Raw genomic sequence first — 52,673 nt, forward strand, 5'->3', positions numbered from 1 at the left:
CGCCTGCTCCGCGATGCGGCGGGTGGTCGCGCGGGCCAGGCCCTCGGTGGCGATCACGTGTACGGCGGCGTCGACGATGAGGCGTCGCCGCTCATCGGCGGACAAGTAGGTCATGAGAGCTACACGATGTCACATGACATCACACGATGAAGGAACGCAGGAGGGCGAAGAACCGCTCCCCTTCGGTGTCAGGTATGAAATGTCCGGACTTGTCGAATACCTCCAGTCGCGACCCCACGGGCAGCGCCGCCATGATCTCGTCGGCCATGGTCAGCGGCGTGATCGGGTCACGGGAGCCCGCGACGACCAGCGTCGGACACCGGATCGCCGCGAGACCGGGCCGCAGGTCGAACCGCTCCTGCGAGAGGAACCTCATGGTCAGCTCGGGGTTGGGGACCATCCGCAGCATGGCGTGAACGTCCTCGGTCGAGGGAAAGGCCGGGTCCGGACTGTACGCGGGCGCACACAACCGCCCGAAAGCCGCGAACGTCTCCGGCGTACCCTCCGTGAGGAACGCCTTGGCGGCCAGCGCCGCCGCCTCGCCCGCCTCCGTACGGAATCCCTCGACGACCAGATCGACGTCCATGCGCGCCATCGTGCTCTGCAGGATCAGCCTGGCGGGGTGATCGGGATGCCGGCCGGCGTAGTGCATCGCGACGATGCCCCCGAACGACCAGCCGAGGACGATCGGCTTGGTGATGCCGAGGGCGTCGCACAGGGCGGGGATGTCGTCGGCCCACTGGTCGAGATTCCAGGTCGCCGGGTCGGAGTCCTGGCTGCGGCCGTTGCCGCGCTGGTCGACGTACACGATCTGGGCGAGGTCGGCGAGGCGTCCGTACGCGGGCTTGAAGATCGAGTGGTCGTGCCCCGGGCCGCCGTGGAGCAGCAGGAGGGTGGGCTTCTCCCGCATCGTGTCCCCGTCGGGGACCAGGCCGGGGCCTTCGACGTCCGCGAATAACGACGTGCCGTTCACCTGGATGCGCATGGGGTCTCCGTTTCGAGAAGTTGGTCAAGCGACCAAGTCATCTGACCAACATAACCCCATATGGTTCGGTGTGCGGTGATGGTCGGTCGGCAGGACCGCATGCCGCTGTTCCACCTGCGCGAATTGCTGAGCAGTATCGCCCACGACTGCTGGGCCGGCGGTTCCAGGGTCAGTGGCCGGGCCGCTTGATGGTCGAGGCGAGCAGGAGCAGCAGCGCGCTCTGGGCGAGCATGCCGGGCGCGAGCGGCGGCGCGGAACCGACCGACTTGGTGAGTGCGTACCACCACTGGGTGAGCGGCGAGAGGCCCTCCCATGCGGGGTCGAACGCGCCCGCGCCGTAATTGACGGACACGTGCATGTAGACGCCGTACGCCGAGGCGAGCAGGACGACCAGCGCCAGCACGCGGACCACGGTGAGCGTACGCGGGGACCCGCCCGCGGCGAGGAGCACCAGCGCGATCCCGAGGAGCAGGAGGGCGGACCAGGGGATGAATTGCACCGGGGTCTGCCAGTGGCGCTCGAAGGCGAGCTCCAGCCCGGCCCCCACGATGCCGATCGCGACGAGGGCCAGCAGGCCGACGCGTGGCGTCAGGAGTTTGCTCCCGGCGAGTCGTTGGCGGGTGGGCTGCTCGGAGGTCTCGGAGGTCGAGGTCATGGGCGGGCCACCGTCCGGAGGTGAGATTTGCAGGGTCGACTCAAACCTGTCCGGCTCTTCTCAGAGAATTCTCAGTGGATTCTGAAGATCCGGTGAGAATGCGGCACTCCAGCCCGGGTCCAGGCCCAGGCTCCAGCCCGGGTCCAGGCCCGAGCTCCAGTCGGGGTCCAGGCCCGAGCTCCAGTCGGGGTCCAGGCCCGAGCTCCGGTTCAGGCCCAGGCCGGGATGGGAGTGATCGGTACGGCCCGGGGCCGTACCGATCACCAGGGCTCACATGTTGATCATGTGCCCGGCGAGGCCGTGGATGGCCTCCTTGACCGCTTCGCCGAGCGTCGGGTGGGCGTGCACGTTGCGCGCCACCTCGTGCACGGTCAGGTCCCACTGCTGCGCCAGGGTCAGCTCCGGCAGCAGCTCCGTCACCTCGGGCCCGATCAGGTGGGCGCCGAGCAGCTCGCCGTGCGTGTCGTCGCTGATGATCTTGACGAACCCGGCCGTGTCGCCGAGCCCGTGCGCCTTGCCGTTCGCCGTGAACGGGAACTTCGCCACCTTCACGTCGTAGCCCAGGTCACGCGCCTGCGCCTCGGTGTAGCCGAAGCTCGCCACCTGCGGCTGACAGTAGGTCGCCCGCGGGATCATCACGTAGTCGAGCTCCATGGTCTCCGCGTCAGCGATCGTCTCGGCGGCGATGACGCCCATGGACTCCGCGGCGTGCGCCAGCATCAGCTTGGCGGTGACGTCGCCGATGGCGTAGATGTGCGGCACGTTCGTCCGGCAGCGCCCGTCCACCGCGATCGCGCCCCGGTCGGTCAGCGCCACGCCGGTCTTCTCCAGGCCGTAGCCGTCGACGCGCGGCTGGAACCCGATGGCCTGCAGGACTTTGTCCGCCTCGATGACCTGCGTCTGGCCGCCCTTGGTGACGGTGACCTTGACGGAGGCGCCGCTGTCCTCGATGGCGTCCACGCGGGTCGAGGTCAGCACCTCGATGCCGAGCCGCTTGTAGCGCTTGGCCAGCTCGGCCGACACCTCCTCGTCCTCCAGCGGGACCACCCGGTCGAGGAACTCCACGATCGTCACCTTGACGCCGTAGTTGTGCAGCACGTACGCGAACTCAACGCCGATCGCGCCCGCGCCCGCGATGACGATGCTGCGCGGCAGCTCCTCGGTGAGGATCTGCTCCTCGTACGTCACCACCCGCTCCGACAGCTGCGTGCCGGGGATGAGCCTGGTGGTGGCCCCGGCCGCGATGATGCAGTGGGAGAACGTGATCGTCTCGCCGTTCACCTGGAGCGTGTTGGCGTCCAGGAACGTGCCGCGGCCGTCGTACTCGGTGATGGCGTTCTTCTTCATCAGGTAGTGAACGCCCTTGACCCGCCCGTCGGCCACCTTGCGGCTGCGCTGGAAGGCCGCGCCGTAGTCGAAGCTGACCTCGCCGCTGATGCCGAAGGTCTTGGCCTCGTTGTGGAAGATGTGGGCGAGCTCGGCATTGCGCAGCAGCGCCTTGGACGGGATGCAGCCCACGTTCAGGCAGACGCCACCCCAGTACTTCTCCTCGACGACTGCGGTGCGCAGTCCGAGCTGGGCGGCGCGGACCGCGGCCGTATATCCTCCCGGACCCGCGCCGAGAACGACGACGTCATAGTGAGTGCTCATGAGTCGGACCATACCGTCCGGCCGCGCACACCCGACGCTAGACCTCCACCTCGTACGGCAGCGCGAGCTCATCCGCCGGGACCCCGCGGATGCCCCAGTTCACCTTGGGCATCTCGATGATCGTGATCTCCACGTCCTCGGCATAGTATCCGAACTTGTCGTAGATCTCCCGGATCAGCGCCCGCTTGGCGTCGTCGCTGCGCCCCGTGAAGCAGACGATCTCGATGATCAGATAGGCGTCACCGCGCTGCGGGCAGACGAAATCGTCGGCGTCCAGCAACAGGAACCGATGGAACCGCTTCTCCTCCGGCAGACCCCACGCGCTGACCAGGCACGACTGGATGAGGTCGGAGACCTCCCGCCGGCGTCCCGCCCACACGTCGCGGCGCCCGTACACCTTCACCTGAGCCATGTCGGCCAATATAGAGGGCGTGATCCGCATACTGCTGGCCGACGACGAAGCCATGATGCGTGCCGGGCTCCGGGCCATCCTCGGCTCGGACCCCGCCCTGGAGGTGGTGGCCGAGGCTGGCGACGGCAGGCAGGCCGTCGACCTGGCCATCAGCCACCGCCCCGACGTGGCGCTGCTCGACATCCGCATGCCCAGGCTCGACGGCCTGGCCGCGGCGGCCGAGATCCGCCGGGTCGCGCCGGAGACGGCGGTGGTGATGCTGACCACGTTCGGGGAGGACGACTACATCGCCAAGGCGCTCGACTTCGGGGCGGGCGGGTTCCTGCTCAAGTCCGGCGACCCACGCGAGCTGATCGCCGGGATCCACGCGGTCGCGGAGGGGGCGGCGTACCTGTCGCCGAAGGTCGCGCAGCGCGTCATCGCCCAGCTCGCGGGCGGCCGGATGACCAGGGGGGCGGCGGCCCGCGACCGCATCGAGAGCCTCACGGAGCGCGAGCGCGAGGTGCTCGCCCTGCTCGGCGCCGGTCTGTCCAACGCGGAGATCGCCCGCAGGCTGCACATCGTGGAGGGCACGGTCAAGGCGTACGTGAGCGCCATCCTCACCCGGCTCGACGTACGCAACCGCGTACAGGCCGCGATCATCGCCCACGAGGCGGGATTGGTAGCCTGACCCGTGATGTATCGCCTCGTGTTCGCGCAGGTCTTGCGGCGTTTCGACGCCGAGGCCGTGCACCATCTGACCGTCCGGGCCCTCGCGCTCCTCGCGCGCGCCCCCATGCTCAAGCGGCTGCTCCACCGGGCACTCGCACCGCACGACCCGGCGCTGCGGGTGACCGCGTTCGGCGTGCACTTCCCCGGCCCGCTCGGGCTGGCCGCCGGCTTCGACAAGGACGCCGCCTGCGCCGAGGGCATCGCCGCGCTCGGCTTCGGCCACGTCGAGGTCGGCACGATCACCGCCCGCGCCCAGCCGGGCAATCCACGCCCCCGCCTGTTCAGGCTGGTGCGGGAGTACGCCGTGATCAACAGGATGGGCTTCAACAACGCCGGCGCGGCGGCCGCCGCCCGCCGCCTGAGCCGCACCCGAGGCGTTCCCGTCGTGATCGGGGTGAACATCGGCAAGACCAAGGTGGTGCCCGAGGCCGAGGCCGTCGCCGACTACGTCGCCAGCGCCAGGCGGCTCGCCCCGCCGGCCGACTACCTGGTGGTCAACGTCAGCTCGCCCAACACGCCAGGGCTGCGCAACCTCCAGGCCGTCTCCCTGCTGCGACCGCTCCTCGCGGCGGTCAAGGAGGTCGCCGACGCCACGCCGCGCCGTACTCCGCTGCTGGTCAAGATCGCACCCGACCTCGCGGACGAGGACGTCGACGCGGTCGCCGACCTGGCCGTGGAGCTCGGCCTGGACGGCATCATCGCGACCAACACCACGATCAGGCACGGCGGCGAGACGGGTGGCCTGTCAGGACGCCCGCTCAAGGCGCGCTCCCTGGAGGTCCTGCGCCGCCTGCGCGCCAAGGTGGGCGACCGCCTCACGCTGGTGTCGGTGGGCGGGGTCGAGGACGTGGACGACGTCTGGGAACGCCTCCTGGCCGGGGCCACCCTGGTCCAGGGCTACACCGGCTGGATCTACGGCGGCCCGCTGTGGGCTTCCCGCATCCACCGGCAACTCTCCCGCCGGGTCCGCCGCCACGGCATGAAATCCATCACCGAGGCGATCGGCCGCACCGCCTGACACTCGCCCGCGTCGCGGAAGCCCGCCGGATATATCTCCTATTGTGGGGCGATGATCGAAGATGTGACCCTCGCCGGGGGCGTGGTCCTGCGCCAGATGACCGAGCAGGACGCCGAGGCCCTGCTGGCCGCCTGCATCCGCAACCGCGAGCACCTGCGGCGCTGGGAGCCGCGCAGGCCCGAGGACTTCTACACCCTGGCGGGCCAGGCCATCCGGCTCAAGGGCCTGCTGCAGCAGCAGGCCAGGGACCAGGCGATGCCGTGGGCGCTCACCGACGGTGAGCGAATCGTGGGCCGCGTGACGCTCAACGACATCGTCCGCGGCCCGTTCCTCAACGCCCAAATGGGCTACTGGATCGACGCCGACTACACCGGGCGCGGCCTGGCCACCCAGGCCGCGCTGGAGGTGTGCAGGATGGCCGACCAGGACCTCGGCCTGCACAGGATCGCGGCGGGCACGCTGCTCGACAACGTGGCCTCCCAGAGCGTCCTGCGCAAGGCCGGCTTCGAACGGTTCGGCACCGCCCCGCGCTACCTGGAGATCGACGGCAGGTGGCAGGACCACCACCTGTTCCAGCGCATTCTGAACGACCGCCCGGCCTTCTGATCGGGCTCACACGCTGGGCCTGGTGGACTCCGCGTCGTGCGTCATCTCGTCGATGCGCTCCATCACCGCCCTGACCTGCGTCCTGCCCGCCCGGTGCGGCCGCCGCCGCTGCCACGGGTGCGGGCCGGCGAGAGGGCGGTACTCCACGCCGATGGCGTCCAGCCGGCCGAGGTGCTCGGCCAGCCGGCCGTCGAAGTCCGCTTGCGCGCCGCCCGACCAGGCCACCTCCGCGAGCGCGCAGGCCCTCGGCCACAGGCGGTAGTCCACAGTACGGGCGTCGGGCACGCGCTCGGTCCAGAGCTGCGCCTGCGCCCCCAGGACCCGTGCGCGCTCCTCCGGCGTCCAGTCCCCGGGCGCCGGCTCGAACGCGGCGACGTCCTCGACCGTGATCGCGTCGCCGATGGCCATCGGCTCGTCGGGCGAGCCGGCCTCGGCGTAGTCGAGGTACAGCGGGAACACCGGCGTCGCCACCACGTCGTGCCCCGCCGCCGCGGCGCGCCTGCCCACGCCCATGCCGCGCCAGGGCATGACGATCGTGTCCTGCCGCAGCCCGCCGCTGACGAACGCCTCGTCCCACACCACCGCGCGGGCGCCCCGCTCGGCCAGCGCGTCCGCCAGTTGCCGCAGGAACCACGCCTGCAGGTCGTTGGCGGTGGCCAGCCCGAGCGAGTCGCGGTACGCCGTGATCTCCGCCGAGGCGGCCCAGTGGTCGAGCACCACCTCGTCACCGCCGATGTGCACGTAGGGAGTCTCGCCCAGGGCGCCGATCAGCTCGTCGAAGATCGTGGTCAGGAACTCGACGGTCGGCGGCAGCGGCGCCAGGATCGCGGGCGAGATGCCCCACCGGTCCAGCACGTCGTGCCGCTCCCCGGTGGCCCCGAGCGCCGGGTACGCCGCCAGGACCGCCGAAGCGTGTCCCGGCACGTCGATCTCGGGCACGATCGTCACGCACCGCGCCCGTGCGTACGCGCCCATCTCCGCCAGGTCGTCGAGCGTGTAGTAGCCCCCGTGCGGGACCTCGTCGTACGCCGCAGGCTCCCCGTGATGGTTGACCGCCGTACGCGGCCGGTGCGAGGCCACCTCCTGCAACAGCGGGTACGCCCTGCTCTCCACTCGCCACCCCTGGTCGTCCACCAGGTGCAGATGAAGCCGGTTCAGCTTGTGCACCGCCAGCAGGTCGATGAGCCGGAGGATCTCCCGCTTGGGCAGGAAATGCCGGGCCACGTCCAGGTGGACCCCCCGCCACGCGAACCGCGGCGCGTCCTCGATCCGCACCCCGGGCACCGGCCACGACGCCCGGGTGGAGAACCGGTAGGACGCGTCGGGCAGCAGCTGGTGCAGCGACTGCGCAGCGTAGAAGGCCCCGGCCCGCCCGCCGGCTGCGATCTCCACCCCGCGCGACCCGGTGGTCAGCCGGTACGCCTCCTCGCCGAGCCCGGGATCCAGCCGGACGTCGATCTCACCCGAGTCGCCGGGGCGCAGGTCGAGCAAGGGGAGCGCGTGGCGTACGGCGTCGGCGAGATCGCCGGACACGATCGAGCCGGCCGTCAGCTCGCAGGAGGCGGAAAGCTCGTTGAGCAGCTGTGGGCGAGGAATCATGCTTTGAGATAGTGCTGCAATCCGTTCGCCAGCGCCACCGCGATCCGCTGCCGGAATTTCGGATCCAGGAACTTGGCCGCCTCGCCGGGGTTCTTCATGTTGCCGCACTCCACGAGGACCTTCGGCACGGTCGAGAGGTTGAGACCGCCCAGGTCGTCGCGGTAGTCGAGGGCCTTGGCGCCGATGTAGGTGGAGTACGGCAGGCGCGTCCCCTCGGTCAAGGCGGCGCGTACGGCCAGGCCCAGCCTGTCGGAGGCGCGCACGACCTTGTCCACCGGCCCGTTGATCTTCTTCGGCATGATGACGTGGAACCCGCGGTTGCCGGGTGCCGAGCCGTCGGCGTGCACGGAGATCGCCGCGTCCGCCCCGGCCTGGTTGCCGATCGCGGCCCGCTCGGTGATGCACGGGCCCACGCCGTCGTTGCTCTTCCTGGTGAGCTTGACCGTCGCGCCGCGGCTCTTGAGTATCTTGCGGAGCCGGTTGGAGACGTCCCAGGTGAAGGCGGCCTCGCTGTAGCCGCCGGCCGTGTCGGTGCCGGTCGTGTCGCACGCCTTCCAGTGGGTCAGAACGTTGACCTTCCTGTTGATGGCGGCAGGAGCGCGGTAGTTGCCCCCGTTGTGGCCCGGGTCGATGACGACGACCTTGCCGTCGAGCGGCTTGGCCTCCGGCGAGTCCTCGCTCACCGGAGGATCACTCACCGAAGGCTCGCTCGCCGGAGCCTGCGTCACCACGGGCTCCCGGCCTGCCGCGGCGTCACCGGGGACGGCGGCACCGCACGCCGAGGCGATCAGGCCGCAGACGGCGAGCACTAAGGCTGGAAGAGCACGCATGCACTCCAACCTACGGCAGGCCCCCGTTCCCGGACCCCGTCTTGTGAGAAGCGTCATGTGAGAAGCAGGGCGCGTGACGCCCGCGAGACGTACTCCCCAGACGGGACTCACCAGACGTGCTCGCCGACCTCCTGCCGCTCGAGCAGGGCGGCCAGCTCCCGCGCGTCCTCGGCGTCGAGCCCGAGGACGACGCGGGGGCGGCCCCACGGGTGGTCGAGGGAGTGGGCGACGTAGCTGGCGACCGACTCCGCGCCGGCGTCGGTGCCACGCCCTCTCCCCGCCCGCCACTGTCCCCAGGCGCGCTCGAGCTCGGCCGCCGCGCGCTGGGCGCAGGACACCAGTTCTGGATCACGCATGACTGTTCCCCCCGGATCAGATCGTGACCGAACCGAATCCGGTCACCAATAGCATGACCCTGCCGAGTTAACCGCCGTGCGGCCCCGCCTCCTTGCGTCTTGACCCAGGTTTGGGCTGCTCTTAGGCCGGTCCCGTGCTCCGTCGCACGATCAGCTGGGGGTGGATCTCGCGCAGGCGCGCCCGCTTGGCGGGGTCGCCGATCCGGTCGCTCAGCAGCGCCGCCGCCGATCTGCCCATGGCCCGGCGGGGCTGGTCGACCGAGGTCAGCGAGACGTGCCTGGACGCCGACAGGTGGGTGTTGTCGTACCCGATGATCGATAGGTCCCCGGGCACGCTCAGGCCCAGTTCGCCCGCGGCCGCGAGCACGCCGAGCGCCACCACGTCATTGGCCGCGAAGATCGCGGTGGGCCTGGGGTCGCGGCTGAGCAGCGCCAGCGCCGCCTCCCTGCCGCCGTCCTCGGTCGCCTCCGCGGCCTCCACCATGATGTACGGCGCCAGCGAGTGCCTGCGCATGGCCACGAGATAGCCCTCGCAACGCGATGAGCGTGGCCCCTCGATGTGCGCGATGCGTTTGTGCCCGAGCTCGACCAGATGGTCGATGGCCAGGCGGGCGCCGAGCTGGTCGTCGTCGACCACGATGTCGACGCCGTCGAGCTCGATGTCACGTTCCCCTACGACGACGGTCGGGGTGTAGGCGGTGGCCTCGATCAGCGTCTCGCTGGTCGGCGCGATGCCTAAGAGAACGAGCCCGTCGACCCGCAGCTCGAGGAAGGCCTCGACGGCCTCGTCCTCGAACGCCGGGTCCCACTGGCTGTTCCCGATCAGCATGCGCAGGCCGTCGCCGTGCAGGCTCTCCTGCAGGCCGTCGAGGAACTCGGCGTAGAACGGATTGTGCAGGTCGGCGACGAGCGCGCCCACCAGATGCGTACGCCCTTCGACCAGGCTGCGCGCGACCGCGTTCGGCCGGTAGCCGAGCTCGCGGGCGGCCTGTAGCACGGCCTGGCGCCGGTGCTCGCTCACGTGCGGGGATCCGCGCAGCACGAGAGAGACCAGCGATTTCGAGACGCCGGCTAGCTCGGCGACGTTGCGGATGGTCGGTCTGGGCCGAGGCAGTGCGTCTACCTCTCTTAGGTCGGTGATGATCGAAGTGTTGACGGGCGGTCCTGACATGTGTCTCCCCCGCGATGCGGAAATGGGCACCTGTCTGACCAAACGATCGAGTTCGCCGCAGGGTACGGCTTCAGTCACGGATTGACGTCGGGATGCCGATATTGACCGGTCAGTGAGACGCCCAGCCACTGGTGCAGCGCCGGATAAGGCTTCGGCTACTGTGCAGATGTGACACCCGGGAAGTCAGCCCAGACGGCACGGCCGCGGCGCCGGCTGAGCGTGGACCGCCGCCGGGAAGAGCTCATGGCGGCCGCACTGGAGTTGTTCAGCATCCGCGACGCGGAAGACGTCTCGATCGACGACGTGGCCTCGGCGGCAGGAGCTTCGCGGGCCCTCGTCTACCACTACTTCGGCAGCAAGCAGGAGCTCTACGTGGCCGCGCTGCGGAGCGCGGCGGACCAGCTGGAGTCCCGGCTGCGGTCGCAGGGGGACGGCGGGCCGCTCGACGAGCTGGCCTCCGGGCTCGGGCGCTATCTCGACTTCGTCGAGGAGCACGCGGCCGGCTTCGCCGCGATGCTGCGCGGCTGCCCGGCCAACGGGACGGGCGAGGTCGGGGAGATCGTCGACGGCGTGCGCCGTCGGTTGTTCCGCCTCGTCCAGAGGCAGATGGGCGTCGAGAAGCCGAGCCCCGTGCTGCGTACGACCCTGCGGTCGTGGATCGCCTCCGTGGAGACGGCCGGCCTCGACTGGCTGGAGCACCGGGACGTGGAGCGGCTGACACTCGAGAGCATGATGGTCGACCACATGGTCGCGCTGCTCGGTGTCGCCGCCGCCTATGACGACGACGTCGCCGGGCTGCTGGACCGGCTGACGCAGGGGAGAGAAGGATGGCGCCGGGCGGGCGGCGCCAGCTTCTCCTGCGACGTCACAGTGGTGGACCCGGCCTCAGTGCGCCCGGTCCACCCCCTCAACCCCCCTGGGTTCGTGACGACCCCTTGTGGAGCTACTCGTGGAGCTACTCCGAGCGCTGCTGCGGAATCCCCGCGAGCAGCGCGCGAACCTCGGTCTCCCGGTAACGCCGATGACCGCCGAGGGTACGAATCGACGTCAACTTGCCCGCCTTGGCCCACCGCGTAACGGTCTTGGGGTCGACCCTGAACATGGTCGCGACCTCAGCGGGCGTGAGCAGTGGCTCGGCCTCGGGTGTACGAGCTGACATTTGTGCGGCCTCTCCTCCGTGTGGACCGGCTTCGCGATCCTGTGACTGCCTTTGCGCGTGTCACGGATGTCCCCTTATGGCACAGAGCGTGCGGCTTTTCTGAGCCATATGCGGCATCACCCGATGTGACCATACCGCCACGCAGAGCGATTGGCGAGCCCTTCTTTGACCCAACTGCCCGCCCCCGTGGCCATGTCACGCTCGGTGATTCTAGCGACACGTTTCGTGGTATCGCAGTGAAAACGGCAAACTACTCAGTTCGCAGAAGAGAGCAGCCGCGAGACGTGACCTACTCATGCAGGTCAGACGGCCGTATTGGGGTTCAGTTGGCAGATTCCAGCAGTTGCATTGACTTCCACCGTAGGATCACCCTCTGATACATGGCATAGGCAAGTTCTTCTTGACCCGTGTCCAGGCCCGTCAGGGCGGCCGAGAGCTCCGCGACCGACTGGTCGGCCTGCAGCGCGTCGTCGTCCATGAGGTGCACCAGCCCGCCGTAGTCGAGCTCCACCAGCGAGTGCGGGTGGAACTCCTCCAGCCACCTCGCGATGTCCTCCACGTCGAAGTTGGCCGCCACGTCGCCCAGGTGCCTGCGCAGCACGTTGAGCGCGCGGGCCGCCCGTCTCCTCGCCTGGGCCATGGAGGTGACGTAGATCAGATTACGGCCCGTAGTGGTCGTCACGTCCTGCCCCGGGGTGGCGGAGCCGAGCACCAGCCAGCGCTCGTTCCCATCAAACGGCACGAACCACGATGGCGGCACATGCCACGCCGTGGTCCGGATGTGGGTGCGCAACGCGGACGAACCGGCCTTCCGCTTGAACCGGTCGAAGTCGTCTGCGGTCTGCTCCGCGACGGTCTTGGGCACGAGGCGGTCCATGACCTTCACAGGAGTGGTGCCACGCAGCCTTGAGAACGCCAGCCACGACCGCAACCGCGATTGCCAGGGACAGACGTACAGGCGGTCCTCAACGCGCCGTAGATAGGCGTTGGGGCTCTCCTGGGCGGGAACGGGTTGAGGGGGCATGCCGAGCAGGCGCATCACCGACTCGCCGTGCTCCGCATTGAGCGCGTTCGCGCGTCGCGGGCGGTCACGTGAGTCGGCGTAGTCGGCCCACACCTTGCGCTCGGACTCGGCGAACGCGGTCAGTGGCTCATAGACGCGGAGGTAGGCGGCATAGGGCAGCACGGAGGCATCGTGTCACGAAGCGCACCGGCATGCATCGTCGCGGCTTACTACGCTGTGGGTGATCTCCGCCGCGACGGTGCGGCGGACCGGACAGGGAGTCACTACCGTGACCGACGTCTTCGGCACGTCCCACAAGGACGTCCACGAGCAGGTCGTGTTCTGCGCCGACGAGCAGAGCGGCCTGCGTGCCATCATCGCCATCCACAACACGGCGCTGGGCCCAGCCCTGGGTGGCACCCGTTTCTATCCGTACGAGAGCGAGCAGGCGGCCCTGGCCGACGTGCTCAACCTCGCCAAGGGCATGGCCTACAAGAACGCGCTGGCCGGCCTCGACCTCGGCGGCGGCAAGGCCGTCGTCATCGGCGACCCTGCCAGGGACAAGAGCGAGTCGCTGCTGCGCGCGTACGGGAGGTTCGTGCAGTCGCTCGGAGGGCGTTACATCACGGCCTGCGACGTGGGCACCTACAGCGAGGACATGGACATCGTGGCCCGCGAGTGCCGCTTCGTGACCGGCCGCACGCGCGCCCACGGCGGGGCGGGCGACTCGTCCATCCTGACGGCGTTCGGCGTGTTCCAGGGCATGCGCGCCTCGGCTGAGCGCGTCTACGGCACCCCTTCGCTGCACGGCAGGCGGGTCGGCGTCGAAGGGGTCGGCAAGGTGGGCAACCGCCTGGTGGAGCTCCTGCGCGAGGACGGCGCCGAGGTCGTGATCTGCGACGTCGACCCCAAGGCCGTCGAGCGCGTACGCCTGCGCCACCCGGAGGTGGACGTGGTGGCCGACGCCCGCGCGCTGACGACGTCCGACATCGACGTCTTCGCGCCCTGCGCGCTGGGCGGCGTGCTGGACGACACGACGGCGGCCGACCTGCGGGCGAAGATCGTCTGCGGCGCGGCCAACAACCAGCTCGCCCATCCCGGCGTCGAGAAGCAGCTCGCCGAGCGTGGGATCCTGTACGCGCCCGACTACGTGGTCAATTCGGGAGGCGTGATCCAGGTCGCCGATGAGATCGAGGGCTTCGACATGGATCGCGCCAGATCCAAGGCGGCCCAGATCTACGAAACGACTCTGAAGATCTTCCGGATAGCGGCCGACGAGGGCGTTCCTCCGGCGGTCGCAGCAGATAGGCTGGCCGAGCGCAGAATGTCGGAAGTCGGGCGTATTCGGGCCATTTGGCTAGGCCACTGACGCCCCACGCCCATACGACGTACCGAGCTGGGCACAAAACAGGTACGGTAATAGGCGAACGATAGGCTGACGCCCGGAGTCAGGCGGCGTCAGTGTGTGGTGCGTTAGCGACGAGGGGTCGGGGACGACCCCACACGAGGGGGTCGAGCCAATGGGGCGCGGCCGAGCAAAGGCCAAGCAGGTCAAGGTTGCTCGCCAGCTGAAGTACAACAGCGGTGGCACGGATCTTGACCGTCTTCGCGACGAACTCGGGGTCGGAGACTCCAGCAATGACGACGCCGACGACCTCAACGATGAGCTGGCGGATCGCTATGCCGATTACGCCGATGACTATGGCGCCGGAGACGACGACGATGGCCGCACGTCCGGCCGTCGATAGCCGCACTTCTGGTTGACGTGAGCCGAGGGCCCCGGGCGCGGGGCTCCTCTCTCACGCTCGTCGGGCCCCACGGGGAACCGTGGGGCTTTCGTCACGTCTGACCACCCAGGGCCGGGGGACACGCCCGGGATGTGGTTTCTGGAGATGTCTTGGGCTCGTCGCGAGGACGAGCCGGTGAGGGCCTAGCGGTAGCCGGCCTGGCCGGATCCTGGGACGATCTCGCCCAGCACCCAGGCGTCCATCCCGCGCTCGCGCAGCACCCTGATCGCCTCGTCCGCCGCGTCGGCGGCGACCACGGCCGCCATCCCGACCCCGAGGTTGAACGTGCGGTCCATGTCCCGCTGCGCGATCCGGCCGTGGCCGGCCAGCACGCCGAAGACGGCAGGCGGTGTCCAGGACGACCGGTCCAGCAGGGCGTCCAGATGTCCGGGCAACGACCGTGACAGGTTGCTCTCGATGCCGCCGCCGGTGATGTGCGCGTAGGCGTGGACGTCGACGGATCGGGCCAGCTCCAGGCAGTCCAGCGAGTAGATCCGCGTCGGCTCCAGTAGCTCTTCCCCCAACGGCCGGCCCAGCTCGGGCAGCACGGCGTCGAGGGACAGCGCGGCCTCGCGCAGCACGTGCCGTACGAGCGAGTAGCCGTTGGAGTGAACCCCTGAGGACGCCAGCCCCAGCACCACGTCGCCGGCCTCCACCCGCGCGGGACCCAGCATGGCGGCGGCCTCCACGACGCCCGTGCCTGCGCCCGCGAGGTCGTATTCGCCGGCCTCCATCGCCCCGGGGTGCTCGGCCGTCTCGCCGCCGACCAGCGCGGCCCCGGCCAGGCGGCAGCCCTCGGCGACCCCGCCGACGATGTCGGCGACGCGCTCGGGCACCACCTTGCCGCAGGCGATGTAGTCGGTCATGAACAGCGGCTCGGCCCCGCACACCACCAGGTCGTCGAGGACCATGCCGACCAGGTCGATGCCGATGGTGTCGTGCTTGTCGTACTGCTGGGCGATCATGACCTTGGTGCCCACGCCGTCGGTGGAGGTGGCCAGCAGCGGCCGCCGGTAGCGGAGCAGGGCGGAGGCGTCGAACAGCCCCGCGAACCCGCTCGCGTCGTCGACCACCTCGGCCCGTCGCGACCGCGCCACCTTGTCCTTCATCAGGGTGACGGCCCGCTCACCCGCCTCGATGTCGACCCCTGCGGCCTCGTAGGTGGTCACGCTACCTCCTTCGTCGGCAGCGCGCCCACCTTGGTGCTGTGTCTATTGGTTCGCTCGCTCCGCTCGTTCACGCTACCTCCTTCGTCGGCAGCGCGCCCACCGTGGTGCTGTGTCTATTGGTTCGCTCGCTCCGCTCGTTCACGCTACCTCCTTCGTCGGCAGCGCGCCCACCGTGGTGCTGTGTCTATTGGTTCGCTCGCTCATGCCTTGCTCTCCAACACGAACTTGCCGACGTTGTCCTGGTCGATGGGGATGGGGTAGGAGCCGGTGAAGCAGGCCATGCAGAGGCGGTCGGCGGGGATGGTGGTGGCCTGGGTGAGGCCCTCCAGGGAGATGTAGCCGAGCGAGTCGGCGCCGAGCGAGGCGCGGATCTGCTCGATGGTCAGCGAGCCGGCGATCAGCTCGGCCCGGGTGGCGAAGTCGATGCCGTAGAAGCACGGCCAGGCCACGGGCGGCGAGGAGATGCGTACGTGCACCTCTTTGGCGCCGGCCTCGCGCAGCATCTTGACGATGGCGCGCTGGGTGTTGCCGCGCACGATCGAGTCGTCCACGACCACCAGCCGCTTGCCCTCGACGACCTCGCGCAGCGGGTTGAGCTTCAGCCGGATGCCGAGCTGGCGGATGGTCTGGGACGGCTGGATGAACGTGCGGCCGACGTAGGAGTTCTTCACCAGGCCCTGGCCGTACGGGATCCCGCTCTCCTGGGCGTAGCCGACGGCGGCCGGGGTGCCGGACTCGGGCGTGGGGATGACCAGGTCGGCCTCGACGGGGTGCTCGCGGGCCAGCACGCGGCCGACCTCGACCCTGGTGACCTGTACGCCTCGCCCGGCGATGGTGGTGTCGGGGCGGGCGAGGTAGACGTACTCGAAGAGGCAGCCCTTGGGCTCGGCCAGCGCGAAGCGGCGCGACCTGACGCCGCGCTCGTCGATGGTGAGCAGCTCCCCCGGCTCGATCTCGCGGACGAACGTGGCGCCCACGATGTCGAGCGCCGCCGTCTCCGAGGCCACCACCCAGCCCCGCTCCAGCCGGCCCAGGACCATCGGGCGGACGCCCTGCGGGTCGCGGGCCGCGTAGAGGGTCGTCTCGTCCATGAAGACGAGCGAGTAGGCGCCCTTGACCTGCGGGAGCAGCTCGGCGGCCGAGTCCTCGACGGAACGGGTGCGGTCCTGGGCGAGCAGCGTGGTCAGCACCTCGGTGTCCGTCGTCGCCCGGGTGGAGCCAGGGGCCAGGCGCTGGGCCAGCTCAGGGGTGTTGATGAGGTTGCCGTTGTGGGCGAGCGCCAGCCCGCCGATCTCGGTGGAACTCAGCGTGGGCTGCGCGTTCTCCCACACACTCGATCCGGTCGTGGAATAGCGGCAGTGGCCGATGGCCAGGTGGCCGCGCAGGGTGCCCAGCACCGACTCGTCGAAGACCTGGGCGACCAGGCCCATGTCCTTGTAGACGAGAATGCGGCTCCCCTCGCTGACCGCGATGCCCGCGGACTCCTGGCCGCGGTGCTGCAACGCGTACAGCCCGTAGTAGGTGAGTTTGGAAACTTCCTCGCCTGGAGCCCATACGCCGAAGACGCCACAGGCGTCTTGAGGTGCGCGGTCGTTGGGGTCCAGGTCATGGCCGAGCCGGCCGTCGCCCTTCAGCACATGTCTCAGTCTAGGTTGAGCGCTTCCGTGCTCGCACACTCGGGGTTGCGCGCAGGAGAACACGGGGTTGCCCGGAGGAGAGCGGTCTTGTCCAGCATGGCCGTATCTTGCCCTCAGCCTGCCGCTTTGGCGCAAGATGACCCAAGGATCGACCACCTCTTACCGTGTCCTGTGGTTTAACGGTCGCCTTCCGCGTAAGGGTGAAGTATCCGGCATGCAGACAGTCGGGAGACGCAGACGTGACCACACCTGGGGACCCGAACGAGCCCCGCCCGGGGCAGGAACGCCGCTCTGAAGAGGACCGGCCCGGGGGGTCGCCGCGGCATGCGCCCGAGCGGCCTGGCGAGGGTGTGCCGGATCAGGCTGAAGAGGAGCGCAGGCCCGAGATCCGCCCGTACGAGAGCGGGCCGACGGGCGGCGACCAGACACCGGAGGAGTGGTCCGCGGGCGGCCCGCCCGGCGCCGGCCCCACCGGCGGCACGGCCCCTCCCACCGGCGCAGGAGAGCCCCAGGGTGAGCCCCACGGGCCCCACGGCGGGCCCCGGGGTGAGTTCCAGGGCGGGTCCCAAGGCGAGCCCCATGACGGGTCCCGAGGTGATTTCCAGGGGGAGTATCGAGGTCAGGGAGAGCCTCGGGGCGGGGGAGAGTCCGAGGGCGAGGGGGAGTCCGAGGGCGAGGAGCCGATCGCGCCCGCGCCGCCCGTGGCCCCGCGCCCCGACGTGCCTCCGACGCACGAGCCCAGACCGGCGGCCGAGCCCAGGCACCCGGACCTGCCCACCGCCCCCGAGGTCCCGGAGCCGGCGGAGGGCCCCGAGCCACCGGACCCGGCAAGAACGCCTGAGAGGGCGGAGCCGGAGGGTGAGGATGCGGAGGCGACGCAGGCCTTTCCGATCCCGGGTGCCACACCGTCGTATCCGGGGTGGGCGGGGGCCCCGGCAGAGGAGGAGCCGCCGCCGCGGCAGCCGTCCCGGTACGACCAGGGCGACCAGCCCTTCTTCACGCCGCCGGGCCAGGGCGGCCCGCCCCGCGAACCCGAAGGCCCCCCGTACGGGCGTCCTGAAGGCCCCCCGTACGGGCGTCCTGAAGGCCCTCCGTACGGGCGTCCTGAAGGCCCTCCGTACGGGCGTCCTGAAGGCCCTCCGTACGGGCGTCCTGAAGGCCCTCCGTACGGGCGTCCTGAAGGCCCTCCGTACGGGCGTCCTTCCCAGGAGCAGCCCACCGTGCCGGGCACCACCCCGTCCAGCCCGTACGGCGGTCCGCCCGGCTACGGCCCGCCGCCCCCCGGATACGGATACGGCGGACCAGGCGCCCCCTACGGCGCGGAGCGGCCAGGCAGCGGCCTGGCCACGGCCTCGCTGGTTCTCGGCGTGGCCAGCCCGTTCCTGGTGTTCGTCTGCTTCACGGGCCTGATCACCGCCATCCTGTCGATCGTCTTCGGCTGCGTGGCGCTCGCCAAGCGCGCGGGCAAGGGCCGCGCCATCGCCGGCATCGTGATCAGCGTCCTGTCGCTGATCCTGTTCGCGATCGTGGCCGTCTGGTTCTGGAACGTGGTCCAGGCATGCGGCCACCTTCCTCCCCAGCTCGCCGACCAGTGCTTCGAGCAGCAGTTTCCCTGGATGAGGGCGGGCAGCTAGAGCGGCAGGTGCGCTGACAGGTCGGCGCGGGAGCCGCTGGCGGAAACCGCGCCCTTGGCCATCGCCTCGGCCCAGGTGAGGCGGCCGAGCGCAAGCTCTATCCAGGTGCGGGCATCGGTCTCGATGACGTTGGGCGGCGTGCCGCGGGTGTGCCGGGGGCCGGCCACGGCCTGGACGGCGGCGTACGGCGGAACGCGTACCTCGACGGTCCTGCCGGGCGCGGCGGTGGCGAGTTTGCCGAGCAGGTAGCGCACGGCCTGCCTGGCCGCGTCGCGCTCCGGGCTCAGCCCGCGGTCGTAGGCGGCCAGCACGGCCGAGACCAGCGCGTCCGGCAGCGCGGCGGACGGCCCGTCATAGGAGGGCTCGTCAAGGGCGACGAGTTGGCCGTCGAGAGCCGATTTCAGCTTTTCCTGGTCCAGCTTGCGTGGCGACACCCCACCATTGTCTCCCGGGGAGCGTTCATCGAGACGGAGGTCTTCGTTCACCTCAGGTTTCGCTGATGACCGTAGCGTCCCGGCCGTACAACCGCGCACTTTCATGGAGGACCCGTGGCGAACCCCGACGCCAGCCGGCGGCTGCTGCCGTTGCTTTCCACCCCGCACAAAGGCGGCCGTTCCGCGCTGACCTGTCAGTTCCGCTGCGGCAACGCGTGCTCGCACGACGTGGGCAACACCACCGCCAACGCCTACTTCGGCGACGTGGTGAAGGAGGCGCTGTCGCGCCGCGGCGTGCTGCGGGCCGGTGCGCTCGGGGCCGTCGTGGTTGGCGCCGGCGTGGCGGGAGCGGTGCCCGCGCTGGCCGACGAGCCCAAGGCCGCCGCTCGCGGCGGGCACGGCGGCGGTGGCGACCTCCGTTTCACCCCCGTGCCGCCGAACACCGACGACAAGTTGAGCATCCCGGACGGATACCGCTCCTCCGTGGTCGTGCGCTGGGGGGACCCGGTGCTGTCCGACGCACCGGCGTTCGACTTCGACAACCAGACCGCCGACGCCCAGAACAAGCAGTTCGGCTACAACTGTGACTTCGTGACCCTGTTCCCGATGGGCCGCGACCGCGGGCTGCTGTGGGTGAACCACGAGTACACCGACGAGAGCCTGATGTTCCGCGGCTACACGGGCGGGGCGGACGCGACCGAGGAGCAGATCCAGATCGCGCTGGCCGCGCACGGCGGCTCGGTCGTGGAGGTCGAGCGGGAGCGCGGCACCGGCGAGTGGAAGCTGGTCACTCATGGGCGCCGCCGCTACAACCGGCGCATCACCGCTCAGACCCCCATGAAGTTCACCGGTCCGGCCGCAGGCAGCGATCTGCTCAAGACAGACGCCGACCGCCAGGGGCTCAAGCCGGTCGGCATGCTGAACAACTGCGCGGGCGGCACCACGCCGTGGGGCACGGTGCTGACCGCCGAGGAGAACATCGACCAGTACTTCGTCAACGGCGACAAGGTGCCTGAGGCGCAGCGGCCGTACATCACCCGCTACACGATCACCACCGGCACCCCGGAGGACAGCCGTAGGTTCGACCGCGTCGAGGAGCGCTTCGACCTGGCCAAGCACCCCCAGGAGGCCAACAGGTTCGGGTGGATCGTGGAGATCGACCCGTTCGATCCCGACTCGACGCCGGTCAAGCGCACCGCGCTGGGCCGCTTCAAGCACGAGGCCGCCAACACGACGCTGTCCCGCGACGGCCACCTGGTGGTGTACATGGGGGACGACGCGCAGTTCGAGTACATCTACAAGTTCGTCTCGAAGGAGCGCTACGTCCGGGGATTCGACCGGCACAACCGTGACCTGCTGGACGAGGGCACCCTGTACGTCGCCAAGTTCACCGGCGACAGCCCGAAGGGCCAGATCGACGGGTCGGGCAAGCTTCCCTCCGACCGCATGTTCGACGGCTCGGGCGAGTGGATCCCGCTGGTCTCGGGCGACAAGTCGTACGTGAAGGGCATGACCGCCGAGGAGGTCCTGGTCTACACGCGGGTGGCGGCCGACAAGGTGGGCGCGACCAAGATGGACCGCCCGGAGGACATGGAACGCAATCCGGTCACCGGCGGCGTGTACGTGGCACTGACCAACAACACCAACCGCACCAAGGCCCAGGTCGACGAGGCCAACCCGCGGACCGGTAACAAGCACGGCCACGTGCTGGAGATCGTCGAGCGCAAGAACGACGCGGCCGCGAAGACGTTCGCCTGGTCGATCCCGCTGGTCTGCGGCGACCCGAAGGACCCCGCCACCTACTTCGCCGGCTTCGACAAGACCAAGGTCTCGCCGATCTCGTGCCCGGACAACGTGACGTTCGACCGCGACGGCAACCTGTGGATCTCCACGGACGGCAACCAGCTCGGCAGCCACGACGGCCTGTTCGTGATGCCCGTGCGCGGCAAGGATCGCGGCCACCTGCGCCAGTTCCTCACCGTCCCCACCGGCGCCGAGACCTGCGGGCCGCTGGTGGCCGAGGACCAGCTCAGCGTGTTCGTGGCGGTGCAGCACCCCGGCGAGGTCGACGGCGCCTCCCCGGAGAACCCGGCCAGCCGCTGGCCCGACGGCGACCAGCCGCGCCCTGCGGTCGCGGTGGTGTGGCACGAGAAGGGCAAGAAGATCGGCAGTTGACCTAAAGTTAACTTGAGGATCTAGCCTTCCATGCCATGAGCATGGAAATGACCGCCTGGCATCAGCTGTATTCGATGAACAACCGGCCGGAGCGTCGCCCTCTCACCAGGGCGACGCTCCGCCGTATCGGTGCCTTCGCGCGGCCGCACCGCCGCAGGCTGACGCTGTTCATGCTGCTCGGCGTGGTGATGGCGGGCTTGGCCGTGGCGTCTCCGCTGCTCGCGGGCCGGGTGGTCGACGCGATCTTCAACGCGGAGCCGCTGGACGTGGTGGTCACGGTGGCGCTGACGATCGCGGGGCTGGCCGTCGCGGAGGCTGGGCTCGGGCTGGTCAACAGGTGGTTGTCCGCCGGGCTCGGGGAGAGCCTGATCCTGGACCTGCGTACGGCCGTCTTCGACCACGTACAGCGGATGCCGATCGCGTTCTTCACCAGGACGCGCACGGGCGCGCTCGTCAGCCGGCTGAACAACGACGTGATCGGTGCGCAGCGGGCCTTCACCGACACGTTGTCCGGCGTGGTCGGCAACATCGTGACACTCCTGCTGACGCTCACCGCGATGATCGGCATCTCGTGGCAGATCACGCTGCTCGCGCTGCTGCTGTTGCCGGTGTTCATGCTGCCCGCGCGGCGGATGGGCACCAGGATCGCCAGGCTGCGCCGGGAGGCCGCCGACCACAACGCGGCCATGGGAACGCAGATGACCGAGCGCTTCTCGGCGCCGGGCGCGACGCTGGTGAAGCTGTTCGGCCGGCCCGCGCGGGAGTCGGCAGAGTTCGCGAGCCGGGCCAGGCGGGTGCGTGACATCGGCGTACGCTCCGCCATGACCCAGTCGGCCTTCGTCACCGCGCTGACCCTGGTGTCCGCGCTGGCCCTGGCGCTCGTGTACGGCCTCGGCGGCTTCTACGCCCTGCGCGGCCAACTCGCCCCCGGCGCGCTGGTGTCGATGGCCATGCTCCTCACCCGCCTGTACGCCCCTCTGACCGCGCTGGCCAGCGCCCGCGTGGACGTGATGAGCGCGGTCGTCAGCTTCGAGCGCGTCTTCGAGGTGCTCGACCTCAAGCCGCTCATCCAGGAGAAGCCCGACGCCCGCGAGGTGCCCGACGGGCCGGTGACGGTCGAGTTCGACGACGTGCGCTTCGCCTACCCGTCGGCCGACAAGGTCTCACTCGCCTCGCTGGAGGAGGTCGCCACGCTCGACTCGCGCGGCGGCGTCGAGGTGCTGCACGGCGTCTCGTTCCGTGCCGAGCCCGGCCAGATGGTGGCGCTGGTGGGCTCGTCCGGCGCCGGCAAGTCCACGATCGCGCAGCTCCTGCCCAGGCTGTACGACGTCGACTCAGGCGCGGTACGCCTCGGCGGCGTCGACGTACGCGACCTGACCGCCGACTCCATCCGCGACACGCTCGGCATGGTCACCCAGGACGGCCACCTGTTCCACGACACGATCCGGGCCAACCTGCTGCTGGCCAGGCCGGAGGCGACCGAGGAGGAGATCTGGGACGCGCTCACCAGGGCCAGGCTGGCGGTCCTGATCGAGTCGCTGCCCGACGGGCTCGACACCGTGGTCGGCGAACGCGGCTACCGGCTCTCAGGCGGCGAGCGCCAGCGGCTCACCATCGCCAGGCTGCTGCTGGCCAGGCCCAGGGTGGTGATCCTGGACGAGGCCACGGCGGCGCTCGACTCGACCTCCGAGGCGGCCGTGCAGGCGGCGCTCGGCGAGGCGCTCGAAGGCAGGACCGCCGTGGTGATCGCGCATCGCCTGTCCACGATCCGGGCGGCCGACCTGATCCTGGTGATCGAGGACGGCGTGGTGGCCGAGCGCGGCACGCACGCCGGCCTCCTCGCCGCCGGCGGCCGCTACGAGGAGCTGTACCGCACTCAGTTCGAAGACCGTGTTTATGGCCTCACTTCGTGAGGCGGGCTCGTCCGCCCTATGCCGCCGTCTTCCCCCGCTCTGGTCGCTTCGCTCCCGCCGCTCCTCCAGACGACGGCGCTCCCTCGCAGGTCAAAAGTATGCCTCGCTTCGCGAGGCGGGCTCGGTCGCTTCGCTCCCGCCGCTCCTCCAGATGACGGCGCTTCCTCGCAGGGAGTAGAGGGCGACCGGGATTCCGGCGAGTACCACGAACGCCACGACGACCAGTGTGAACTGGTAGCCGTCGAGGAAGGCGAGGAGCGGCGGCTGGGTGCTGGCGCTCTGCCTGGAGGTCAGCAGCGCGCCCAGCACGGTGATGCCGAGCAGGCCGAACACCTCACGCGAGACGTTCAGCACGCCCGAGGCCACGCCTGACCGGTCCTTCGGCATGCCGCTGAGCACCGCGGCCGTCAGGGGGACCAGCATGCCGCCGCCGAGGCCGTACAGGAGGAGCCAGGGCGCCACGTCCGCGTAGTCGCCGCCGGCGCCGACGCGGGAGATGAGGTAGATCGCCGCGGCCATCAGCGCCATCCCGAGCGCCACCGTGCGGCCGATGCCGAGCGCCGCGCTGATCCGCTGCGACTGGACCGCGACCACGGCCATGACCAGGGCCATCGGCACGAACGCGGCGCCGGCCTCGGTGGGGGAGAAGCCGAGCACATTCTGCAGCCAGAGGGCGCTGAAGAAGTAGATGCCGAACACGCCGAACGACCAGATGCCGCTGGTGATCAGTCCGCCGGTGAACGTCCTGGACCTGAACAGCGACATCACGATCATCGGCTCGGCGGCCCGCGACTCGGCCAGCACGAACGCGACGGCCGCCGCCGCGAACACGCCGAAGGCGGCCAGGATCTCCGGTGAGGTCCATCCGGCGGCCTCGCCTTCGATGAGCCCGTAGGTCAGGGCGAACAGGGCGGAGGTGGCCAGGCCGGGCAGGTCGAGGCTGTGGCGTACGCGCTCGAAGGCGGGCCTGACCGCCCACAGCGCGAGCCCGAACGTCACCAGCCCGACCGGCACGTTGATCAGGTAGATCCACCCCCAGTGCAGGTTCTCGCTGATGAACCCGCCCGCGGCCGGGCCGAGCGCCATGGAGAGCGCCCCCGTGGCGCTCCAGATGCCCACGGCCCGGCCGCGCTCGCCGGGGTCGGGGAAGATCTGGCCGATCAGCGCCAGCGCGGTGGGCGTGAGCAGCGCCGCGCCCACCCCCTGAGTGGCGCGCGCCGCGATCAGCGCCCCACCGGTCGTGGCCAGCCCGGCCGCGAGCGAGGAGAGCGTGAAGATCGTCAGGCCGGTCAGGAACACCCGGCGGGCGCCGTAGACGTCCGCGAGCCTGCCGCCGGCCAGCATCAGCCCGGCGAAGACCAGGATGTACGAGCTCACGATCCACTCCAGCCCGGAGATCGTCAGTCCGAGCTCCCGCTGGATCGTGGGCAATGCGACGTTCCCCACGTTGTTATCCAAATAGGTCATGAAGGTGCCCAAGGTCACCGCACCCAGCGCCCACCATCGCACGACATTTCCTCCTATACGCTGTACTTGTACGGCGTATAGTTCAACTCGTACGTCGTATAGTTGTCAACCGTGATGGGAAAACTGACCGCGCGGGCGATCGCGGAGCGGGCCCTGGAGATCGGCGACGCCGAAGGGCTCGACGCGCTCACGATCCGCCGCCTGGCCACGGACCTGGGCGTGACCCCGATGGCTCTCTACTGGCACTACAAGAACAAGGAGCAACTGCTCATCGGCATGGCCGACCACCTGATCGCCGGCTTCGCGCCCAAGCCGGCCGACGACCGCCCGTGGCAGGAGCAACTCCGCGACCTGACCGAGGGCCTGATCAGGACGCTGCGCAGCCACCCCTGCGCCAAGGACGTCCTCGAGCAGATCGACCCCGTCGCGGTCCCGCACTTCCTGGTCGTCTGGGACCAGGCGCTGCGACTGGCCCGCACGGCCGGGTTCGGGGTCGAGGAGTGCTGCCTGATCACGAAATACCTGCTGCAGAGCGCCATCGCCATCGCCGACGCCCCTGGCCGCCTCCCTGCGGACGCGGACGCAGCCCAGGCGGCCAGGGGCAAACGGCTGGCGCTGCAGTCACTGCCCGTCGAGCAGTATCCACACCTGGTGGAGATGGCCGGCCCGATGGCCGGGGGAATGGACCCTGCCCTCTACGACACGTTCGGCGTCGACCTGGTCCTGGGCGGCATAGAGGCCCTGGCGGCCAGGCGCTAGAGTCCTGATCATGTCCTTCGAGCTGATCTGCGAGATCGAACCCCCCACCAAGCCGGATTTGAAGCACGTACGCCACCAGATCGGCACGATGAGCAAGATCGCCCACTCGTTCCTCATCCCCGACAACCACATCGGCCGCGCGACGGTGTCGAGTGTGGCCGTGGCGCACGAGGTCGAGGCCATGGGCGGGCGCGGCATCGCCTGCCTCAACTCCCGTGACCGCAACCTGCTCGGCTTCCGCCGCGACCTGCTGACAGCGGCGGCGTACGGCGTGGACCAGTTCCTGTTCGTCTACGGCGACAAGCCGACGAGCGGCAACCGGACGAGCGACCTCACGGTGCGCTCGATGATCGAGGAGGCGCGGCAGTTCTCCCCGGACCTCCGCGTGGGCGCCGCGGCCGGCCTGCGTGCGGTGCCGGCCTGGAAACGCGCGGCCGACTTCCTGTTCACCCAGGTCAGCTTCTCACTGGAGGCGCAGTTGCGCTGGCGCGAGGCCAACCCGGTGGACGTGCCGGTCTACGCCGGGGTCATGGTCCTGGCCAGCGAGCGCCACGCCCGCCTCCTGGCCGCCGCCATCCCGGACATCGACCTGCCAGGCGACCTGGTCGCGCGGGTGGCCGGGGACCGCATGGCGGGCGTGGAGGCGGCCTGCGAGCAGGTCCTCGCCCTCCGCGACTCAGGCGCCTTCGCCGGCGTCCACCTCATCCCCGTCACCCGCTACCGCGACGTCGAATCCCGCCTCGCCACCGCCCTCTGAGGCCGGGCCAGGGCCGCGAGGGCGGCGCCGGCCAAGGCGACGGCGAAGAGGAAGGCGTACGTGTGCTGGAAGCCGTTCATGAGTTGGCCCACGGCGATCGGGGAGAGGTCGGAGAGGGTGCCGGCGTAGACCTGGGTGCGCAGTCCGGGTCCCACCGAGCTGGTCAGGACGCTGAGTGACAGGCCGACGCTGATCACGATGCCGACGTTCATGATCATGACGCGGAAGCCGTTGATCACCCCCAGGCTGTCGCTCGGCAGGGCGCGCATGACCTGTGTGGTGTTGCCGGTCAGGAACGTTCCGCTGCCGCAGCCGGTCACGAACAGGCCGATCGCGGTCACCCAGTACGGCGTTCCAGGATCGGTCGTGAACATCAGGGTCCCGAGCCCCGCCGCGCTCAGGGTCGCGCCGCCGATGGACAGCACGTACGGCGAGACCCACCGCCCCAGCAGGCCGGTGATCGGCGAGGCCAGGCCGATCCCGACCGGCACGGGTAACACGCTGACCCCCGCCTCGAACACGTCGAGCCCCCTGGCCGCCTGGAAATAGAGCGCCACCACCAGGATCAGCGCCGAGCGCGCCAGCGCGTTGCAGAACGACGCCAGGTTGGCGTAGGTCAGCAGCCGGTTCGCGAACAGCCGCAGGTCAAGCACCGGGTTCGAGGAGCGGCGCGCGGCCGGCACGATCAACGGCAGCAGCACCACGAAGACTGCCGCCCCGGTCAGCACCACCGGGCTCGACAACCCGCCTGAGCCCGCCTCCGACACCGCGAGCAGCAGCGCCGACAGCGCCGCGAACAGCAGCACGTTGCCCAGCGCGTCCACCGGCTGCCGCGGACAGCGTGCTGCCGGCGATGCCGATGAGGATGAGCCCCAGGCTGGTGACCGAGCACACGCGCCAGGCATAGCGGAGGCGGCTGTCATCGTGGGGGGTGACCGCGACCATGCCGTCCACTATGACGTACGGCGTACGTACGATTTGTCCCAGGGGTCACCTGGCGCGCTTGCGCAACCCCTCCAGGTCGTGGATCACCACGCGGCGGCGGCCGGTCTCGATCAGCCCGCGGTCGCGCAGGGTGCGCAACGCCTTGCTGACCGCCTCGCGGGAGGAGCCGGTCCAGCCCGCCAGCTCGTCCTGGGACAGGGGGAGCGCCACGCGTACGCCGCTGTTGGTCTTCTCGCCGTAGCGTTCGGCCAGCTCGATCAGTCGCGTCGCGACCCGGCCAGTGGTGTCGTACGCGCCGTACTCGATCCGCTTGCGGTCGGCGTCGCGGACCTTCCCGGTGATCAGCTGCATCAGCAGTACGGCCACGCGCCCGTGCGACTCTAAAAACGAGGCGAAGTCGCGCACGATGATGCCCGAGATCGGCTCCAACGCGGTCACCGTGGCCGAGCGGGGCGAGCCGTCGACGGCGGAGAACTCGCCGAGCAGCGCGCCGGGCCCGCGCACCGCCAGCACCACCTCGGTGCCGCTGCTCGTGTGGGACGACGCCTTGACGCGGCCCTGCGTCAGCACGAGCACCCAGTCGGACGTGTCGCCCTCGGTCATCACCACCGTGCCCCGATCCCACCGCCTGGGCCGGCCGGCCATGCGAAGGGCCTCGACCTCCTCGTCGGTGAGCAGGGACAGGAACTCGCCGGGCTCAACATCCATGCGCCCGATTATGTCGGTACGGGCACCCGACGTACTATCCCAGATCGGTCAGAACGTACGCCGGGACGAGCTCCTCCTTGCCCTTGAGGCTCAGCCGGCCCAGAGAGTTCGCCGTCACGCCATCGCCCAGCAGCCTGAGCGTCGTCTCGCCGATCACCACCGTGCCCGGCTCGGCGACGCCCTGGAGCCTGGCGGCCACGTTGACGCAGTCGCCCATCGCGTTGAAGCCGCGCAGCTCCGGGCTGCCGATGTTGCCGACCAGGGCAGGCCCGGTGTTGACGCCCACCCGGAACGTCGGCCACTCGACGGCGTCCACCCGCTTCCACGCCATCTCCTCGGCCACCTCGGCGGCGGCCCGCTGCATCTCCAGCGCGGCCTGGCAGGCGGCCCTGGCGTGCCCGGTCTGCGTGGCGGGCGCGTTGAACAGGGCCAGCAGCGCGTCGCCGACGAACTGCACGATGGTGCCGCCGTTGTTCAGGATGCAGGGGACGGCGGCCGTGTGGTAGCGGTTGAGCATCTCGACGATCTCGCCGGGCGTGACCCGCTCGGAGAACGTCGTGAAGCCCTTGAGGTCGGCGAAGAGCGCGGTCAGCTCCTTCAGCTCGCCGCCGAGTGCCGCCTGGCCGGGGTCGGCGAGCAGCGCGTGCGCCACGTCGGGCGACATGTACTGGTGGAACAGCGTGTGCAGCTCCTGGTAGAGCCGGGCGTTCTCCAGGGAGATGGACAGCTGCCCGGCCAGCGTGGCGGCCAGGGCCTCGTCCTGCGAGGTGCGGCCGACGGGCACCTCGAGCACGCCCGCCAGGTGGCCCTTGACGGTCAGCGGGAACGCCAGCAGGTGGTCGTGCCTGAGTGGCTGGTCGCCGGCGAACTCGTACTCGCGGGAGCCGACCTGCGCCTTGCCGTCCGCGACCAGGCCGATACGGACGTCGCCGTACGCCTGCCGCACCCGTTCGAGCGCGGTGGCCAGGAGCTGGTTCTCCGGCAGGCCGACGCGGGTCTGGGCGCTCACCGCCACCAGGGCGGCCAGCCGCTCCGACAGCTCACGTTCGTTGGCCAGCGCCTCCCCGGCCCGGTCGAGCACCGCGGCCTGGCCCTCGTTGAGCCGGAACTTGCCGGACAGCCGGGTCGCGGCCAGCGGCTCGCCCCGGCGTACGTGCTCGACCAGCTCCTCCAGCGCGCGGTCGTAGTCCTGCCTGATGCGGGCCACGGTCGCCGCCAGCGCCACCGAGTCGAACAGCCCCGCGCTCGACCCCTCACGCCTGAACTGCAGGTACGCGCTGTAGGCCACGAAGACGAAGGCCAGCGTCAGCAGGAGATGCCACTCCCACCACGACAGGTGCCAGTTGAGCTGGGACATCCCGGCGACCATGGTCTCGGCCAGCAGCGCGTAGGCGGTGATCAGGCTGATCAACATCGCCGACGGGCGCCGCCGGTGCAGCAGGAACATCATCACGCTGGCCGCGCCGTACAGCACGAGGCCGGGCAGGGAGGCCCAGGCCAGCCAGTCGACCGGGGTGACCGCCGGCGGCTCGCTGAGCGTCGTCAGCCCCGGGACCAGCGACACGACCCCCCAGACCACCATCACGCCGGCGAGCGCCGCGCGGATGAGGTGCTGTGCACTCAGCACAGCCTTGGCCGCCCGCTCGCCCAGCGGCAGCGCCGAGACGAACGCGAACACGGCCGCGATCGTGAGCCCGAACTGCTGCCCCACGTCGAACCCGATCGAGCCGGTCGGCAGCAGGAACTGCGGCGTCGCCAGCCCGTGCAGGAAGAAGAACCCGGCGCTGCTCAGGAAGACCATGGACACCAGGAACAGCCGCGCGTCCTGCCGCCGCCGCGACGCCTCGCTGATCAGGGTGCCGAGCACCACGTTGATCCCCGCCACTGTGAGGATCATCCAGAAGTGGCTGGCGTTGTGCTGCCAGGTGATGTTGACGTCCGGCTGGCTCAGCAGCAACCAGAGGCCGAGCAGCGGCAGGAGCAGGTGGATGCTCCACACCACGCCACGTACGGGCTGGGTGGCAGGAGGCAGGTAAGAGGCACGCTCGGGGGTTGGCACAGCCCCGATTATCCACCGCGGTCTGTCCATCCCAATGCGTCGTTTTACGGACCAACACAAAAGCGAAGGGCCGGCACGAGGTTTCGTGCCGGCCCTCGTGAGAACCCTCAGCCGAACAGGGCGGGAAGCGCGGCCGAGTGCGTTTCCCGCAACTCCTCGACGGCGACCTCGAACACGTCCTCGACCACCAGCGCGGCCCCACCGGTCATCCCGAGCCCGTAGCACGGGACATCGTGCCGCCCGCACAGCGAGGCGAACTCGTCGTAAGCCTCCGGACGCACCGCGACGAGCGCCCGCGAGGCCGACTCGCTGAACAGGTCGGTGAAGGCGTCACCGCTCAGGGTCACCCTGGCCCCGACGCCGCGCGCCAGGCACGACTCGGCCAGCGCCACGGCGAGGCCGCCGTCCGACAGGTCGTGCGAGCCTTCGAGCAGCCCCCGGCGGGCCGCCTCGACCAGCACCGTCGCGAGCGCCTGGTCGGCCTCCAGGTCGACCTGCGGCGGCAGCCCGCCCAGGTGCCGGTGGGCGACGTGCGCCCACTCGGACCCGCCGAACTCCTCGCGCGTGTCCCCGAGCAGCACCACCCGCAGCCCCTCGGCCACGAACCCGGACGGCACGCGCTTGGCGACGTCCTCGATGACGCCGAGCACGCCCACGACGGGCGTGGGGTGGATGGCCGTCGAACCGGTCTGGTTGTAGAAGGAGACGTTGCCGCCGGTCACCGGCACGCCCAGGGCCTTGCAGGCGTCCGCGAGCCCGCGTACGGCCTCCGCGAACTGCCACATGACCTCCGGGTCCTCCGGGGAGCCGAAGTTGAGGCAGTTGGTCACGGCCAGCGGCTTGGCGCCGGTGACGGCCACGTTGCGGTACGCCTCGGACAGCGCGAGCTGCGCCCCCGCGTACGGGTCGAGCTTGGCGTAACGGCCGTTGCCGTCGGTGGACAGCGCGATGCCACGCGTCGTCGGCTCAGCGTGCTTGATGGTCGCGCCCGCTTCGGCACTCGTTGGCATCGCAGGCCCGCTCTCTCCTGCCGAGCTCCTGCGCTCCGGGGCCATGACCTCGGAAATACGCAGCATCCCCGCGTCGGCGGGCTGGGCCAGGACGGTGTTGGAGCGGACGTAGCGGTCGTACTGGGAGGTCACCCACTCCTTGGAGGCCAGGTTGGGCGAGCCGAGCAACTGGAACAGCGTGGCCCGCAGGTCGGCGGGCCGCTCCAGGTGGTCGGGAGTGTCGGCGTTGAGCGCGGCCTGCCCGGCCGGCTCGTGGTACGGCCGTTCGTAGACGGGCCCGTCGTCGGCCGCCGTGCCCGGCGGGATGTCCACGATGACCTCGCCGTCCCAGGTCATGACCAGGCGGCCGGTGTCGGTGACCTCGCCGATGACGGTCGCGGGAACGTCCCACCTGTCGCAGATCGCCATGAACGCCGGGATGTCGTCCGGCCGGACCACGGCCATCATGCGCTCCTGCGACTCGCTCATGAGGATCTCCTCGGGCCTGAGCGAGGGGTCGCGGAGCGGGACGCGGTTGAGGTCGACGCGCATGCCGCCGGTGCCCTTGGCGGCCAGCTCGGTCGTGGCGCACGAGACGCCCGCCGCACCGAGGTCCTGGATGCCCACGACCACGTCGGCCGCGTAGAGCTCCAGGCAGCACTCGATGAGCAGCTTCTCCATGAACGGGTCGCCCACCTGCACGGCAGGTCGCTTGGCGTGGGACTCGTCCTCGAAGGTCGCGGAGGCCAGCACGGAGGCGCCGCCGATGCCGTCGGGACCGGTGGAGGCGCCGAACAGCACCACCTGGTTGCCCGGCCCAGGCGCGGTGGCCAGCTTGATCTGGTCCTTGCGGAGCAGGCCCACGCACAGGGCGTTGACCAGCGGGTTGCCGATGTAGCACGGGTCGAAGACGACCTCGCCGCCGATGTTGGGCAGGCCCAGGCAGTTGCCGTAGTGGCTGATGCCCTCGACCACGCCGGGCAGCACCCTGCGCGTGTCCACGGCGTCCGCGCCGCCGAAGCGCAGCGCGTCCATGACCGCGATCGGGCGCGCGCCCATCGACATGATGTCGCGCACGATCCCGCCGACGCCGGTGGCCGCGCCCTGGTGGGGCTCGACGTAGGACGGGTGGTTGTGCGACTCGATCTTGAACGTGGCCGCCCAGCCGTCGCCGATGTCCACCACGCCGGCGTTCTCGCCCATGCCCACCAGCAGTGCCTCGGACTTGGGCGCCTTGGTGGCGAACTGCCTGAGGTGCACCTTGGACGATTTGTACGAGCAGTGCTCGGACCACATGACGCTGTAGATGGCCAGCTCGGAGCCGGTGGGACGACGGCCAAGGATCTTCTTGACCCGGTCGTACTCGTCCTGCTTCATCCCCAGCTCGCCGAAGGGCATCGCCTCGTCGGGGGTCTCGGCGGCCCGCCGCACACTGTCGGTCATGCGTTCACCAGCTTCTTGAGTATCGAGGTGAAGAAGCCGAGCCCGTCGGTGCTCGGCGCGCCGACCAGCTCTTCGACCGCGTGCTCGGGGTGCGGCATGAGGCCCACCACGTTGCCCGCCTCGTTGCGGATGCCCGCGATGTCGTTGAGCGCGCCGTTGGGGTTGCCCTCGACGTAGCGCACGACCACGTGGCCGCCCGCCTCGAGCGCGGCCAGCGTGCCGGCGGCGGCGACGTAGCGGCCCTCGCCGTGCTTGACCGGCAGCACGATCTCCTGGCCGGGCGCGAAGGAGTTGGTCCACGCGGTGTCCGTCTGCTCGATCCTGACCTTCTGGTCACGGCAGACGTAGTGCAGCGAGCCGTTGCGTACGAGCGCGCCGGGCAGCAGGTGCGCCTCGCACAGGATCTGGAACCCGTTGCAGGTGCCGATCACGGGCAGCCCCGCCCTGGCGGCCGGGATCAGCTCGTCCATGAGCGGCGCGAACCGCGAGATGGCGCCGCAGCGCAGGTAGTCGCCATAGGAGAAGCCGCCGGGCAGGAACACGGCGTCGACTCCCTTCAGGTCGTGGTCGGCGTGCCACAGCGGAACCGCCTCCGCGCCCACGAGGCGTACGGCTCTGGCGGCGTCCTGGTCGTCGAGAGTTCCTGGAAACGTGACTACGCCCACACGGGCAGCGCTCATGACAGTCGTCCCCTCCGAGGATGCGCACGCACGCGCCACCGTCTCGTCGGGTGGACGGCGGTCTACGGCGGTCAATCCAGGTTATCGGGTGCTGCCGAATGTTCCGCATCGGCTCATGGGTCCGGCGGAAGCGCAGGTCAGACAGCCGCGAGCGCCCGGGGACGGGCATCGGCCTCGTCGTCCCAGTGGAGCAGCTTGCGCAGGTGGACCGTGGTGCCACGGCCGGGCGTCATGCCGAAGGACATTTCGTCGACCACGGAGCGCATGATCAGCAGGCCGCGGCCGTTCTCGGTGTCGGGCGGGGGGAAGTTCAGCGGCATCGACGGCATCCCGTCGCCGTTGTCCACGACGCGTACGTCGCAGTGGCCGTAGCCGATCGACGCCGTCACCTCGTAGCGGTTGGCGGGACCCCCGTGCCGCACCGCGTTGGAGCACGCCTCGGAGACAGCGAGCAGCATGTCGGCGATGCAGGTCTCACTCACGTTGAGTGATCGCATGGCATCGCCAAGCACTCGCCTGACCATCGGTATGCCGATCGCATCCCGAGGCAGTGCCAGCGAGAACTCAATATCCACCGGACTCCTCCGGGCTCCAGAATGTCACCTGGAGTAGGTTTCCCTGAGAAATCGGGGCTAACCGCAAAATCACGTTGTTGTTATTTACTGTTGGCTCGCCCGTGGCATTGTGGCACGTCAGAACCCCACTTTAAGCGGCCAGGGGGAAATCCAGCCACCAAATGTGCCGTCTACTCCTCAACCCGGACGGTGTAGTCCTCGATCACCGTGTTGGCGAGCAGCGTCTCGGCCATCTTGCGCACTTCCTTGAGCGCCGCCTCGTCGGCGGGCCCGTCGAGTTCGACCTCGAAACGCTTGCCCTGCCGTACGGCTGGGACGCCGGAGAAGCCGAGCCTGGGCAGCGCTCTGGCGATCGCCTGGCCCTGCGGGTCGAGGATCTCGGGCTTCAGCATGACGTCCACGATGACGCGGGCCACTGCGTTCCTCCTGGGAGCGGTGGGTGGTTGGGAAGCACAGCCTACCGGCGCGTGTGGTGACCGATACAACGGGAACGGGGAGGGCTAGGGGCTTGCGCGGAGGGCTGTGACGTCTGCCACGATGTCCCCAAACGCGTACAAACCACCACCAGATGGTTTGTCGCCAGGAAGGCCGGTCTAGGGTGGCAACCCCATCGTGACCGGCCCGGACCGCACAGGAGTGGCCATGACCGAGCGTGTCGAGGTCATCGACAGACGCAGCACTTGTGTCACCAAGGAGGCATCGTGACCGTCGGCGCCTCTCGTGGTGCAGAGGCACCCCCAGAGCTCGTCCAGCTGCTCACCCCCGAGGGCGAGCGGGTCGAGCACCCCGACTACGACATCGACCTGACGCCGGAGGAGGTCCGGTCGCTCTATCGCGACCTGGTGCTCGTCCGGCGCGTCGACCTGGAGGCCGTGGCCCTGCAGCGTCAGGGCGAGCTGGGCATCTGGGCCTCGCTGCTGGGCCAGGAGGCGGCCCAGATCGGCTCGGGCCGCGCGTTGACCGACACCGACATGGCCTTCCCCACCTACCGCGAGCACGGCGTCGCCTGGTGCCGCGGCGTGGACCCGGTGAAGCTGCTCGGCCTGTTCAGGGGCGTCAACCACGGCGGGTGGGACCCCAAGGAGCACAACTTCCACCTCTACACGATCGTGATCGGCAGCCAGACGCTGCACGCGGTCGGCTACGCGATGGGCATCCAGCGCGACGACGCGAGCGCCGCCACCATCGTCTACTTCGGCGACGGCGCCACCTCGCAGGGCGACGTCAACGAGTCGTTCATCTGGGCGAGCGTGTTCAACGCGCCGATCGTGTTCTTCTGCCAGAACAACCAGTGGGCCATCTCCGAGCCGCTGGAGAAGCAGACGCGCATCCCGCTCTACCGCCGGGCCTCCGGCTTCGGCTTCCCCGGGATCAGGGTCGACGGCAACGACGTGTTCGCCTGCCTCGCCGTGACGCGCAAGGCGCTTGAGGCGGCGCGCACAGGGCAGGGGCCGACGCTCATCGAGGCGTTCACGTACCGGATGGGCGCGCACACCACCACCGACGACCCGACGCGCTACCGGGTGGCCAGTGAGCTGGAGGCGTGGAAGCTCAAGGACCCGATCGAGCGGGTCAAGGCCTATCTGTTCAAGAACGAGTACGCCGGCCAGGAGTTCTTCGACTCCGTGACCGCCGAGGCCGAGCAGCTCGGCGCCGACCTGCGTACCCGCTGCCTGGCCCTGCCCGACCCCCAGCCGCTCGACATCTTCGACCACGTCTACAGCGAGCCCCACGCCCTGATGGACCAGGAGCGCAGCCAGTTCGCCGGCTATCTGGAGGGGTTCGAGAAATGACCGTTCTGAGCCTGTCCAAGGCGCTAAACGAGGGCATGCGCAAGGCCATGGAGGACGACCCCAAGGTCCTCATCATGGGCGAGGACGTCGGCAAGCTGGGCGGCGTCTTCCGGGTCACCGACGGCCTGCAGAAGGACTTCGGCGAGGACCGCGTCATCGACACGCCGCTGGCCGAGTCGGGCATCGTCGGCACCGCGATCGGCCTGGCGCTGCGCGGCTACCGCCCGGTGTGCGAGATCCAGTTCGACGGCTTCGTGTTCCCCGCCGCCGACCAGATCATCACGCAGCTCGCCAAGATGCCGATGCGCTCGCTGGGGGCGATCAGGCTGCCCGTGGTCGTACGCATTCCGTGCGGTGGCGGCATCGGCGCGGTCGAGCACCACAGCGAGTCCCCCGAGGCGTACTTCACCCACACGGCCGGTCTGCGCGTCGTCGCCTGCTCCAACCCGGCCGACGCCTACACCATGATCCAGCAGGCCATCCGCAGCGACGACCCGGTGATCTTCTTCGAGCCCAAGCGCCGCTACTGGGAGAAGGCCGACATCGACACCACGTCGGCCGACTGGTGGACGCCCCTGCACACGGCCAAGGTCGTACGGTCAGGCGCGGACGTGACGCTGCTGGCGTACGGGCCCATGGTCAAGACGTGCCTGGAGGCGGCCGCGGCGGCCGAGGAGGAGGGCCGCTCGCTGGAGGTCGTGGACCTGCGCTCGCTCAACCCCCTGGACGAGCCGCTGGTCATGGAGTCCGTACGCAGGACCGGGCGGGTCGTGGTCGTCCACGAGGCGCCGGTCAACAGCGGTTTCGGCGCCGAGCTGGCGGCCAGGATCACGGAGCGGTGCTTCTACCACCTGGAGGCGCCCGTCCTGCGGGTCGGCGGCTTCTCCACCCCCTACCCTCCGTCGAAGCTGGAGGAGCACTACCTGCCCGACCTGGACAGGGTGCTCGACGCCGTCGACCGGACCTTCGGGTACTGAGGAGGGTCGTTCATGCGACGCGAGTTCAAACTCCCGGACGTCGGCGAGGGCCTGACGGAGGCGGAGATCGTCCGCTGGCACGTCCAGGCGGGCGACGACGTCAAGGTCAACCAGATCGTCGTGGAGATCGAGACCGCCAAGTCCATCGTCGAGCTGCCCATCCCGTGGGACGGGGTGGTGACGGAGCTGCTGGCCGAGGAGGGGCAGACGGTCGAGGTGGGCGTACCCGTCATCGCCGTCGACACGGCCGAGGCCGGGGCGCCCGCGCCGGAGGCCCCGCGACCGGCCGCGACGACGGGCGCGGAGCCCGCCGCCCCCGACCGGTTGCAGGCGCTGGCCGACGACATGGTGCCCAAGCCACCTGAGGAGGGCGCCGTCGAGCCCGGCGCGCACGGCAGCCCCGCTCCCAAGCAGGCTCCCAAGGAGGCCCCCAAGGAGGAACGCCTGGCGGTCCTGGTCGGCTACGGAGTCAAGGCCGGCGCCACCAAGCGCCGCCCCCGCAAGCAGCCGGGCGCCATCCCAGCAGGCCCGGTGGCCAACCAGTCCCGGATCGAGGTCGAGGGCCCGCCCACGACGGCCCCTGAGCCGGGTGCGGCGGTCCCCGGGCCACCCACGACGGCCCGCGAGCCGGGCGCGGCTCCCGCGCCGGGCGAGCCGGGTGCGCGACCCGCGGCGGCTCCGGCGGCGGGCACGCCAGGGCCCGGCCGGGTGTCCGTGCTCGCCAAGCCGCCGGTGCGGAAGCTGGCCAAGGACCTGGGCGTGGACCTGACGGGCATCGCCGGGTCGGGCCCCGAGGGCTCGATCACCCGGGAGGATGTCCAGGCGGCGGCACGGGCCGCCGTCCCTGAGCCGGGCGCCGTTCCTGAGCCGGCCGCCGCACGCCGGCCGCGCGGCGGGGAAGAGCGGATCGCCGTCAAGGGCGTACGCAGGATGACCGCCCAGGCCATGGTCACCAGCGCCTTCACGGCCCCGCATGTCACCGAGTTCCTCCAGGTGGACGTGACCGGGACCATGGAGGCGGTCCAGCGCCTGCGCACCCTGCGCGACTTCGCCGAGGTCAAGGTCTCCCCGCTGCTCCTGGTGGCCAAGGCGGTGCTGACCGCCGTCCGCCGCCACCCGGTGATCAACTCGTCGTGGGACGAGGCGGCGCAGGAGATCGTGGTCAAGCACTACGTCAACCTCGGGATAGCGGCCGCCACCCCGCGCGGGCTGGTCGTGCCCAACGTCAAGGCAGCCGACCAGCTGTCACTTCCCGAGCTCGCCAAGGAGCTGGCGAGCCTGACGGAGACCGCCAGGGCCGGTCGCACCCAACCGGCCGAGATGGCGGGGGGCACGATCACGATCACGAACGTGGGCGTGTTCGGCGTGGACACCGGCACTCCCATACTCAACCCGGGTGAGGCGGCCATCCTGGCCTTCGGTCAGGTCAGGGACATGCCGTGGGTGGTGGACGGCGAGCTCGCCGTACGCAAGGTGACGACCCTGTCCCTCTCCTTCGACCACCGCATCGTGGACGGCGAGCTGGGCTCGCTGTTCCTGCGCGACATCGGCGCCATGCTGGAGGACCCGCTCCGCATGCTGGCCTGGAGCTGACGGAATACGGTGATCGCCGGGAGGACCCCTCCCCCGGCGATCACCGTAGGCCCGGTGGCCCATGGCCCCGGGACCCCGCACCCGACACATAAGAGCCGGCACCACCCCGATCTGATACATCGATAAGGTGACCGACATGATTCGCCACATCGTGCTGTTCACCTGGGCCGAGGACGCGACCGACGAGCAGAAGGCCACGGTGACGGCCGAGCTGCGCAAGCTGCCCGGCGCCATCCCGCAGATGCGCGCCTACACGGTGGGCCCCGACGCGGGCATCAACCAGGGCAACCACGACTACGCGGTGGTGGCCGACTTCGACAACGTCGAGGACTACCTGGTCTACCGCGACCACCCCCAGCACCAGGCGGTGATCGCGGAGCGCATCAAGCCCATCCTGGCCACCCGCACCGCCGTGCAGCTGAGCCTCTAGACGTCCGGCGGGTTGTTCTCCCGGTGCATCAGCCTGTCGTCGGAGGTGCGGCCCCGCCTGGGGGCCAGCACGATGCTCAGCACCACGCCCACACCGCCGACGATCATGAAGATGACGCCGACCACGTCCATGTGCACGCTCTGGCCGAACACGTCGGGTTCGATCGCGAACCGCAGGATGGCGCCAAGCGTGAGGAAGAAGATGCTGACCCCGACACCCATGACGACCTCCAGGCAAATGGCGAGTACGCCCACGGTCATACCCGGGTAACCACGATCACACCCGTGCGATCACGCAAGGCACGACAACGGTTCGCCGCCGTTGTAGGTGATCATGTCCAGCACCGCCGCGACCAGGTCGATCGGGGCGCCGAGCGGATGCCCGTCGAGTTCGGCGTAGGCGCGGTGCAGGTTGCCCACGAGGCGTTCGGGGTCCAGCAGCGCGCCCCACTCGCCCAGGTCGGTCTCCTTGGCCGCCTCCAGCGGCGGCAACCCGGCCGCCCTGCCCCGCCTGGCGGTCTCCTGGACGAACCGGAGATAGCCCTCGACCCGGTCGTACACCTCGGGACCGCACACCTCGCCGTGTCCAGGGACGATCGTCTCCGCCCCCAGCTCCCTGAGCAGGCCGATCGCCTCCAGCGCCCCGGCCACCGAGCCCATCAGCACGAACGGCGTGCCGCCGTTGAAGACGAGGTCGCCGGAGAACAGCAGCCGCCGCTCCGGGATCCACACGAACGAGTCGTTGGTCGTGTGCGCGGCGCCGCCGACGTGCCTGACCTCGCACCGCAGGTCGTCGGAGTGCAGGGTGATCCGGTCGGTGAAGGTGAGGAACGGCGGCGCGAGCTCCACGGCACCCCACACCACCTCGGATGACCAGGCGGCCCGGTAGGCGGGGATGCCGTCGTCCAGGATCTGCTCGCGCACGCCCTCGTGCCCCACGATCGTGGCCTCGGGGAACAGCCAGTTGCCGAACGTGTGGTCGCCGTGGTGGTGGGTGTTGACGAGCGTGGTGATCGGCCGGTCGCTGACCTTGCCGATGGCCTCACGGAGGTCGCGGGTGCGGCGCTCGGTCGCGCAGGCGTCGACGCAGATGACGCCGCGCCGCCCGGCCAGGAAGCCGGTGTTGTTGATCCACCAGCTGCCGTCGGGCTGGACGTAGGCGTAGACGCCGTCGGACACCTCTTCGACGCGTGGCGGCGGCAGCGGATGATCGTGGGAGGACGCGCTCATGCCGGCGAAGATATCGTTCGCCGGTCACGTCGGCTGTGTCCTTGATTACTGCCTGTGATGACCTCCTGTGATGACAGAACGCCCGCCTGGGGAGGTAGGCGGGCGCTCGCCGGTGACCGCCGCGGGCGGCGCTGGGGGTTAAAAGGCTTCTTCTGGAAGCTCCATGAGCTCCTGGCCGGTGGCGGCGAGCACGCGCCGCTCGGCGGTCAGCCGGGGCAGCACGGTCTTGGCGAAGAACGCCGCGGCGCCGACCTTGCCCAGGTAGAACGGGTCGTCGTCGGTGGCCAGCTTGGCCAGGGCCACCTCGGCCTGGCGCAGCAGCAGCCAGCCGATCACCAGGTCGCCCAGCGCGAGCAGGAACCTGGTGGTGTTGAGGCCGACCTTGTACACCTCCTGGGGCACCTCGAGCGAGCCGATCGCCCAGCCCGCCATGGTCTCGCCCATAGCCTTGACCTCGGCGGCGGCCTCGGCGAGCAGCTTGCGCTCCTCCTTCAGCCGGCCGTTGCCCGCCTCGCCGCCGGCGAACTCGGCGATCTCGCCCAGCAGCGAGCCGAGTGCCGCGCCCTGGTTGCGCAGGATCTTCCTGAAGAACAGGTCGAGACCCTGGATCGCGGTCGTGCCCTCGTACAGGGAGTCGATCTTGGCGTCGCGGATGTACTGCTCGATGGGGTAGTCCTGCAGGTAGCCGGAGCCGCCGAGGGTCTGCAGCGAGCGCGAGAGCAGCTCGTACGACCGCTCGGACCCGACGCCCTTGACCACGGGCAGCAGCAGCTCGTTCATCTCGTACGCGTGCCGATCGGCGGGGTCGAGCAGGACGGTGTCCTGGAACGTGGCCGTGTAGAGCACCAAGGCGCGCATGCCCTCCGTGTAGGCCTTCTGCAGCATCAGCTCGCGCCGCACGTCCGGGTGGTGTGTCACGGTCACCCGCGGGGCGGTCTTGTCGGTCATCCGCGTCAGGTCCGCGCCCTGCACGCGGGACTTGGCGTAGTCGAGGGCGTTGAGGTAGCCGGTGGAGAGCGTGGCGATGGCCTTGGTGCCGACCATCATCCGGGCGTGCTCGATCACCATGAACATCTGCTTGATGCCCTCGTGCACCTCGCCGACCAGCCAGCCGACCGCAGGGTGCCGGTCGCCGAAGGTGAGCTCGCAGGTCGTGGAGACCTTCAGGCCCATCTTCTTCTCGACATTCGTGACGTAGACGCCGTTGCGCTCGCCCAGCTCGCCGGTCTCCAGGTCCACGTGGTATTTCGGCACCAGGAACATCGACAGTCCCTTGGTGCCTGGACCGTGGCCCTCGGGGCGGGCCAGCACGAGGTGGAAGATGTTGTCGGTCATGTCCTGCTCGGCGCTGGTGATGAAGCGCTTGACGCCCTCGATGTGCCAGGTCCCGTCGGGCTGGCGGACGGCCTTCGCGCGCCCGGCGCCCACGTCGGAGCCGGCGTCGGGCTCGGTGAGCACCATGGTGGCGCCCCAGTCGCGCTCGATGGCGAGCTCCGCGAAGCGCTTCTGCTCCTGGGTGCCCAGCTTCCACAGGGTGTAGGCGAAGTTCGGGCCGGCGGCGTACATGTAGAGCGCGGGGTTCGCTCCGAGCACCATCTCGGCGGTCGCCCAGGCCAGGCTCCTCGGGATGCCGGGCCCGCCCAGGTCGGGCGGGAGGTCGAGGTGCGCCCAGCCGCCGTCGACGAGCGCCTTGAACGACTTCTTGAAGCCCTCGGGCATGCTCACCGTACGGGTCTCCGGGTCGAACACCGGCGGGTGCCTGTCCCCTTCCTCGAAGGAGTCCGCGAGTACACCGGTCGCCAGCCTGTCGACCTCTTCGAGGAGGCTGCGCGCGACATCCTCGTCCACGTCCGCAAAGGGCCCTGTGCCGAGGATCTCGCGTCGCCCGAACACCTCGAAGAGGTTGAACTCCAGGTCGCGCACGTTGCTCTTGTAGTGGCCCATGGGTGTCGATCTCCTTGAACCGAGGCTTTAGGTACTGGTGAGTAACCTTACTCTGAAATGCTACCCGCGGGTAACCCGGGCCATGCATGGCATGCTCGTCTCCATGGACGCCGATGAACTCGCCGCCAGGTGGCGAGAGCGACTGGGATCCTGGGCCATCCCCGACGAGATCATGGCCAAGGCACCTGTGGATCCGTGGGGTCACTCACCGGAGCGGTTCGGCACCCGTACGGACCGGGCGCTGGCCGACCCGGACGACGGGCCGACCATGACGCGCCTGGCCGAGGGGCTGCCCGCCAAGGGCACGCTGCTCGACGTGGGCTCCGGCCCCGGTGCCGCGTCTCTGCCGCTGCGCGAGCGCATCGGCCACCTGTACGCCGTCGACAGCTCGGCTCCCATGCTGGAAGGGCTGCGGAGCAGGGCGGAGAAGCTCGGGGTGCCGGTCACGACAGTCGAGGGCCGCTGGCCCGACGTGGCGGACCAGGTGCCGGTGGCCGACGCGGCGATCGCCGCGCACGTCGTCTACAACGTCCCTGACCTGGCCGAGTTTTTGCGCGCGCTGGACGGCCGTACGAACGGGCGGGTGGTGCTGGAGTTGTCGCACACCCATCCGATGAGCTGGATGACGCCGCTGTGGCAGCACTTCCACGGCGTTGACCGGCCCGTGCGGCCCATCGCGGAGGACTGCGTGGCCCTGGCGGCGGCGCTGGGCTTCCCGGTGCACGTGGAGGAACGTGAGGCCCCGCTGGAACGATTCAGCTCTCTGGAGGAGCTGGCCGCCAGCGTGTGCCGGCGGGTCTGCCTCGATCCGTCCAGGGCGGAGGAGGTCGGGCGGACGGCGGTGGAGCTCGGCATGTGGCCGGTGCCCCGGGACCGGTGGGTCACCATCTGGTGGGAATGATCCGGTAACACTCCGCGTTCACCCGATTGAGCGACAGCTCCCGGACGAGATGCGCCGTACCCGGTACGCCAAGACGACGCACGCATCTGCAGTCTCATGCCCGGAGGAATCGCGAATCATGGCGTGGATCGTGCTCGTGCTGGCCGGTGTCTTCGAGGTCGCCATGGCCCTCTCGCTCAAGCTCAGCGACGGCTTCACCGATCTGCGGTGGAGCCTGTCGTTCGTGGTCACGGCCCTGCTCAGCTTCGGCCTGCTGTCGTACGCGCTGAAGAGCCTGGAGGTCGGCACGGCGTACGCCGTCTGGACCGGCGTCGGCGCGGCGGGCACCGCGGTGCTCGGCATGATCGCCATGGGCGACGAGGTCTCGCTGCCCCGCCTGATCTCGATCGCCCTGATCCTGGCGGGGGTCATCGGACTGCGAATACTCGCTTGACGGTCGCGAGTGGTGTCGGATTGGGTGACGGAATGATCGAAATCCATGCCGTCACCATCGACGCCGCCGACCCGTACGAGATCGCCAGCTGGTGGAGCCAGGCCACCGGGCTGCCTTTGGGCGAGGGGGACGAGCCGGGTGACGACGAGGTCATGCTGCGGACCAAGCAGGACCCGTTCGTGCTGTTCATCCGCGTTTCTGAGGGCAAGACCGGAAAGAACCGGGTCCACCTCGATGTCAACGGCACCGAGGGCAGGACCCGGGACGAGGAGGTCGAGCGGCTGATCGGGCTGGGCGCGACCGTCTTCGACGACCTGCGCCGGCCCGACGGCACCGGCTGGGTGACGATGCTCGACCCCGAGGGGAACGAGTTCTGCGTCTGCCGGAGCCAGGCCGAGAAACAGGCGCAGGCACAGGGCTGACGCGGCCGGCCACTCGGCTCACTGGGCCGATCACTGGGCCGATCACTGGGACGATCGCGCCCGGCCCTGCATCGTGAGGGTCAGGATGCCGGCGATCAGATAGACCAGCGCGCCGTGCCACAGGGCCTGCACCCCGGACCCGAACACGCCCTCGCCGTCGAGCACCAGCTGCACCGGATAGTCCAGCACCGCCGTGATGCCCGCGGGCACGAGCGCGAACTTCCACGGGTGCTTCAACGACCACACACGGGCCTGACGGGTCACCCGGTCGCCCTCGTTCGGCTTGGAGACCGCCCCGATGGCGGCGATCAGCGCGAACAGACTGATGCCGAGGCCCAGCGCCCACACCAGGTCGCCGCCGCCCGTGAGCAGTCCCATCCCGAAACTGGCCGCGGTGACGACGCCACCGCCGACGGCGGCGGCCTTCCACGGGGCGCCACGCAGGGCGGCGCCAGAAAGCGATACCTCATCGCGTCGACTGATTTCGTTCATGTGGTAATGGTGCCTTCTGGCGGCCCCCGGGGGCATCGGGGACGGACCCTGAGCTGTCCCTGACATGATTCGGGGCATGGAATTCGACATTGTTCGACTCGGCGAGGGTGGCGGCGCGCGGTTGCGGGAGATCCGGTTGCGGGCGCTCCAGGACTCGCCGGACGCGTTCGGGTCCTCGTACGACCGCGAGATCGCCTTTTCTCCCGAAAAATGGTCGGAAAGACTGAAAAATCCGGATTCGCGGTGGTGGGTGGCCGTGGCCGGAGGGGCCGACGTGGGCCTGGTGTGCATGATGCTGGAGGACGGCGGCGCCCATCTGCTGTCCATGTGGGTCGCACCGGAGGCCAGGGGCATGGGAGTGGCCGCGCGGCTGGTCGACGAGTCCGTGGCCTGGGCGCGGCGCGCGGGCGCCGACGAGGTCGGCCTCTGGGCCGTCGACCAGAACCACGCCGCCCGCGCCCTCTACACCCGCAAGGGATTCACCCCGAGCGGCAGGACCATGGCGTTGCCGTCCAACCCCGCCCTCATGGAGTCCCACTACGTGTTGTCCCTGTTGTTCCGGCTCGCCAGGCGCGAGGACGTGCCCGCGATCGTGGCGATGCTGGGCGACGACCCGCTCGGCGCGACCCGCGAGGGTGACCCGGCCGACGAGCGCTACCTGGCGGCGTTCGACCGGATCGACGCCGATCCGTACGACGAGTTGGTCGTGGCCGAGCGCGACGGCAAGGTGGTGGGGACGATGCAGCTCACCTACCTGGCGGGATTGTCGCGGCTGGGCGCGGAGCGGTGTCAGATCGAGGCCGTCAGGGTCGCCGCCTCCACCCGCGGCCAGGGGCTCGGCCGCAGGATGATCAGGTGGGCGATCGACCGGGCGCGGGCGCGCGGCTGCGCGATGGTGCAGCTCACCTCCGACAAGTCCCGCACCGACGCGCACCGCTTCTACGACTCGCTCGGCTTCACGGCCTCACACGTGGGCTACAAGCTGACACTGAGCTCCACCAAATTGTCGTGAAAGCCGGGGCCCCTGCCCATGTCGCCGTCCCGCTCGGCGACGACGGAGTTGGGGTTGGCGCCGCCAGGAGTGAGCTTCGGCCAGCGTCCCTTCGGCGAGGCCACCACGCCGGGCGCCACCCGGTCGCTGATCTCGACGTCGGCCAGGAACTCGCCGCCGTCGTTGTGCACGCGTACCCGCTGGCCGTCCGTCAGGCCGCGGGCCGCCGCGTCGGCCGGGTTGACCAGCACCACCGGGTCCTTGGCCCGCCGGCGCAGCTCGGGGTTGTTGCCGAAGGTCGTGTTGAGGAACGTGTGAGACGCGGGCGTGACCAGAGCCAGCGGGTACGCGGAACGCCCGGCCGTCCGGGCCGTGTGGGGCGGCGTGTACGCCTGGCCGGACGGCGGGAAGCGCAACCGTCCTGACGGCGTCGGGAAGCCCTCGGCGAACGGCGCAAAGGGCACCGGATAGTTCATCCGCACCCAGCCCTCCTTGCGCAGCCGGTCGAGCGTGACGCCGTCCAGGGACGGATGCCCGCTGGACAGCAACTGCTCGGCCAGCTCCAGGTCCGAGTCGTACAGCGAAGGCTCGGTCATCCCCATGTGCGCCGCCAGCCGCCGGAATGTCTCGGTCGTCGAGAGGCACTCGCCGGGCGGCTCGACGGCGGGCTCGTTCCACAGCAGGTAGAGGTGGCCGTAGCCGGCGTGCAGGTCGTGGTGCTCGGTCTGCATGGTCGCGGGCAGCACGATGTCGGCGTAGTCCACGGTGTCGGTCGGGAACTGCTCCATCACGACCGTGAACAGGTCCTCGCGGGCGAGTTGCCGCCTGATGGCGTTCGCGTCGGGGGAGGAGCCCACCGGGTTGGCCGCGTACACCCACAGGCACTTCACGTCGTCGAGCTGGGAGGCCGCCTTGGTCATGACCAGAGTGCGGACCGGCTTGTCCAGCAGGTCGTCGCGGGTGTCGATGTCGAAGTGGACGTGGTCGCTGGTGGAGTACGCCATGCCGCCGCCAGGGTGCCGCCAGTCGCCGGTGACGCCGGGGATGGCGGCGATCGTCCGCAGCGCCGTGCCGCCCCCCGCGTGCCGCTGGAGGCCCTGGGTGGCGCGGATGGCGGTCGGGCGGGTGTGGGCCAGCCGCATCCCCAGGCTGTGGACGGCGGCGGCGGGGATGCCGGTGATCTCGGCCACCTTCTGGATGGGATGGCTCAGGATCTCCTGACGGAACTCCGCCCAGCCCTCGGTGTGCGCGGCCAGGAACTCCTCGTCCTGCGCGTTCTCCGCCAGCACGACGTTGAGCAGCCCGAGCGCGAGCGCGGCGTCGGTGCCAGGCCGGATCGCCAGGTGCTCGTCGGCCTGGTCGGCGGTCCTGGTGCGGATGGGGTCGATGGCGACGACGTACGCGCCGTTCGCCTTCGCGTCCTGGACGAACTTCCACAGGTGGTGGCCGGTGGTCAGCGGGTTCGTGCCCCAGAGCAGGATGAGCTTGGACAGGGCGAAGTTCTCCGGGTCCATGCCGGCCGCGGTGCCGTTCGTCCGCCGCAGGCCGCTGCCGCCGGCGGACGAGCAGATGTTGAGCCAGTGCTTGGAGGCGCCGAGCACGTTCCAGAACCGCCGACCGGCCACGCCCTCGCAGCCCTGAAGGTAGCCGAGCGTGCCGGTGCCCAGGTAGGGCCAGATCGCCTCGCCGCCGTGCTCGGCGGCGATGCCGCGCAGGCGTACCGAGATCTCCTCCAGCGCCTCGTCCCACGTGATCCGCTCGAACTGTCCCGAGCCCTTCGGCCCGGTACGCCGCAGCGGGTACAGGATGCGGTCCTCGGCCTGGGTGTGCTCCAGGTAGCGGTTGACCTTCACGCAGAGCGCGCCCCTGGTGTAGGGCTGGTCCGGGTTGCCGCGTAGTTTGACCGCCTTGCCGTTCTCGACGGTGACGATCCAGGAGCATGTGTCCGGGCAGTCCAGCGGACATGCCCCCAAAACCCTCAATTCGCCCGACATGGGACATAGCCTACGTCCCGCGTCCGTCGGAGCACCTGGCGGAAAATCAGGGGTGAACGGCCTGAGCCCCACCGTGTAGCCTGCCTCCGCAGGCTGTCGGCGGGCCCGGTGCGACGACTGCGGCACCATTGAGCACACTGGAATGTAGAGATCGTACGGTCCGGCCGGGAAGGTGCAGAATCACTATCGGTGGCCGAAATCACGGAACGAGATGACGCGGCGGACCTCGCGGAGGGGGATCCAGCCGTGGCCGAGTCGCGCGCTGACAACGAAATCTACGTCGTAGAGCCGCTCCTGCCCCAGCGTCTTCGCCGTCCCTCCGACCTGCTGCGCTTCATCGCCACGCTCGTCGTGCTCGGCGCGGTCATCCTGCTCGCCCTGGTCGCCAAGCAGACGCTCATCGGTCTGGAGGCCGACGTCAAGGAGGGGGCGGAGCTCGTACCACTGCTGAGCAGGATCGCGGCGTTCCTCGGCGGCGCGGCCGTGCTCGTCGTGCCCGCGGCCTTCGCCGTCGAGCGGGTCTTCCACCGCGACGGGCTGCGGGTCGCGGAAGGGCTGATCGCCGCGATCGTCGGCATGGCCGGGTCGTTCCTGCTCGGGCAGTGGCTGGTCGGGGGCAACCTGCACGACCTGCGCGTGCTGCTGACCGGCGACCGGGCGATCGAGCCGCTGAACACGCTGCTCACCTCGGTCATCGCCTACTCCACCGCGGTCCGCATCTCGCGCCGGCCCACGTGGCGGATGCTGATGTGGGCCACCGTCGCCCTCTACATCCTGGCGTTCTTCTCCGGCCGGCAGATCACGATCCCGAGCGCCATCGTCACGGTGCTGGTCGGCATGGCCATCGGCTACGCCACCCTCTACAGCGTCGGCAGCCCCAACACCAGGCCGGCGGGCTCCGCCGTGGTGGCCGCGCTGCGCAAGCTGTCGTTCTCGGTGGTCTCGGCCCGCCGCATCGAGGACGACCACCAGGGCAGCCGCCGCTACGCCGTCGGGCTCCACGACGGCAGCGGCCTCGACGTCACGGTGCTCGACCGTGACCGGCAGGTGGCAGGGCTGCCGTACCGGCTGTGGCGGCGCTTCAGGCTCCACTCCGAGACCAGGCGCCGCGCGATCAGGTCGCTCAGGGCCGAGCTCGAACGCGAGGCGCTCATGGCGTACGCCGCCCAGGCCGCGGGCGCGAGCACGCCCAGGCTGCTCGGCACCAGCGAGATCGGCACCGAGGCCGCCCTGCTCGCCTACGAGCACCTGGAGACGCGTCCGCTCGAGGAGGTGCCGGACGCGGAGATCGACGACGCCCTGCTCGCCCAGATCTGGGAGCAGGTCGAGCTGCTGCAGATCCAGCGCCTGGCGCACCGGCGGCTGACCGGCGACAGCATCCACCTCGACCGGGCCGGCCGCGTCGTGCTCACCGACGCGCGCAGCGGCGAGATCGCCGCCGGAGACCTCCTGCTCAGGCTCGACGTCGCCCAGCTCCTCACCTACCTGTCGCTGCGCGTCGGCCCGGAACGCTCGGTCCGTGCCGCGGCCGCGGTGATGGGCCCCGAGGCGCTGGCCGCGGCCCTGCCGCTGCTCCAGCGCATCGCCCTCACCAGGGAGACCCGCGCGGCCCTGGCCAAGGCCAAGAACGTCCTGCCCGGCATCCGCGACCACATCGTCGCGCTCAAACCCCAGGGGAAGGTCGAGGAGGTACGCCTCGAGCGGTTCAGGCCGCGCACCCTGGTCACGATCATCGCCAGCGCGCTGGCCGCGTACATCGTGCTTTCCCAGCTCAGCCGGGTCGACGTCTACCACGTGTTCACCACGGCCAACTGGGCCTGGTCGGGGCTGGCGCTGGTCGCCTCGTTCGTCAGCTTCGTCGCCGCCGCGCTGATGCTGCGCGGATTCGTGCCGGAACGCCTGCCGCTGTGGCGTACGGTGCTCGTGCAGTTCGCCGCGTCGTTCGTCAAGCTCGTCGCGCCCGCCGCGGTGGGCGGAGTCGCGATCAACACCCGCTACCTGCAAAAACGCGGCATCTCACCGGCGCTCGCGGTGGCCAGCGTGGGCGCCTCGCAGCTCATCATGCTGGTCTTCCACATCGGGTTGCTGCTGATGTTCGCCTACATCACGGGCTCCAGCACCAACACCGCGTTCACGCCGTCGCGGGGGCTCGTCCTGGCGTTGCTCGCGGTGGCGGTGCTGGTCGTGGTGGTGCTGGGCGTGCCGCCGCTGCGCAGGCTGATCACCGTGCGGATGCGCAGGTTGTTCTCCAACGTGCTGCCCAGGCTGCTCGACGTGCTGCAGTCGCCGCGCAAGATGATCGAGGCGTGCGTGGGCACGTTGATGATCACCCTCGCGTTCGTGGCCTGCCTGAACGCCTGCGTGGCGGCGTTCGGCGGCGAGATCAGCTTCACCGCCGTCGCCGTCGTCTACCTCACGGCGAACGCGATCGGCTCGGCCGCGCCCACACCCGGCGGTCTGGGCGCGGTCGAAGGCGCTCTCACGGTCGGCCTGAGCCTGGCCGGGCTGTCGCCCGAGCTGGCCACGTCGGCCGTGCTGCTGCACCGGCTGCTCACGTTCTGGCTGCCGGTGCTGCCCGGCTGGGCCTCCTTCACGTACCTCCAACGGCACGAAGCCCTGTGAACGACGCTCAGCCGACCTCCAACGGCACGAGGGACCGTGATCAGCGGGCCGCCGTTCTCGGTTCGGTGATCTTGTCGATGGCGGCGAGCTCGTCCGCGGTGAAGGCCGGGCCGTCCACGCAGGCCACGTTGTCCTCCAGCTGCCCGACGCTGCTCGCCCCGATCAGCACGCTCGTCACCCTCGGGTCCCTGAGCGTCCACGACAGCGCCATCTGAGCCAGGGTCTGCCCCCTCGCCCCGGCGATCTCGTTGAGGTCGCGCGCCAGCTCCCGATCGATCTGGTCGGCGCTGAGGAACCGGCTCGTCGCCGCCCGCGAGTCGGCGGGCACGCCCTCCAGGTAACGGTCGGTCAGCAGGCCCTGCGCGAGCGGTGAGAACGCGATGCAGCCCATGCCTGCTTCCTCCAGCGCGTCCAGCAGCCCGCCTTCGATCCACCGGTTGATCATGGAGTAGGACGGCTGGTGGATGAGCAGCGGCGTGCCCAGCTCCCGCATGATCCGGGCGGCCTGGGTGGTCTGCTCGGCCGAGTAGTTGGAGATGCCGGCGTAGAGCGCCTTGCCCGAGCGCACCGCCCGGTCCAGCGCCCCCATGGTCTCCTCAAGCGGCGTCTCCGGGTCGGGACGATGGCTGTAGAAGACGTCGACGTAGTCCAGGCCCATGCGGGTGAGCGACTGGTCGAGGCTGGCCAGGACGTACTTGCGCGAGCCCCACTCGCCGTACGGGCCGGGCCACATGTCGTACCCGGCCTTGGTGGAGATGATCAGCTCATCCCGATATTTCGCGAAATCCTCGTGGAAGATCCGGCCGAAGTTCCGCTCTGCGGAGCCGTACGGGACGCCGTAATTGTTGGCCAGATCGAAGTGCGTGACCCCGAGGTCGAACGCCCGCCGCAGGATCGCCCGCGAGTTCTCGATCGGCCGGTTGTCGCCGAAGTTGTGCCACAGGCCCAGCGAGACCGCGGGCAGCTTGAGCCCGCTGCGCCCGCTGCGGTTGTACGGCTGGCGCTCGTAACGCCGGTCGTCGGCCTGAAATGTCATGACGTGCCTTTCTCGATGATCCATGAGAGCGCGAAGGCCTCCTCACGCCAGGCGTCGTAACGCCCACTGCGCCCGCCGTGCCCCGCGCCCATCTCCGTCTTGAGCAGGAACGGCCCGCCGCTCGCCGACGCCCGCAGCCTGGCGATCCACTTCGCGGGCTCGTGGTAGAGGACGCGCGTGTCGTTCAGGCTGGTGATCGCCAGAATCGGCGGGTATGGCCCGCCGTCGACGTTCTCGTACGGTGTGTAGCTCTTCATATATGCGTAGACGTCCGGGTTGTGCAGCGGGTCGCCCCATTCATCCCATTCGATCACGGTAAGCGGGAGCGACGGATCCAGGATGGTGTTCAGCGCGTCCACGAACGGCACCTCGGCCACCACGCCCGCGAACTCCCCGGGCGCCAGGTTCGCCGCCGCGCCCATCAGCAGGCCGCCCGCTGAGCCGCCCCTGGCGATGATCCGCTCGCTCCAGCCGGTCGCCTTCAGATGCCCGGCCACGGCCACGAAGTCGGTGAACGTGTTGCGCTTCCTGGTCAGCTTGCCGTCCTCGTACCAGCGGCGGCCCATCTCGCCGCCGCCCCGCACGTGCGCGACCGCGAAGACGAACCCGCGGTCGAGCAGCGACAGCCTGGGGACGGAGAAACTCGGGTCGATGGAGGTCTCGTAGCTGCCGTACCCGTACAGCACGGTGGGGGCGGGCCTGCCGGTGTCCTTGCGCTTCACGAGGGAGACGGGGATCTTCGTGCCGTCCTCGGCCGTGGCCCACTCGCGGAACTGCTCGTAGTCCGCCGGGTCGTAGCCGCCCAGGACCGGGCGCCGCTTGAGCAGGATCAGCTCGTGGGTGTCGAGCTGGTAGTCGTACACGCTGGGCGGCGTCACCATGCTGGTGTACGCCAGCCGCAGCCTCCTCGTCGTGAACTCGGGGTTGCCGGCCGGCCCGACGTCGTAGAGCGGCTCGGGAAAGTCGATCTCGTACGCGTTCCGCTCGGCGGCCTCGATCCGCTCCCGCCACTGCTCGCGGCCGCCCGGGTAGGGCAGCACGCGCAGGCCGGTCAGCCCGTCGCGGCGGAAGTGGACGACGGCGTGGTCCGAGAACGCGTCGACCTCCAGGAGCCTGGTGTCCTCCCGGTGGGCGATCAGGGGGGTCCAGTCGCCGGGGGCGTCGAGCGGGGCCGTGGCCAGCTCGAAGTTCTCGGCGTTCTCGTTGTGGTGGATGTAGAAGAAGTCGCCCGCGTGCTCGACGCCGTACTCGACGCCGGTCTTCCTGGGACGCACGACCTGGAACTCGCCCGCGGGGTTCGTCGCGTCGAGGATGCGTACCTCACTGGTGATCTTGCTGCCCGCGCCCAGCACCAGGTACTTCTCGCTGCGCGTCAGCCCGACGCCGACCCAGTAACGCTCGTCGTGCTCCTCGTAGACCAGCACGTCCTCCTGGGTGCCCAGGGTGTGCCGGTAGACCTGGTACGGCCGCCAGGCGTCGTCGACGCGCGTGTAGAAGAACGCCGAGCCGTCGGCCGACCAGGCGCCGCCGTAGAAGATGTCCTTGATCTCGTCGGACAGTACCTCGCCGGTCTCGAGGTTCTTGAACCGGAGGGTGAAGCGCTCGTCGCCCTTGTAGTCGGTGGAGTACGCCACCATCGTGCCGTCCGGGGTGACGGCGCTGGTGCCGATCGAGAAGAACGGGCTGTCGCCGGCGAGCTCGTTGCCGTCGAGGATCACCTGCTCCCGCTCCAGCCGGACGTCAGGGGTGATCTCCGGGGGCGCGTCGCCGTTCGCGGGGACGCGGCAGGACACGCCGTACTGCTTGCCTTCCTCGGTACGGCTGAAGTACCACCACGAGCCCTTGCGGCTGGGCACCGACAGGTCCGTCTCCTGTGTGCGGCCCTTGATCTCCTGGAACACCTGCTCCTGGAGCTCGGAGAGGTGAGCGGTCTCCTGTTTCAGAAAGTCGTTCTCGGCCTCCAGATAGGCGGTCGTATCGGGATCTTCCTTGTTGCTCAGCCAGGCGTACTCGTCGATGACGGTGTCGCCGTGATGGATGCGCTCAGTCGGGATCTTCTTCGCCACTGGCGGCGTGTTGCTGCTCACGTGGGGAGTCTATGTTCGGCCGTGATCGTTCTGTGGCCGGAGAAGACGACGAACGCGTCCCGAGTGGTCGGGAGCGCTGCTAATCTTTAGAAGTCGACGCGGCAGTGCGGCGCAATCCTCCTCCTTCACCCAGGTGATGTCGGAGTGTGCTGTCTCCGTGTCTTCATTGTTCAAGTCGAGTGAATTTGACAGAGACTTGAACGGCTGAGAAGATTAAGACACAACGAAATGAACGCCCCTGAGCGGGAATGTGAAAGTTCCTGTGAGGGTGTACGCGGCCGTTTCTTGAGAACTCAACAGTGTGTTAAAAGCCAGTGCATGTTTTACATGTATGACCCCGTCATTGGTTTGACGGATTCCTTTTGAAGGTTGGGATTTTCATTCCCTCCAGGCATTTTTTGGAGAGTTTGATCCTGGCTCAGGACGAACGCTGGCGGCGTGCT

The 52,673-nt window shown here is 69.7% G+C and carries 48 protein-coding genes, 2 pseudogenes and 1 riboswitch (1 of these 51 cut by a window edge); of the genes and pseudogenes, 21 read left to right on the forward strand and 29 right to left on the reverse strand.

From position 1 onward, the window contains the following. The 5 genes from ITP53_RS03655 to ITP53_RS03675 all read right to left on the reverse strand — a co-directional run. Positions 1 to 114, reverse strand: partial view of a TetR/AcrR family transcriptional regulator gene (locus tag ITP53_RS03655; RefSeq protein WP_195893838.1) — the 5' portion only. It extends 498 nt beyond the left edge of the window; only the first 114 of its 612 coding nucleotides appear in the window; its start codon is at positions 112 to 114; its stop codon lies beyond the left edge, outside the window. A 25-nt stretch (positions 115 to 139) separates the two neighbouring features. Continuing rightward, positions 140 to 985 carry an alpha/beta fold hydrolase gene (locus ITP53_RS03660; RefSeq protein ID WP_195893839.1) on the reverse strand — a complete coding sequence of 282 codons (846 nt, stop codon included), beginning with the start codon at positions 983 to 985 and terminating at the stop codon, positions 140 to 142. A gap of 169 nt (positions 986 to 1,154) precedes the next feature. Next, the gene (locus ITP53_RS03665; RefSeq protein ID WP_236050406.1) at positions 1,155 to 1,640 is read right to left on the reverse strand and encodes a hypothetical protein; all 486 of its coding nucleotides are present in this window, start codon (positions 1,638 to 1,640) and stop codon (positions 1,155 to 1,157) included. A 270-nt stretch (positions 1,641 to 1,910) separates the two neighbouring features. Next, positions 1,911 to 3,290 (reverse strand): dihydrolipoyl dehydrogenase, encoded by a 1,380-nt coding sequence (gene lpdA, locus ITP53_RS03670; RefSeq protein WP_195893840.1) that lies wholly within the window; start codon positions 3,288 to 3,290, stop codon positions 1,911 to 1,913. Positions 3,291 to 3,327: 37 nt separating this feature from the next. Further along, positions 3,328 to 3,702, reverse strand: coding sequence for a tautomerase family protein (locus ITP53_RS03675; RefSeq protein WP_195893841.1), 375 nt, complete (start codon positions 3,700 to 3,702; stop codon positions 3,328 to 3,330). 19 nt (positions 3,703 to 3,721) lie between these two features. Between ITP53_RS03675 and ITP53_RS03680 the strand changes: the two genes are divergently transcribed. Genes ITP53_RS03680 through ITP53_RS03690 form a run of 3 tightly spaced genes read left to right on the forward strand, consistent with a single transcriptional unit; the run spans position 3,722 to position 6,037 of the window. Then, positions 3,722 to 4,372: a response regulator gene (locus ITP53_RS03680; protein ID WP_195893842.1), complete on the forward strand. Its 651-nt coding sequence runs from the start codon at positions 3,722 to 3,724 to the stop codon at positions 4,370 to 4,372. 6 nt (positions 4,373 to 4,378) lie between these two features. Further along, positions 4,379 to 5,431, forward strand: coding sequence for a quinone-dependent dihydroorotate dehydrogenase (locus ITP53_RS03685; protein WP_195893843.1), 1,053 nt, complete (start codon positions 4,379 to 4,381; stop codon positions 5,429 to 5,431). Between the two features lie 51 nt (positions 5,432 to 5,482). Next, positions 5,483 to 6,037, forward strand: coding sequence for a GNAT family N-acetyltransferase (locus tag ITP53_RS03690; RefSeq protein WP_195893844.1), 555 nt, complete (start codon positions 5,483 to 5,485; stop codon positions 6,035 to 6,037). 6 nt (positions 6,038 to 6,043) lie between these two features. Here ITP53_RS03690 and ITP53_RS03695 read toward each other — a convergent pair whose 3' ends face one another. The 4 genes from ITP53_RS03695 to ITP53_RS03710 form a co-directional block, all read right to left on the reverse strand. Further along, positions 6,044 to 7,636, reverse strand: a complete 1,593-nt coding sequence (locus ITP53_RS03695; protein WP_195893845.1) for a beta-N-acetylhexosaminidase — start codon at positions 7,634 to 7,636, stop codon at positions 6,044 to 6,046. Further along, positions 7,633 to 8,466, reverse strand: coding sequence for an N-acetylmuramoyl-L-alanine amidase (locus tag ITP53_RS03700; protein ID WP_195893846.1), 834 nt, complete (start codon positions 8,464 to 8,466; stop codon positions 7,633 to 7,635). Before ITP53_RS03700 ends, ITP53_RS03695 begins: the two co-directional genes overlap by 4 nt. 107 nt (positions 8,467 to 8,573) lie before the next feature. Further along, complete coding sequence (locus ITP53_RS03705) at positions 8,574 to 8,822, reverse strand: hypothetical protein (protein WP_195893847.1); 249 nt, start codon at positions 8,820 to 8,822, stop codon at positions 8,574 to 8,576. Between the two features lie 121 nt (positions 8,823 to 8,943). After that, a complete protein-coding gene (locus ITP53_RS03710; protein ID WP_407941211.1) occupies positions 8,944 to 9,993 on the reverse strand; it encodes a LacI family DNA-binding transcriptional regulator in 1,050 nt (349 codons plus the stop codon). A gap of 243 nt (positions 9,994 to 10,236) precedes the next feature. Here ITP53_RS03710 and ITP53_RS60945 point away from each other — a divergent pair. Beyond that, a pseudogene (locus ITP53_RS60945) lies at positions 10,237 to 10,734 on the forward strand (TetR/AcrR family transcriptional regulator); the annotation flags it as partial. Positions 10,735 to 10,948: 214 nt separating this feature from the next. Here ITP53_RS60945 and bldC read toward each other — a convergent pair. Beyond that, the gene (gene bldC / locus ITP53_RS03720) at positions 10,949 to 11,152 is read right to left on the reverse strand and encodes a developmental transcriptional regulator BldC (protein WP_013133571.1); all 204 of its coding nucleotides are present in this window, start codon (positions 11,150 to 11,152) and stop codon (positions 10,949 to 10,951) included. A gap of 322 nt (positions 11,153 to 11,474) precedes the next feature. Continuing rightward, the gene (locus ITP53_RS03725; protein ID WP_195893848.1) at positions 11,475 to 12,338 is read right to left on the reverse strand and encodes a hypothetical protein; all 864 of its coding nucleotides are present in this window, start codon (positions 12,336 to 12,338) and stop codon (positions 11,475 to 11,477) included. 106 nt (positions 12,339 to 12,444) lie between these two features. Between ITP53_RS03725 and ITP53_RS03730 the strand changes: the two genes are divergently transcribed. Together ITP53_RS03730 and ITP53_RS03735 are read left to right on the forward strand one after the other, a co-directional pair. After that, positions 12,445 to 13,524 (forward strand): Glu/Leu/Phe/Val family dehydrogenase, encoded by a 1,080-nt coding sequence (locus ITP53_RS03730; RefSeq protein WP_195893849.1) that lies wholly within the window; start codon positions 12,445 to 12,447, stop codon positions 13,522 to 13,524. Positions 13,525 to 13,675: 151 nt separating this feature from the next. Then, positions 13,676 to 13,903 carry a DUF3073 domain-containing protein gene (locus tag ITP53_RS03735; RefSeq protein WP_195893850.1) on the forward strand — a complete coding sequence of 76 codons (228 nt, stop codon included), beginning with the start codon at positions 13,676 to 13,678 and terminating at the stop codon, positions 13,901 to 13,903. A 182-nt stretch (positions 13,904 to 14,085) separates the two neighbouring features. On the opposite strand, the gene purM is transcribed toward ITP53_RS03735, so the two are convergent. Together purM and purF are read right to left on the reverse strand one after the other, a co-directional pair. After that, entirely contained in the window at positions 14,086 to 15,111 is a 1,026-nt protein-coding gene (gene purM / locus ITP53_RS03740; protein WP_195893851.1) for a phosphoribosylformylglycinamidine cyclo-ligase, read from the reverse strand. A 200-nt stretch (positions 15,112 to 15,311) separates the two neighbouring features. Further along, a complete protein-coding gene (gene purF / locus ITP53_RS03745) occupies positions 15,312 to 16,748 on the reverse strand; it encodes an amidophosphoribosyltransferase (protein ID WP_195893852.1) in 1,437 nt (478 codons plus the stop codon). Positions 16,749 to 16,987: 239 nt separating this feature from the next. Here purF and ITP53_RS03750 point away from each other — a divergent pair, with 239 nt between their 5' ends. Next, a complete protein-coding gene (locus ITP53_RS03750; protein WP_195893853.1) occupies positions 16,988 to 18,382 on the forward strand; it encodes a DUF4190 domain-containing protein in 1,395 nt (464 codons plus the stop codon). Here the strand turns inward: ITP53_RS03750 and ITP53_RS03755 are convergent. Beyond that, a complete protein-coding gene (locus ITP53_RS03755) occupies positions 18,379 to 18,816 on the reverse strand; it encodes a sterol carrier family protein (protein ID WP_328813867.1) in 438 nt (145 codons plus the stop codon). The two genes, ITP53_RS03750 and ITP53_RS03755, sit on opposite strands and share 4 nt — an antisense overlap. 114 nt (positions 18,817 to 18,930) lie before the next feature. On the opposite strand from ITP53_RS03755, the gene ITP53_RS03760 reads away from it, so the two are divergent. Beyond that, a complete protein-coding gene (locus tag ITP53_RS03760; RefSeq protein WP_195893855.1) occupies positions 18,931 to 20,991 on the forward strand; it encodes a PhoX family protein in 2,061 nt (686 codons plus the stop codon). 35 nt (positions 20,992 to 21,026) lie between these two features. Further along, positions 21,027 to 22,904, forward strand: a complete 1,878-nt coding sequence (locus tag ITP53_RS03765) for an ABC transporter ATP-binding protein (RefSeq protein ID WP_195893856.1) — start codon at positions 21,027 to 21,029, stop codon at positions 22,902 to 22,904. A 90-nt stretch (positions 22,905 to 22,994) separates the two neighbouring features. On the opposite strand, the gene ITP53_RS03770 is transcribed toward ITP53_RS03765, so the two are convergent. Further along, entirely contained in the window at positions 22,995 to 24,413 is a 1,419-nt protein-coding gene (locus tag ITP53_RS03770) for an MFS transporter (protein ID WP_328813870.1), read from the reverse strand. 72 nt (positions 24,414 to 24,485) lie between these two features. On the opposite strand from ITP53_RS03770, the gene ITP53_RS03775 reads away from it, so the two are divergent. Both ITP53_RS03775 and ITP53_RS03780 read left to right on the forward strand, forming a co-directional pair. Then, the gene (locus tag ITP53_RS03775; RefSeq protein ID WP_236050418.1) at positions 24,486 to 25,130 is read left to right on the forward strand and encodes a TetR/AcrR family transcriptional regulator; all 645 of its coding nucleotides are present in this window, start codon (positions 24,486 to 24,488) and stop codon (positions 25,128 to 25,130) included. Between the two features lie 10 nt (positions 25,131 to 25,140). Next, positions 25,141 to 25,887, forward strand: coding sequence for a methylenetetrahydrofolate reductase (locus ITP53_RS03780; protein WP_195893859.1), 747 nt, complete (start codon positions 25,141 to 25,143; stop codon positions 25,885 to 25,887). Here ITP53_RS03780 and ITP53_RS03785 read toward each other — a convergent pair. The 7 genes from ITP53_RS03785 to purS all read right to left on the reverse strand — a co-directional run bounded on the left by ITP53_RS03785 (position 25,848) and on the right by purS (position 33,702). Then, the gene (locus tag ITP53_RS03785; RefSeq protein WP_328813871.1) at positions 25,848 to 26,711 is read right to left on the reverse strand and encodes an MFS transporter; all 864 of its coding nucleotides are present in this window, start codon (positions 26,709 to 26,711) and stop codon (positions 25,848 to 25,850) included. The genes ITP53_RS03780 and ITP53_RS03785 overlap by 40 nt on opposite strands. Positions 26,712 to 26,877: 166 nt before the next feature. Beyond that, a complete protein-coding gene (locus tag ITP53_RS03790; RefSeq protein WP_195893860.1) occupies positions 26,878 to 27,540 on the reverse strand; it encodes a Crp/Fnr family transcriptional regulator in 663 nt (220 codons plus the stop codon). Positions 27,541 to 27,574: 34 nt separating this feature from the next. After that, complete coding sequence (locus tag ITP53_RS03795; RefSeq protein WP_328813872.1) at positions 27,575 to 29,599, reverse strand: adenylate/guanylate cyclase domain-containing protein; 2,025 nt, start codon at positions 29,597 to 29,599, stop codon at positions 27,575 to 27,577. A gap of 107 nt (positions 29,600 to 29,706) precedes the next feature. After that, positions 29,707 to 32,031 carry a phosphoribosylformylglycinamidine synthase subunit PurL gene (gene purL / locus ITP53_RS03800; protein WP_195893862.1) on the reverse strand — a complete coding sequence of 775 codons (2,325 nt, stop codon included), beginning with the start codon at positions 32,029 to 32,031 and terminating at the stop codon, positions 29,707 to 29,709. Beyond that, complete coding sequence (gene purQ / locus ITP53_RS03805; protein ID WP_195893863.1) at positions 32,028 to 32,711, reverse strand: phosphoribosylformylglycinamidine synthase subunit PurQ; 684 nt, start codon at positions 32,709 to 32,711, stop codon at positions 32,028 to 32,030. Before purQ ends, purL begins: the two co-directional genes overlap by 4 nt. 137 nt (positions 32,712 to 32,848) lie before the next feature. After that, positions 32,849 to 33,235 carry an ATP-binding protein gene (locus ITP53_RS03810; RefSeq protein ID WP_195893884.1) on the reverse strand — a complete coding sequence of 129 codons (387 nt, stop codon included), beginning with the start codon at positions 33,233 to 33,235 and terminating at the stop codon, positions 32,849 to 32,851. Between the two features lie 221 nt (positions 33,236 to 33,456). Then, complete coding sequence (gene purS, locus ITP53_RS03815) at positions 33,457 to 33,702, reverse strand: phosphoribosylformylglycinamidine synthase subunit PurS (RefSeq protein ID WP_195893864.1); 246 nt, start codon at positions 33,700 to 33,702, stop codon at positions 33,457 to 33,459. A 285-nt stretch (positions 33,703 to 33,987) separates the two neighbouring features. On the opposite strand from purS, the gene pdhA reads away from it, so the two are divergent. The 4 genes from pdhA to ITP53_RS03835 all read left to right on the forward strand — a co-directional run bounded on the left by pdhA (position 33,988) and on the right by ITP53_RS03835 (position 38,079). Further along, entirely contained in the window at positions 33,988 to 35,079 is a 1,092-nt protein-coding gene (gene pdhA / locus ITP53_RS03820; protein ID WP_195893865.1) for a pyruvate dehydrogenase (acetyl-transferring) E1 component subunit alpha, read from the forward strand. Next, on the forward strand, positions 35,076 to 36,056 hold the full coding sequence (locus ITP53_RS03825; RefSeq protein WP_195893866.1) for an alpha-ketoacid dehydrogenase subunit beta: 981 nt from the start codon (positions 35,076 to 35,078) through the stop codon (positions 36,054 to 36,056). Before pdhA ends, ITP53_RS03825 begins: the two co-directional genes overlap by 4 nt. Positions 36,057 to 36,068: 12 nt before the next feature. After that, on the forward strand, positions 36,069 to 37,649 hold the full coding sequence (locus tag ITP53_RS03830) for a dihydrolipoamide acetyltransferase family protein (RefSeq protein WP_195893867.1): 1,581 nt from the start codon (positions 36,069 to 36,071) through the stop codon (positions 37,647 to 37,649). Positions 37,650 to 37,785: 136 nt separating this feature from the next. Beyond that, positions 37,786 to 38,079, forward strand: coding sequence for a Dabb family protein (locus ITP53_RS03835; RefSeq protein ID WP_195893868.1), 294 nt, complete (start codon positions 37,786 to 37,788; stop codon positions 38,077 to 38,079). Here ITP53_RS03835 and ITP53_RS03840 read toward each other — a convergent pair. From ITP53_RS03840 to ITP53_RS03850, 3 genes are all read right to left on the reverse strand, one after another. Beyond that, positions 38,076 to 38,339 carry a hypothetical protein gene (locus ITP53_RS03840; protein WP_236050407.1) on the reverse strand — a complete coding sequence of 88 codons (264 nt, stop codon included), beginning with the start codon at positions 38,337 to 38,339 and terminating at the stop codon, positions 38,076 to 38,078. The genes ITP53_RS03835 and ITP53_RS03840 overlap by 4 nt on opposite strands. Positions 38,340 to 38,369: 30 nt before the next feature. After that, positions 38,370 to 39,308, reverse strand: coding sequence for an MBL fold metallo-hydrolase (locus tag ITP53_RS03845; protein ID WP_195893869.1), 939 nt, complete (start codon positions 39,306 to 39,308; stop codon positions 38,370 to 38,372). Between the two features lie 138 nt (positions 39,309 to 39,446). Beyond that, positions 39,447 to 41,252: an acyl-CoA dehydrogenase gene (locus tag ITP53_RS03850; RefSeq protein ID WP_195893870.1), complete on the reverse strand. Its 1,806-nt coding sequence runs from the start codon at positions 41,250 to 41,252 to the stop codon at positions 39,447 to 39,449. Between the two features lie 103 nt (positions 41,253 to 41,355). Between ITP53_RS03850 and ITP53_RS03855 the strand changes: the two genes are divergently transcribed. The 3 genes from ITP53_RS03855 (at position 41,356) to ITP53_RS03865 (ending at position 43,008) form a co-directional block, all read left to right on the forward strand. Beyond that, entirely contained in the window at positions 41,356 to 42,153 is a 798-nt protein-coding gene (locus tag ITP53_RS03855) for a class I SAM-dependent methyltransferase (protein WP_236050408.1), read from the forward strand. A 25-nt stretch (positions 42,154 to 42,178) separates the two neighbouring features. Next, a riboswitch (guanidine-III (ykkC-III) riboswitch) is annotated at positions 42,179 to 42,236 on the forward strand. A gap of 35 nt (positions 42,237 to 42,271) precedes the next feature. After that, complete coding sequence (locus ITP53_RS03860) at positions 42,272 to 42,586, forward strand: DMT family transporter (RefSeq protein WP_195893872.1); 315 nt, start codon at positions 42,272 to 42,274, stop codon at positions 42,584 to 42,586. Positions 42,587 to 42,618: 32 nt separating this feature from the next. Then, positions 42,619 to 43,008 (forward strand): VOC family protein, encoded by a 390-nt coding sequence (locus tag ITP53_RS03865; RefSeq protein WP_195893873.1) that lies wholly within the window; start codon positions 42,619 to 42,621, stop codon positions 43,006 to 43,008. 42 nt (positions 43,009 to 43,050) lie between these two features. Here the strand turns inward: ITP53_RS03865 and ITP53_RS03870 are convergent, their stop codons facing one another. After that, positions 43,051 to 43,500 carry a hypothetical protein gene (locus ITP53_RS03870; protein ID WP_195893874.1) on the reverse strand — a complete coding sequence of 150 codons (450 nt, stop codon included), beginning with the start codon at positions 43,498 to 43,500 and terminating at the stop codon, positions 43,051 to 43,053. A 76-nt stretch (positions 43,501 to 43,576) separates the two neighbouring features. Between ITP53_RS03870 and ITP53_RS56975 the strand changes: the two are divergent. Both ITP53_RS56975 and ITP53_RS56980 read left to right on the forward strand, forming a co-directional pair. Further along, positions 43,577 to 43,984, forward strand: a pseudogene (locus ITP53_RS56975) (GNAT family N-acetyltransferase); the annotation flags it as partial. 42 nt (positions 43,985 to 44,026) lie between these two features. Next, positions 44,027 to 44,512, forward strand: a complete 486-nt coding sequence (locus ITP53_RS56980) for a GNAT family N-acetyltransferase (protein ID WP_236050421.1) — start codon at positions 44,027 to 44,029, stop codon at positions 44,510 to 44,512. Here ITP53_RS56980 and ITP53_RS03880 read toward each other — a convergent pair. Further along, positions 44,476 to 46,485, reverse strand: a complete 2,010-nt coding sequence (locus ITP53_RS03880; RefSeq protein WP_195893876.1) for a molybdopterin-containing oxidoreductase family protein — start codon at positions 46,483 to 46,485, stop codon at positions 44,476 to 44,478. The two genes, ITP53_RS56980 and ITP53_RS03880, sit on opposite strands and share 37 nt — an antisense overlap. 189 nt (positions 46,486 to 46,674) lie before the next feature. Between ITP53_RS03880 and ITP53_RS03885 the strand changes: the two genes are divergently transcribed. Beyond that, complete coding sequence (locus ITP53_RS03885; protein ID WP_328813878.1) at positions 46,675 to 49,107, forward strand: lysylphosphatidylglycerol synthase transmembrane domain-containing protein; 2,433 nt, start codon at positions 46,675 to 46,677, stop codon at positions 49,105 to 49,107. Between the two features lie 40 nt (positions 49,108 to 49,147). On the opposite strand, the gene mgrA is transcribed toward ITP53_RS03885, so the two are convergent. Together mgrA and ITP53_RS60065 are read right to left on the reverse strand one after the other, a co-directional pair. Next, positions 49,148 to 50,143 carry an L-glyceraldehyde 3-phosphate reductase gene (gene mgrA / locus ITP53_RS03890; protein WP_195893877.1) on the reverse strand — a complete coding sequence of 332 codons (996 nt, stop codon included), beginning with the start codon at positions 50,141 to 50,143 and terminating at the stop codon, positions 49,148 to 49,150. Continuing rightward, the gene (locus ITP53_RS60065; protein ID WP_195893878.1) at positions 50,140 to 52,230 is read right to left on the reverse strand and encodes a S9 family peptidase; all 2,091 of its coding nucleotides are present in this window, start codon (positions 52,228 to 52,230) and stop codon (positions 50,140 to 50,142) included. The genes mgrA and ITP53_RS60065 overlap by 4 nt, the downstream gene beginning before the upstream one ends. Between the last annotated feature and the right edge of the window lie 443 nt (positions 52,231 to 52,673).

This window comes from Nonomuraea cypriaca (assembly GCF_015645445.1).
Lineage (GTDB): Bacteria > Actinomycetota > Actinomycetes > Streptosporangiales > Streptosporangiaceae > Nonomuraea > Nonomuraea cypriaca.

Bases quoted from the DNA above. Each gene is read 5' to 3' on its own strand.
- ITP53_RS03845 (WP_195893869.1), bottom strand. From the start codon at position 39,308: ATGAGCGCGTCCTCCCACGATCATCCGCTGCCGCCGCCACGCGTCGAA.
- bldC (WP_013133571.1), bottom strand. From the start codon at position 11,152: ATGTCAGCTCGTACACCCGAGGCCGAGCCACTGCTCACGCCCGCTGAG.
- lpdA (WP_195893840.1), bottom strand. From the start codon at position 3,290: ATGAGCACTCACTATGACGTCGTCGTTCTCGGCGCGGGTCCGGGAGGA.
- ITP53_RS56980 (WP_236050421.1), top strand. From the start codon at position 44,027: ATGGAGTCCCACTACGTGTTGTCCCTGTTGTTCCGGCTCGCCAGGCGC.
- ITP53_RS03710 (WP_407941211.1), bottom strand. From the start codon at position 9,993: ATGTCAGGACCGCCCGTCAACACTTCGATCATCACCGACCTAAGAGAG.
- ITP53_RS03850 (WP_195893870.1), bottom strand. From the start codon at position 41,252: ATGGGCCACTACAAGAGCAACGTGCGCGACCTGGAGTTCAACCTCTTC.
- ITP53_RS03825 (WP_195893866.1), top strand. From the start codon at position 35,076: ATGACCGTTCTGAGCCTGTCCAAGGCGCTAAACGAGGGCATGCGCAAG.
- ITP53_RS03765 (WP_195893856.1), top strand. From the start codon at position 21,027: ATGAGCATGGAAATGACCGCCTGGCATCAGCTGTATTCGATGAACAAC.
- ITP53_RS03695 (WP_195893845.1), bottom strand. From the start codon at position 7,636: ATGATTCCTCGCCCACAGCTGCTCAACGAGCTTTCCGCCTCCTGCGAG.
- ITP53_RS03840 (WP_236050407.1), bottom strand. From the start codon at position 38,339: ATGACCGTGGGCGTACTCGCCATTTGCCTGGAGGTCGTCATGGGTGTC.
- purQ (WP_195893863.1), bottom strand. From the start codon at position 32,711: ATGAGCGCTGCCCGTGTGGGCGTAGTCACGTTTCCAGGAACTCTCGAC.
- ITP53_RS03870 (WP_195893874.1), bottom strand. From the start codon at position 43,500: ATGAACGAAATCAGTCGACGCGATGAGGTATCGCTTTCTGGCGCCGCC.
- ITP53_RS03860 (WP_195893872.1), top strand. From the start codon at position 42,272: ATGGCGTGGATCGTGCTCGTGCTGGCCGGTGTCTTCGAGGTCGCCATG.
- ITP53_RS03705 (WP_195893847.1), bottom strand. From the start codon at position 8,822: ATGCGTGATCCAGAACTGGTGTCCTGCGCCCAGCGCGCGGCGGCCGAG.
- ITP53_RS03675 (WP_195893841.1), bottom strand. From the start codon at position 3,702: ATGGCTCAGGTGAAGGTGTACGGGCGCCGCGACGTGTGGGCGGGACGC.
- ITP53_RS03830 (WP_195893867.1), top strand. From the start codon at position 36,069: ATGCGACGCGAGTTCAAACTCCCGGACGTCGGCGAGGGCCTGACGGAG.
- ITP53_RS03780 (WP_195893859.1), top strand. From the start codon at position 25,141: ATGTCCTTCGAGCTGATCTGCGAGATCGAACCCCCCACCAAGCCGGAT.
- ITP53_RS03665 (WP_236050406.1), bottom strand. From the start codon at position 1,640: ATGACCTCGACCTCCGAGACCTCCGAGCAGCCCACCCGCCAACGACTC.
- ITP53_RS03690 (WP_195893844.1), top strand. From the start codon at position 5,483: ATGATCGAAGATGTGACCCTCGCCGGGGGCGTGGTCCTGCGCCAGATG.
- ITP53_RS03810 (WP_195893884.1), bottom strand. From the start codon at position 33,235: ATGGTCAGGCGAGTGCTTGGCGATGCCATGCGATCACTCAACGTGAGT.
- ITP53_RS03660 (WP_195893839.1), bottom strand. From the start codon at position 985: ATGCGCATCCAGGTGAACGGCACGTCGTTATTCGCGGACGTCGAAGGC.
- purL (WP_195893862.1), bottom strand. From the start codon at position 32,031: ATGACCGACAGTGTGCGGCGGGCCGCCGAGACCCCCGACGAGGCGATG.
- ITP53_RS03775 (WP_236050418.1), top strand. From the start codon at position 24,486: ATGGGAAAACTGACCGCGCGGGCGATCGCGGAGCGGGCCCTGGAGATC.
- ITP53_RS03735 (WP_195893850.1), top strand. From the start codon at position 13,676: ATGGGGCGCGGCCGAGCAAAGGCCAAGCAGGTCAAGGTTGCTCGCCAG.
- ITP53_RS03880 (WP_195893876.1), bottom strand. From the start codon at position 46,485: ATGTCGGGCGAATTGAGGGTTTTGGGGGCATGTCCGCTGGACTGCCCG.
- ITP53_RS03865 (WP_195893873.1), top strand. From the start codon at position 42,619: ATGATCGAAATCCATGCCGTCACCATCGACGCCGCCGACCCGTACGAG.
- mgrA (WP_195893877.1), bottom strand. From the start codon at position 50,143: ATGACATTTCAGGCCGACGACCGGCGTTACGAGCGCCAGCCGTACAAC.
- ITP53_RS03700 (WP_195893846.1), bottom strand. From the start codon at position 8,466: ATGCGTGCTCTTCCAGCCTTAGTGCTCGCCGTCTGCGGCCTGATCGCC.
- ITP53_RS03685 (WP_195893843.1), top strand. From the start codon at position 4,379: ATGTATCGCCTCGTGTTCGCGCAGGTCTTGCGGCGTTTCGACGCCGAG.
- ITP53_RS03855 (WP_236050408.1), top strand. From the start codon at position 41,356: ATGGACGCCGATGAACTCGCCGCCAGGTGGCGAGAGCGACTGGGATCC.
- ITP53_RS03835 (WP_195893868.1), top strand. From the start codon at position 37,786: ATGATTCGCCACATCGTGCTGTTCACCTGGGCCGAGGACGCGACCGAC.
- ITP53_RS03790 (WP_195893860.1), bottom strand. From the start codon at position 27,540: ATGGATGTTGAGCCCGGCGAGTTCCTGTCCCTGCTCACCGACGAGGAG.